Source organism: Marinobacter panjinensis (assembly GCF_005298175.1).
GTDB lineage: Bacteria > Pseudomonadota > Gammaproteobacteria > Pseudomonadales > Oleiphilaceae > Marinobacter > Marinobacter panjinensis.
Map to the genome: position 1 here is coordinate 1 of NZ_SZYH01000002.1, position 56,609 is coordinate 56,609.

Below are 56,609 nucleotides of genomic sequence, written 5' to 3' on the forward strand. Positions count from 1 at the left end.
CCCGAACTCAGCAGTGAAACAGACCAGCGCCGATGGTAGTGTGGCTTCTGCCCATGTGAGAGTAGGTCATCGTCAGGCTCTTAATACTGAAAAACCCCCGCGGCTTCGCCGACGGGGGTTTTTTATTGCCTGAATCAAAAGTGAAGTTCCGGCGGATAATTCGATGTACTGGCATCATTAACCCCTCACTGGTGACTCAGTGATATACTGCCCCGAAACACTCGTTAAGTTGCTCCGACGGAGACCGCTATGTCCGCGACAGACCACCTCGTTATCTTTGATACCACTTTGCGCGACGGCGAACAGAGCCCGGGCGCCACTATGACGAAAGCGGAAAAGCTGCGCATAGCGAAGGTGCTCGAGAAACTCCGTGTTGACGTGATCGAAGCCGGCTTTGCCATCGCCAGCCAGGGTGACTTTGAAGCGGTGAAAGGTATTGCAGAGTCGATAAAGGGCTCTACCATTTGCAGTCTCGCACGGGCATTGGACAAGGATATTGATCGTGCGGCGGAAGCGGTGAGGCCAGCTGAGCGGGGCCGCATACATACGTTCATTGCCACCTCTCCCATTCATATGAAACACAAGCTGCAGATGCAGCCCGATGAGGTCGTTGAACAGGCTGTCAGGTCGGTCAAGCGGGCCCGAAGTCATGTGGATGATGTTGAGTTTTCCTGTGAAGATGCTGGCCGTTCCGAGCTGGACTTTCTGTGCCGCATTATTGAAGCGGCCATTGATGCCGGAGCAACCACCATCAATATCCCTGACACGGTGGGCTATGCCATCCCCGAGCAGTTCGGCGAGACGATCCGTCAGTTGCTTAACCGTGTTCCCAATGCAGATAAAGCCGTTTTTTCCGTCCACTGCCACAACGACCTCGGGCTTGCGGTTGCTAATTCCCTGGCCGCGGTAAGCAGTGGTGCCCGCCAGGTGGAGTGCACCATTAACGGACTGGGCGAGCGGGCTGGCAATGCTTCCCTGGAAGAGTTGGTAATGGCGGTTCGCACCCGCCAGGATCTTTATACCATCGATACGCGCATTGATACGCAGCACATTGTTCCGGCGTCCCGGCTTGTCTCCACGATCACCGGGTTTCCGGTGCAGCCTAACAAGGCGATTGTCGGCGCAAACGCTTTTGCCCATGAGTCAGGTATCCACCAGGATGGCGTTCTCAAACATCGCGAAACCTATGAAATCATGCGTGCTCAGGACGTTGGTTGGCATACCAACAGTCTGGTGCTGGGCAAACACTCTGGCAGGAACGCTTTCCGTTCCCGTCTGCTGGAGCTGGGGATTCAGTTTGAGACAGAAACCGAGCTCAATGAGGCGTTCACCCGCTTCAAGGCCCTGGCAGATCTGAAACATGAGATTTTTGATGAAGATCTCCAGGCCATCGCCAGCCACACCCGCCAGGAAGAAGATGGCCGCTACGGTCTTGTGACAATGCAGGTCTGCTCCGAAACCGGTGTTGTGCCCAGGGCCACCCTGACGCTGTTGATGGATGGCAAAGAGCATAAAGTTGAGGCCGAGGGCAGTGGGCCGGTGGATGCGACGTTCAAGGCGATTGAATCCCTGGTGGATTCTGGTTGTAACCTTCAGCTCTATTCAGTCAACAATATAACAAGCGGAACCGACGCACAGGGTGAAGTGACTGTGCGGCTCGAGAGGGGGGGCCGCATTGTGAATGGCGTCGGAGCCGATACCGATATCATTATTGCTTCTGCAAAGGCTTATATTGAGGCTCTTAACCTGATCAGTAGCGGCGGTGTCAGGCAGCACCCGCAAGGAGCTGACGTCTGAGCACTAAAGTCGGTAACGGATCAGCATTATGATGATGTCCGAGGCAGAGCGTCAGTATTATCTTGGGAAGGCTGGTATCCATCTCTGGTACGCCCGTGCTCCCTTGCCCGGCGCTGCGCCCAGCCCGGAATTCCGGTTTCCGGTGGGCGACAGTGCTCCGGCGCCGGAATCGGATCTGATGGTGCCTCGCTCTTCGCAACCCTCAATGCCGCGTGTTCGCGATGAGGGTGCTGGCAAAGATCGACTGGCCGGCTTGCAGGCATTGATGGCGAACAGCGAGCCCGATCCGCACAAGCAACCAGAACCCGTCAAACCGGAAGAGCCCGTTGTTGCCGCTACCGTCGAGTCGCCGTCTCCTTTAGCTGATGGGCGGTCGGTAGAGGTGGCATCCGTTGCTGATACAGTTGCTGAACCCGAAACGCAGGGCCAGATTGAAGCGCATCTTGCCTATTGGGTATCAGAACACCTGGTACTTGTCAGCAGTGTGGCTGATGAGGCAAGTGAGCGACTGCAGCACACGCTGGCTGAAAATATCCTCTTGTCGCTTGGGGAGTCTACCGTGGAAGACTCGCGTCACATCCGCTGGCCAGTATTTGGCAACCCGCGTGTGCCCGGAAATAGCGTGAATGATTTTCGCCACATCCTTCGTTCTGTCAGCAAGGAGTTCGGTTCCCGTCGGCTGTTGCTGTTGGGGGTTATGGTAGATGACATGCCTTCAGACCGGTCTGAATGGCTGGCCTCCGCTCTTGGAGTTCCAGCAGTTGATTTTCCCCGCAGTCTGGCCGAACTGGCGGCAGTGCCTGCCTACAAGCGTGAGCTATGGCAACAGCTCAAAGCTGCTGTGGGAGTCTGACTTGTGCCCCACGATGCCTACCGCAAGATCGAAGCTGGTACAATAACGATCAGGGTCCTGCGCGAGGACGACCTGCCTGACGTACTTAATATCGAATGTCAGGGCTATTCCTTTCCCTGGAGCGAGTCGGTTTTCCGTGGCTGTTTTCGTCCGGATTACCGGCTTTGGGCTCTGGATATGGGTGACAGGCTGTCGGGTTACGCAGTGGTTGCCTATATGGCGGGTGAGGCGCACCTGCTGAATCTGTGTGTAGCTGCTGGCCAAAGAAGGTCAGGTGCTGGTCGGCACCTGTTGAGGCACCTGGTTGCGGAATCCGCGCGGGACGGCATGTCGCAGGTTCTCCTGGAGGTACGGGACAGTAATGCCAGCGCGTTGGACCTTTATGTCAGCGAAGGCTTCTCTGTAATTGGTCGCAGGCCAGGTTATTACCCAGGGGGGCAAGAGCGCGAAGACGCGTTGGTGATGGCTCTGCCTGTCGATGGTCGTTCTTCTGCACCAGCCCCACCCTAGCTCCTGCCCATACAGATACGCATTCGCGTGGGTGGGCTATTACCCTTATAATAGCGACCGTTTTTACAGTCTCTCCGATTCAGGTTTTACCAATTATGACCAGCCTTGCCAGCGAAGTATCCCATCGCCGCACATTTGCGATCATCTCGCATCCGGATGCCGGTAAAACCACGATTACAGAAAAAGTGCTCCTGTTCGGCCAGGCCATACAGAAGGCTGGCACGGTAAAAGGCAAAAAATCCGGTCAGCATGCCAAATCCGACTGGATGGAGATGGAAAAAGAGCGCGGTATCTCGGTTACTACCTCGGTGATGCAGTTTCCTTATGGCGGTCGCCTGGTAAACCTGCTGGATACCCCGGGCCACGAAGACTTCTCCGAGGATACTTATCGCACGTTGACTGCTGTCGACTCCTGTCTGATGGTGATCGACAGTGCGAAAGGTGTCGAGGAACGGACCATCAAGCTGATGGAGGTAACCCGGCTGCGGGATACCCCGATTCTTACCTTCATGAACAAGCTGGACCGTGAAACCAGGGACCCAGTGGAGTTGATGGACGAGGTTGAAGAGGTTCTGAAAATCGCCTGTGCACCCATTACCTGGCCCATCGGCATGGGTAAGAATTTCAAGGGTGTTTACCACCTGAGCCGGGATGAAGTGATTCTTTACCAGTCCGGACAAGGGCATACGATCCAGGAGAAGCGGGTTATCAACGGCATTGATAACCCGGAGCTGGACACCGTTCTTGGTGCCTATGCGCAGGAGCTGAGGGATGAGATCGAGCTGGTGAAGGGCGCATCCCATGAGTTTGATCTGGAGGCGTTCCTCGCCGGCGAGCTGACACCGGTATTTTTCGGGACAGCCCTGGGCAACTTCGGTGTCGACCACATGCTTGATGGCCTGGTGGAGTGGGCGCCGGAACCGCAGCCACGGGAAACTGATCAGCGTCTGGTTGAGCCCGCTGAGGATGTGTTTTCCGGCTTTGTGTTCAAGATCCAGGCCAATATGGACCCACAGCACCGGGATCGCGTGGCGTTTCTGAGGATTGTTTCAGGGCGATACAACCAGGGTATGAAGGCCCGCCACGTCCGCATTGGCAAGGAGGTCCGTTTTTCCGATGCGCTAACCTTCATGGCAGGGGACCGGGAGCAAGCAGGTGAAGCCTTTGCAGGTGACATTATTGGCCTGCACAACCACGGTACGATTCAACTCGGGGACACGTTTACCTCGGGCGAAGATATGAAATTCACCGGCATCCCCAACTTCGCGCCGGAACTGTTCCGCCGGATTCGCCTGAAAGACCCGTTGAAGTCCAAGCAGCTGCAGAAAGGCCTGATTCAGCTTGCCGAAGAAGGCGCTGTTCAGGTATTTCGGCCGTTGCGCAATAACGATCTTATTGTGGGCGCAGTTGGTGTGCTCCAGTTCGATGTGGTGGTCAGCCGTCTTAAGAGCGAGTACAAGGTAGAGGCGGTATACGAGCCCATCAACGTGGCTACGGCCCGCTGGGTAACGTCGGCTGACGAACGCAAGCTTGACGAGTTTGAACGCAAGGCCAATGACTTCCTGGCGCTGGATGGCAGTGATCGCCTGACTTACATCGCGCCGACGATGGTCAATTTGCAACTGGCCCAGGAGCGGCATCCGGACATAAGCTTCCACAAAACACGGGAGCATTAACTCTCTGGGGTGATGGATGAGGCTCATAGATGCACATTGCCACTTTGATTTCCCGGACTTTGACGGGCGTCGCGAGGCCGTGCTTGAAGAGGCTCACAACAGCGGCTTGTCGGGCCTGATTATTCCCGGCGTACGCCGCCATGACTGGGGCAGGGTCAGCCGTATTGCCGCGGAGTACGAGGGATTGTATTACTGCCTCGGGATCCATCCCTGGTATGTCGGTGAACATAGCGATGATGACCTCAGCGCCCTGCGCGACGCGCTTGTGGATCGTCCAGGTCAATGCGTTGCACTGGGAGAGTGTGGGCTCGACCGCCTGCATGGTGTCCTGAAAGACCAGTACCCCTGGTTTGAGGCGCAGGTTGATATCGCCGCGCAGACACACTTTCCGCTTGTTGTGCACTCGGTGAAGACCCATGATGAGGTCCATGAAGTACTGCGTCGAAAGCGTTTCGCGGGCAGGGTGCTTGTGCATGGGTTTTCCGGCAGCTACCAGCAGGCATCAAAGCTGATTGATCTGGGCTGCTTTATCGGTGTTGGTGGTGTAATTACCCATCCCCGGGCCCGGAAAACCCGGGATACCATTGCCCGGTTGCCCGTCGATGCGCTGGTCCTGGAGACAGATGCGCCGGATATGTCGCCGGAGGGTGTGCCTGCGGGGCGTAATTCTCCGGTTTACTTGTCAATGATCTTCGATGCGCTCGCCGAGTTGCGCGGTGGCGGTCGCGAGGACCTGGCGCACACCCTGCTTGCCAACGTGCAACGCCTCTATGGCTGGCACGAAAGCGAGGCATCGGAGCGTTAGGGGCCGTTTATTTAACAGGATGAGAGCAGGATACGTGAATAACGAAACAGCCCGCTTCGGGGTTGGCTTTTTTTTTTGGTTCGGATATACTTCGCGCCCTGGCTTTTCAAGGCGATGCCATCATCTCAGCCCCGAATGATGTCACTGCCGCATAACATACAGGTAAAGGACCTCCTCCGGATGCCATGCATTTACCGGTGGTGGTTTTTAACGTTTCTTATATAGCGTTCAAGGCGGAATCAATGAAGACTCTGAGTGCGAAACCAGAAACAGTAACACGTGACTGGTACGTTGTAGACGCAGCCGGCAAGACGCTGGGTCGTCTGTCAACTGAAATCGCCCGTCGTCTGCGGGGCAAGCATAAGCCTGAGTACACCCCTCATGTCGACACTGGTGATTACATTGTGGTTATCAATGCAGGCCAGGTACGGGTTACCGGCAAAAAGGCATCTGACAAGATGTACTACAGTCACACCGGCTTTCCGGGTGGAATCAAGTCCATCAACTTCGAGAAGCTGGTCGACAAGGCTCCTGAGCAAATCATTCAGAAGTCTGTCAAAGGCATGCTTCCCAATGGCCCGCTCGGGCGTGCCATGTTCAAGAAGCTGAAAATTTATGCCGGCGCTGAGCATCCTCATGCAGCCCAGCAGCCCAAAGAACTCGACATTTAACGGAAGGCGGATATGTCTGTAGCACAAAATTACGGTACTGGTCGCCGCAAGTCATCCACGGCTCGGGTTTTTATCAAGCCGGGAAGCGGTAACATCTCCATCAACGGTCGCACTATCGAGCAGTTCTTCGGTCGTGACACCTTGCGCATGATCGTTCGTCAGCCGCTGGTTGTCGCCGATTCTACTGATCGTTTTGATATCAATATCACCGTCAAGGGTGGTGGTAACAGCGGCCAGGCTGGCGCTATTCGCCACGGTCTGACCCGTGCCCTGATGGATTACGACGAAACACTGCGCCCTGCGCTGCGCAAAGCGGGTTACGTTACCCGTGATGCCCGTGAGGTTGAGCGGAAGAAAGTCGGTCTGCGCAAGGCGCGTAAGCGTCCTCAGTTCTCCAAGCGTTAAGTTTGCTGGAGCAGACCCGAAGAACCCGGTCCGTTGGCCGGGTTTTTTTATGGGTCGAGAAAAATCAATATCAATTTGATCCGGAACAGGTATTGGTCCGGCCTAAGACCTTTCCGACTTGTAAGGGCAGGGTAATTTCATTACCATTTGAGCGCTTATATTTTTGGGTTGAGAGAAGTCCTTTTCGATGTGCAGTTTCCCTTCAAACAGGACTGCATGTCGCCTGATGGGAGAAAACCATAATGAATAATGGCGACGTGAGCCAAGGCAGGCGCCGGTTTCTGATCGGTGCCACGTCGGTGGTTGGTGGTGTCGGCGTCGTCGGTGCGGCCGTACCTTTCGTGGCATCCTGGAATCCCAGTGCCAAAGCGGAAGCGGCCGGTGCACCGGTCACCGTCAATATCAGTAAACTGGAGCCGGGTCAGCAGATGACCGTTGAGTGGCGCGGCAAGCCGGTGTGGGTCATTCGACGCACCGAAGCCATGAATGAGAACATTCTTGAGCTGAACGACCTGGTCAAAGACCCACTTTCGAAGGAGGCCGATCAGCCTGCTTACATCGAAGGCGAGCTTCGTGCCATCAAGGACGAGTATGCAGTCGTTGTCGGGATCTGCACACACCTGGGTTGCTCTCCGCAGTTCCGGCCTGAAGTGGCCCCCGCAGACCTTGGCGAGGACTGGCTGGGCGGCTTTTATTGCGCGTGTCACGGTTCAAAGTATGACCTTGCCGGCCGTGTCTATCCGAATCAGCCGGCACCAGCGAACCTTCAGGTGCCTCCCTATCGCTATGACGACGACAACACCCTGACCGTCGGTCTGGATCCTGAGGGGGCAGCGTAATGAACAAGTTAGTGAATTGGGTTGACGAGCGTCTTCCGATTGTTGAGGCGTGGAACAAGCACCTGGCCAAGTACTACGCGCCCAAAAACTTCAACATGTGGTACTTCTTTGGCTCGCTGGCCATGCTGGTGCTGGTCAATCAGTTGATTACCGGTATCTGGCTGACCATGAGCTATAACCCCTCCGGCGAGGGAGCCTTTGCCTCAGTGGAATACATCATGCGTGATGTGGAATGGGGCTGGTTGCTCCGTTACCTGCATTCCACCGGCGCCTCCGCCTTCTTTGTGGTGGTATACCTCCACATGTTCCGTGGCCTGATGTATGGCTCCTACCAGAAGCCCCGTGAACTGATCTGGATTTTCGGAATGCTGATCTACCTGGTGCTGATGGCAGAAGCGTTCATGGGCTACCTGCTGCCATGGGGGCAGATGTCCTACTGGGGTGCGCAGGTCATCGTAAACCTCTTTGGTGCCATTCCGGTAATCGGTGACGATCTGTCACTGTGGATTCGCGGTGATTACCTGATTTCCGGTATTACCCTGAACCGCTTCTTTGCCTTGCACGTTGTCGCTTTGCCAATTGTTCTCCTCGGCCTGGTGGTGTTGCACATCCTTGCTTTACACGAAGTAGGTTCCAACAACCCTGACGGTATCGATATCAAGAAGAACAAGGATGAAAACGGTGTGCCCAAAGACGGCATTCCATTCCACCCCTATTACACCGTTCATGATTTAATGGGTGTAGGCGTATTCTTCTTTATCTTCTTTATCGTGGTGTTCTTCTTCCCCGAGATGGGAGGGCTGTTCCTTGAGAAGCCCAACTTTGAGCCTGCAAACCCCCTCAAGACACCCGATCACATAGCGCCAGTGTGGTATTTCACCCCGTTCTACGCGATGCTGCGGGCGGTTACCGTTGACCTCTTCGGCCTGGATGCGAAGTTCTGGGGTGTCGTGGTGATGGGCGGCGCCATCGCCATACTGTTTGTCCTGCCCTGGCTGGACAGGAGCCCGGTGCGTTCCATGCGCTACAAAGGGTGGTTGAGCAAGATTGCCCTGGCGATCTTTGCCGTCAGCTTCGTAGTCCTGGGTTATCTCGGTATCGTGCCGGCAACAGCGGGTCGTACAACCGTTGCTCAGATTCTGACAGCGTTTTACTTCCTCTACTTTATTCTCATGCCGTTCTATACACGCATGGAGAAAACCAAGCCAGTTCCAGAGAGGGTGACAGGATAATGAGAAAGCTGATATTTGGTCTTTTCATAGCGATCCTGCCGGCTCTCGGGCTGGCAGCCGCTCCAGCCGTTGAACTGGATACGATGGAGCCGGACCACACCAATAAAGCGTCGCTTCAACGCGGTGCGGCCCTGTTCACCAATTACTGCATGGGGTGTCACTCCATGGAGTACGCCCGCTACAAGCGGGTCTCGGAGGACCTGGGTATTCCTCAGGAGTTGTATGAGGAAAACCTGATCTTTACAGGCGCGAAAATCGGCGAGCTGATGAAGAATTCCATGAACAAGGATATGGCAGCTGACTGGTTTGGTGCCCCGCCACCGGACCTGACGCTGGAGTCCCGTCTTCGCGGTGAGGACTGGATCTATTCCTATCTGCGAGGCTTCTACAAGGATGATAGCCGTCCGCTGGGCGTGAACAATGTTGTCTTCGACAACGTCGGTATGCCTCATGTCATGGCAGATCTGCAAGGCCTGTGCGCTGTTGCGCCGCAAATTGGCGAAGGCGCCAGCGTTGACCCTCTCAGTGGTGATGTCCGTAACGCGGATACCTGCCCGGAATGGGAAACCGAGGGCTCGATGTCGCCGGCGGAATTCAACAGCGCCATGTACGACCTGACCAACTTCATGTCCTACATGGGCGATCCGGTAAAGGTTGAGCGTGAAAGGCTTGGTATGTTCGTCCTGATCTTTGTGGCGATCTTCTTTATCTTTGCCTACCTGCTTAATCGCGAATACTGGAAGGACGTACACTGAGTTTTCAGGTATAATCCTTATCCCTGAGTTCCAGCGGGCAATTGCCGGCCCGCTGGATTTTTGCGTTTTTCAGGGTCAATTCGGTTAGTCAAATCGTGAGGTAGTTCTATGGGCGTTGTGACCAAGCGGTCATCAATGACGTTTTTCTCGGACCCGGCCAGTCATTACAGCCACAGAGTCCGCATTGTGCTGGCAGAAAAGGGCGTAACGGTTGACGTCGTAAATGTTGATCCGGACAACCCTCCCGGAGAGCTGGCCGATCTGAATCCTTACAATGCACTGCCGACACTGGTGGATCGTGACCTTGTGCTCTATGAGCCCAACATCATGATGGAGTACCTGGACGAGCGATTCCCGCATCCGCCGCTGCTTCCGGTATACCCCGTTGCACGGGCGAACAGCCGGCTGATGATTCATCGCATCCAGAAAGACTGGTGCGGGCTGGTGGATCAGATCCTTGCTCAGCCAAACGCCAAGGCATCTGATGTCGCTCGCAAAGAGCTTCGTGAGAGCCTGTTGGCCACAGCGCCACTGTTTGGTGAGATGCCGTTCTTCCTGTCGGAAGAGTTCACTATTGTGGATTGCTGTATTGCCCCTATTCTGTGGCGTTTGCCGTCATTGGGTATAGAGCTCAATGAAAAGCAGGCAAAACCGCTTCAAAAGTATATGGATAGCATTTTCAGTCGTGAAGGGTTCAAGGCGAGCCTGTCGGACCTGGAAGAAGATATTCGTAGTTGATTTGCAGAGCCTGAAACCGGTTCAGGAGAAAGGCAGTGCCTGATAGCAAGATAATCATGACATCGAGTCGTCCCTATCTCGTCAGGGCGTTCAATGAGTGGATTCTCGATAACGACTGTACCCCCTATATCGTGGTTGATGCAGGCGTTCAGGGAGTCCAGGTGCCTACCGAGCACGTCGCAAATGGGCAGATCGTGCTCAATATCAGTCCCGGAGCTGTCCGCGGGCTGGTAATTGGCAACGGCGCGCTGGAGTTCAGTGCTCGCTTCGGCGGTGTACCTATGCAGGTGTTTATTCCTCTGCAAGCGGTGATGGCGGTCTACGCCAAGGAAAATGGCGAGGGTATGGTGTTTGGCAGTGAGCCTGGCTCGCCGGACCCGGAAGGTCCCGAAGGTAAGGACGGGGACAGTGCTGGTGACGGTGGGCAGAGCGGAGATCGGCCCAGTGGTCGGCCAACCTTGAAGGTGGTGAAATAGCCGCACGTTGTCCTGACAATCGGTACCAACCTGAAAAAGCCAGCTGTTAAAATCAGCTGGCTTTTTTGCTATCCGCCGAAGAGTTTTTCGTCAATCAGCCCGCACAGGGCATTGATAATCACCAACATAATCGGGGTTGCGGCAGTCGGCGAAAGGTTGTCGAGTGCAATCTCGTGATCTTCGGGGTGCAGCAGCGATGTAATGTCGGTTTTCTCCTTGGCACTCAGTACCACCACGTTCATCTCCCTGTCGTGAGCAGCCTGTATGGCCTGTATCAGGTTGGCCTTGTGGCCATCATCAACAAAAACCATTAACAGGTCATTGGCTTTGCCAATGGCCCGCACCTGTCGGGAAAAGGTGTCGTTGAAACGGTTGTCGCGGCAGATAGCAGAATAGGTCGTGGCGTCTGCTCCAAGATTGATGGCCGGTAGTGCCGGGCGGTCCTGCTCGAACCGGTTCAGCAAAGCGGTGCAGAAGTACTGGGCAAGAATGTTGGCGTTACCGTTGGCGCAGGTAATAATCTTGCCGTCATTGAGCAGAGTGCCGACGAGAGCGTCAGAAGCCCTCTCTATGCCGGGCGCTGTGGAACTGGCGGCGTGAGCGGTGTGCTCCATGTGGTTTGCGAACCACTGATTTATCTGTTGTTCGGTATCCGTCATAGTCAGGCCTGAATCGCATTTTTGATCCATTGTATCCGGTATTTCTTGCGTTCGCCCGGCGCGATCGCAATAACGTCGATTCTGCTATAGGCGTTCCCCAGACCATGCCGGTGGAGGTAAAACGAGGCCGCCCTGATCAGCCGCTTCTGCTTCGTGGGGGTGATGGACTCTGCCGCGCCTGCCAGGCTGCCACCTCCCCGGAAGCGAACTTCAAAAAATACCAGGGTTCCATCATCAATGCCGACCAGGTCGATTTCGCCGCCGCGGCTGAACACGTTGCGTTCAAGAATATTGACGCCACGGCTCATGAGGTAGCGAGCGGCGACACCCTCGGCCTGATGCCCCGTCGCTTTTCGGGTTTTCTGAGCGCCATCCATGGCTGCACCCTGTCGTTGTTATTCCTGCACTGAAAGTTCGTCAATTTCCTGAGTTTCGTTGGTCGCGGGCGCCTCCAGGGTCGGCAGTCGCTCTGGCGTTCCGTTACGGAACTGTGCCCACAGTTGTTTCCGGTGAATACTGCCCTCGGGAGTCATGGCCAGCCCGCCGGTCTGCCCGTCAATAGTTGCCCCTTCAACGTGTTGTAGCAGGGGCAGGCGTTTGCTCAGGTTCCAGGCGTCTGCGCCCATGGCAAACAGGCGGCCAAGCTGGCCTCTGATATCCGGCATGGCTTCTTTCACAGCACTGCGGAACGGGTTGTCCTCTTCCAGTATCCAGGGAGTGTCGGTAAACCTAACGCCATTCAGATCACGGTCCCGGGATGGGTCCGGATTGCCCTCATACACCATGGAGGGGGAATATACCGGCAGGTTGCCACCAAAATAGAAGGCGAATAATGGCTTGAACTGACGTGCAACCGTGGGCTCAGCCACCATAACGATGCCGTCTGCATCCTGTCGGCGCCGGGGTTCGAACTCGACGTCGATGCCGGCAGTGCGTTCAACGTCGATGGCGCGATTACGTGAGACAGTGATCCCCAGCAAATCGGCAGTGACTGCCCGCAGGTTGTCTTCGCGATAATAGCGTTCTATGTCCAACGCCACGCCTTCATTCAGCTCCAGGCGTTGAAGCAGGGCGCTTTCCAGTCTGTCGCCCCACTCCCCGGCAGGGATAAGCACAAGAACCTGATTGATACCCTCGGCCGTCATGCGGTCGGCGATCTGCCGCGCTTCGTCTTCTGCGGAGAGACCGAACTGATAAAGGCCGGAAGGTGCTTCGGTGTCTGAGGGCAAATAGTTCAGGCCAAGAACAGGAACCGGCAAAGACTTCATGCCGGCGAGTGTCGCCAGTGCGTCCTTTTCCAGTGGGCCGACGATCAGGTCCTGGTTTTCATTGACCAGCTCGTTGTAGAGCTGGGTAAAGGAATTGTCATAGGTGTCCACGACCCGGACACTGATTTTTTCACGATCTACAGAGTCGTCCTCGTAATATGCGGCAAAAAAACCGTCCCGGATGGCGGCGCCGGCGCTGGCGAGAGGCCCGCTGAGCGGAACTGCCAGGGTGATTCTTTCCGGGCGGGACTCAGCCAGGCTGGCGATGAGTTGCAGCTCTGCCGGCGGGGTAGCGGCTGCGGGATGGTCGGGCCAGTTGTTTTGCCAGCTGCGAATCATCTTTCCCTGTTCGTCCAGGCTTTTCTCCGGCTCTCTGAGAATGCCGGCCAGTTCAAGCCAGCCCTGGGCCTCATAGCCTATAGCGCGCCCTTCCTCATCAGCCAGTTCGGTGTCTGAGGTCCGCTTCAGGTTCTGCCAGATGGCATCGTGGAGCGACTGGATGTCTGCATCAGCGTCCGCCTCTGCAAGCAGGATCAGGGTCACAGCGGCGGCCAGATTGTCGCCGGCCAGCTGATAGGTCTGTTCCTGCAGTTTTGCAGCGCGGTTAATCAGGTTTCGTTCATAGTTGAGAAAGTGGTCCGGTGCGATTTCCGCCGCGATGTCTTCTGCCCACCGGGCATCATCCAGGGCAGTTGCGCTAGCCATGGACAGGAGTATCTGCTGGTTTGCGGTTTCCTGATCAGCTGCGTCAAACTGATCGCTTTGCAGAAGTGTTCTCGCGTCCCGGTGCTGGTTCCGGTTCTGAAACCTGTCCGCTGCCCGCAGCAGATAGGACTGTGCGTCTCTGCGGTCTCCTACGCCAGCTGCGACTTCAAGGGCTTCGTCGGCGCTCGCGGCGACATGGGATTCGAGGTTCACGCTGGCGCAACCCGCAAACAGCAGTCCTATTGCCACCAATAGGGCGGTGATTCTCAGGTTCAGGCGGTATCTGGTCATGGCTGGCTCACAGTACTCCGGGTTATTACGCTTGTGGCGCCGGGTAATCGGCGGCATCATGCCGGAAGCCCTGATCCCGCCGGGCTTCCTGTAAATGGTTTGCTTAATCAGGCCCGCAAGTTTAACAGCTCCCACGTGAATTCACATGACGTTGGCGTCATCCGCCGGAGCAAAGAGAGGTATTCGTGAACTCGGAGAATGACCAGCCAGAACACTCTGGCACACTTTACATCGTCGCCACTCCCATCGGTAATCTGGACGATATGTCTCCCAGGGCCGCATCGATTTTATCACGGGTCTCCGTAATTGCAGCGGAAGATACCCGGCATAGTGGCCGCCTGATGCAGCACCTGGGAATTCGCAAGCCCATGATGGCGCTACATGACCATAACGAGCGGGACAAAGCCGGTCAGGTTCTGGCCAAGCTTGCAGCATCCCAGGACGTTGCGCTGATTTCCGATGCTGGCACACCGCTGATCTCTGATCCGGGATATGTGCTCGTCCGGGAGGCGCGGGCACGTGGCTTTCGGGTCAGCCCGGTGCCCGGTGCCTGCGCCCTTGTTGCAGCGCTAAGCGCAGCTGGCTTGCCGACCGACCGTTTCCTGTTTGAGGGTTTTCTGCCTGCCAAACAGGGGGCGCGAAAAGCTGCGCTGGAGCGTGTTGCCAGGGAATCAGCAACCCTGGTGTTCTATGAATCCCCGCACAGGATTGTTGATACCGTCAGGGATATCGAGCAGGTAATGGGAGCTGAGCGGGAGCTGGTGCTGGCGCGGGAGCTTACGAAAGCATTCGAGACCTTCTATGCAGGTGCGGCCGGATCGGTGGGAGACGCTCTTGAAGCCGACCCCCATGGCAGTCGCGGCGAATTCGTGGTCATGGTTCACGGAGCCAGCGATGCCGAAGTTGCCGTTGGTTCGGTCGAGGTAGATCGTGTACTGGGTTTACTGCTGAAGGAGCTGCCGGTGAAAAAGGCGGCGAAGCTGGCGGCGGAATTGACCGGCAGTTCCAAGAACGAACTCTACCAGCGTGCACTGGAGCTGAAGGCGGAATGACGGAGACGTTATCGTTGTTCGTTTTCCCTTGCCTGCCATGGTGAGCTGGAGTAAGGTCTCTCCCGAGCTCGCCAGACAGTCGCCGCCGGTTTTACCGGGGGAGGAAAGTCCGGGCTCCACAGGGCAAGGTGCCAGGTAACGCCTGGGCGGCGCGAGCCGACGGAAAGTGCAACAGAAAGTATACCGCCTAAGTGGCCGTGACATGTTCGCGGTCACCGGTAAGGGTGAAATGGTGCGGTAAGAGCGCACCGCGTGACTGGCAACAGTTCACGGCGATGGTAAACCCCACCTGGAGCAAGACCAAATAGGAATCCTATAGCGCGGCCCGCGCTGGATTCGGGTAGGTCGCTTGAGGCCTGTGGCGACGCAGGCCCTAGATGAATGACTGTCCCAGACAGAACCCGGCTTACCGGCGAGCTCATTTTTCTTTTCCGCTTTGTGTGACTTTTGTCATTCTCACCCGCAAACCTTTATAGCCAAAAAATCTTAGAGCTCACTTGCCGTCTTCACTTGTATCTGCAGGTGATTGATTTTTGGGTTTTTCTTTTCCGTAATCTCCAGCCTGTTGCCAATCTTGTTCTGTAACCTCTTGTCATAAAAGGAACTTTCCCGGGTGTGGCGCTGTTCGCGGCGCTTGCATTGTGTATTGCGTGTTTCTATAGTGTGCACAAGTGGGAAAAAGTGGTTTCTAGTGGTTATTTGTGGTTTCAAAACCCCGGAATAGGTGCAAATGAGCAATTTTCTTGGCAGTCATGCCATCAATATGGATGCGAAGGGTCGCCTTGCGATCCCCGCCAGAGTGCGTGAAGAGCTCGCGCACGCCTGCGGTGGCCGCATCGTATTGACGGCCAATGCCGATGAAGAGCGCTGCCTGCTGGTGTATCCGGAGCCTCAGTGGGAGGCACTAAGGCCACAGATCGAAGCACTTCCCAACATGAACAAGGCCGCCCGCAGGTTGCAGCGTCTGTTGCTGGGGCATGCCACGCCACTGGAGCTGGATTCCGCCGGCCGCATTCTGGTTCCGCCCACACTGCGCAGTTATGCGCGTCTCGAGAAGAAACTGATGCTGATTGGCCAGGGCAAGAAACTGGAACTCTGGAGTGAAGAGCGCTGGTTCGCATGGCTTGACGAAGCGTCGGATGAGGACGAAATGCCACCACAAATGGAGGCATTGTCGCTATGACCGCCGACCGCAAGCAGGGGTCGGCCGGGCAGTACCGGCATCGCTCTGTGCTCCTTGACTCGGCGGTCGATTTGCTGGTTAACGACCCGGATGGCGTCTATATCGACGGCACCTTCGGTCGCGGTGGCCACAGCCGTCTGATTCTCGGCCAGCTTGGGCCAGGCGGAAAGCTACTGGGCATCGACAAGGATCCGGAGGCCATTGAGGTGGCCCGGGAATTGGCGAAGGAGGACTCGCGTTTTCTGCCGTTTCACGGCTCCTTTGCCGAATTGGGCGCAGCTGCGGATGCTCAGGGATGGATGAAGGTTAATGGCGTGCTGCTGGATCTTGGTGTTTCATCCCCGCAACTGGATGACGCTACCCGGGGATTCAGCTTCATGCGGGATGGTCCGCTGGATATGAGAATGGATCCGGGCCAGGCGCCGAGTGCGGCGCAGTGGTTGGCCGAAGCGGATGAAAAAGACATCGCATACGTGATCTGGCGATACGGTGAGGAAAGGTTCTCCCGCCGTATCGCCCGTCTCGTTGTGGAGCGCCGTAAAGAAGCGCCACTTGAGACCACGCATCAGTTGGCGTCACTGGTCAGCGAGGCGGTTCCGAAAAAGGAAAAGCACAAGCACCCGGCAACCCGGACTTTCCAGGCCATCCGGATTTTTATCAACCGGGAACTGGAAGACCTGGAGGCGGGGCTCAGTGCTGCAGTGGAAAAGCTGATGCCCGGCGGAAGGCTGGTGGTGATCAGCTTCCACTCGTTGGAAGACCGACTGGTCAAGCGCTTCATGCGTGACCTGGCTCGCGGCCCGAGACTGCCAAAAGGCGTGCCGGTAACTGCAGAGCAGGAAGCGTCGGCATTCCGACTGATCGGCAAGGCGAACAAGGCGGATTCAGAAGAAGTCAGTGACAACGTACGGGCGAGAAGCGCAGTTATGCGCGTTCTCGAACGGATACCGGAACAACACAAGTAACAACACAGGTAGGGAGCGCGTAACCATGGGCGCGGTAGCCATTGAAAGGCCGACAAAAACAGCACGACTCAACAAACAGCGGGTCAGGGATGGTGTGGCTACGGCGGTCAGGCTGTCGCAACAGGTCTTCGCAGCTCTTCAACAGAAGCGTGTGCTGATATCCATGGGGCTGGTGATGCTTCTGGTGGTGTCATCGCTGGGTGTCGTGGTCAGTGCTCACGAAAACCGGGAATTGTTCAATACCCTGTCGCAGTTGCAGGAGCAGCGTGACAACTACCAGCGCGAGTGGAGCCAGTTGCTGCTGGAGCAAAGCGCGCTGAGCGCCCACGGACGGGTGGAGCAGTTGGCTTCCGAGCGTTTTGGCATGGTTGTGCCCGGCAAGCAGGACATTGTTCTGGTGCCATTGATGGCGCCCCTTGTCGGGGCGCGTTGAACGAAAATAACAAACCGTAAGGTGAAGACATTGTCCGATCAGGGAAAGACAGCATCATGGGGCCAGCGACTGGCTGCCGGGCTTGGAGCCTGGCGGTATGGCACCGTGTTGGGTGTGTTTCTTCTGGTGGTAGGTGCCCTGGCGTGGCGGCTGGTTGATCTGCACGTAGTGGACAACGATTTCCTGAGAAAGCAGGGCGATGTAAGGACCATACGGGTAGAGAGTATCGATGCCCACCGGGGAGTTGTGACGGATCGCCATGGTGAATCGCTGGCGGTCAGCACGCCGGTTGAAACTATCTGGGCAAACCCGTCAGAGATAGACGCGGACGAGCCCGCGTTAACGAATGTCGCTCGATTGCTCGGCCTTAATGAGGCCAGGCTTCGGGAGCGCCTGCGCAAATATGCGGAGCGGGAGTTTGTCTATCTTCGCCGTAAACTGCAGCCGGAGACGGCAAGGCAGGTACTTGCCATGGGTATTCCGGGGTTGTACAGCCGTCAGGAATATCGTCGTTACTATCCGGCCGGAGAGGTCACCTCTCATGTTGTCGGCTTCACAAATATTGACGAAAGCGGTCAGGAAGGTATAGAGCTGGCCTATAACGAGTGGCTGAGTGGCGAAAGCGGCCGCAAGCGGGTCCTCAAGGACAATCGTGGTCGGGTTATCAAGGACCTGACGCTGATCCGTGATGCTAGGCCTGGGCGCAATCTTGAACTCAGTATCGATTTGCGGTTGCAGTACCTCGCTTACCGAGAGCTGAAGGCCGTAGTAGGTGCCCATAATGCCAGGGGCGGAACGCTGGTGATGCTGGATGTGGATACCGGTGAAGTTCTGGCCATGGTGAATCAGGGGTCTTACAACCCTAATGACCGCACCCAGCTCAGTCCGGACCGGTTGCGGAACAAGGCGATTACCGACCTGTTTGAGCCCGGGTCGACCATGAAACCGGTTTCCATGGCAGCGGCGCTGGAGTCGGGAAAATTCAAGGCATCCAGCACCATTGACACAGCGCCGGGATATCGGCGTTTTGGTCGTTTTACCATCCGCGATCACCGGAATTATGGCGTGATCAGCCTGACCGACGTGATTTCGAAATCGAGCAACGTCGGTATCAGCAAGATCGCTACCGAGTTGGGTGGCGACACCATAAGGGATCTTTATGCCCGTCTCGGGCTGGGGCAACCTACGGGAATCGGGTTTCCCGGGGAAGCGGTTGGCGTGTTGCCGGCGCCACCGAAATGGCGGCCTGTTGAAGAAGCAACCCTGTCTTACGGCTATGGCATGAGCGTTAATGCTCTGCAGTTGGCGCAGGCGTACATGGTGCTGGCCAACGGCGGGATTCGCTATCCGCTAAGCCTTCTGAAAGCTGACGAGCAGCCTGTCGGGGAACGAGTTCTTTCCGAGGAAGTCTCATTCCAGATCAGGGAAATGTTGCGGGAAGTCGTGGAAAACGGCACAGGGAAGCGCGCGCAGCCGGGGTTTTATTCCGCCGGGGGCAAAACCGGAACTGTTCACCTGGTTGGCAAGGGCGGATATGAAGACAGCCAGTACAAGGCGATATTTGCCGGTATGGCTCCGATCGACAATCCGAGAATTGTCACGGTGGTGGCTGTTGATGCTCCCCAGTCCGGAGAATATTACGGTGGCGAAGTGGCTGCACCGGTATTCGCCCGGGTGATGGGTGATGCGTTGCGGCTGCTGAACGTAAAGCCGGAACTGGAGCTGGGCGAGGCGGAAGAGCCGCGCCCGGCTTCCGGGGAGCGGGGTTAGGGTTATGTGTATTACATCACTCAGCACATTGTTGCAGGGAATCGCGCCGGTGCCATCGGTGTTTGATGTCACTATCCACGGCCTGAAGACCGACAGCCGGGAGGTCAGGGCCGGCGATGCGTTTATTGCCCTGGCTGGCACCCGAACGCCCGCGGACCATTATATTGAACACGCAATCGTCGCCGGTGCCACCGTTGTCCTGCTCGAAGTGATGCAAGCAGACGAATGCCACGAGCATGAAGGTGCGCTAATTGTGCCGGTAACGGATTTACGGGCCCGGCTCGGGAAGATTGCAGACCGGTTCTTTGAACACCCGTCCCAGCGGTTGCGTCTGATAGGCGTGACCGGCACGAATGGCAAAACCTCGGTGAGTCACTATATCGCGACGCTGCTGCAGGAAACCGGCACCCCTTGCGGTGTAATTGGCACCGTTGGTTACGGCATGCCCGGTGCATTGCAGCAGGGCTCACACACGACTCCGGATGTTGTTCAGGTAAATCGCGTCCTGTCGAAGATTCTTGCACAGGGTGGGCGCGCTGCGGCAATGGAAGTGTCTTCCCATGCTCTTGATCAGGGACGCATCGATAATCTGACCATGACCGGGGCGGTTTTTACCAATCTCACCAGGGATCACCTCGACTATCACGGGTCAATGGAGGCCTATGGTGCTGCCAAGGCCCGTCTATTTGAGCGTGAAGAGCTCCACTTTGCGGTGGTGAATTTTGACGATCCGTTCGGAAGACAGCTTTATGAGCAGCTTGAGGGAAAATGCGATCGTGTCCGTTACAGTCTGCACGAATCCCAGACCGAACTCTGGTTGACCGAATTCTCGCCATCCATCGACGGATTCACGGCCAGTGTTGATGGGCTTTGGGGCCGGTTCAAGATTTCCGCCCCGGTGCTGGGTAGCTTTAACGTCAGTAATATCCTGGCGGCGATGGCGGCGGTTCTTAGCCTCGGGGTGCCTGTTGAGCGGGTTCAGCGCGCTGTTGAACGGCTATCGCCGCCCCCCGGACGGCTGGAGTCATTCGCCGGCGCTAATGGTGTCCGTGTGGTTGTGGACTATGCCCATACGCCGGATGCCCTGAACAGCGCGCTTGCGGCGTTGCGTCCTCATGTCGGTGGTCGGTTGTTCTGCGTTTTCGGCTGCGGCGGCGATCGCGACACTGGCAAGCGTCCGGAGATGGCGAGGGAAGCGGAAAAGGCAGCGGACGTAGTGATCGTGACCGATGACAATCCCCGTAGCGAGGACCCGGAAACCATTACGTCCGACATCGTGGCCGGGTTCAGCCATCCGGAGCAGGTAACCGTTATTCATGACCGCGCTGAGGCCATCCGGCAGGCCGTTCACTCGGCCCTGCCTGGTGATATTGTCCTGATTGCCGGCAAGGGCCATGAAGCCTGGCAGGAATTGGCGGACCAGCGTATTCCGTTCAGCGATGCCGAACAGGTGAGGCACGCACTGTCACTGAACGGAGGTGTCGCATGATGCAGTCGTTTTCTCTGACCGAAGCCCTGAGCTGGCTTGGCGCCACAGCGGCAGGGGCGAGCCTGGAAGGGCTGGTGTTCCGCGGGGTCTCCACCGACACGCGCAACATTGGCGCGGGTGACTTGTTTGTGGCATTGCGAGGCGAGAACTTTGACGGACATGACTATCTGGCGGCTGCCCAGAAGGCAGGTGCCGTGGCGGCGGTGGTGGACAAGGCCGATCCGGATCTGGCGCTTCCTCAGATACTGGTGCCAGACACTATAGATGCACTGGCAAAACTGGCAGCGGGTAACCGTAACGTCAGCTCGGCACGGTTTGTGGCCATCACCGGTAGCAGTGGCAAAACCACGGTACGGGAAATGGTCGCTGCCATCCTCTCCCGTGTGGGCAACACCCTGGCAACCGAAGGCAATCTTAACAATCACATCGGTGTTCCCCTGACCCTGTTCCGGCTGGCTCCTGAACATGAGTACGGCGCAATCGAGCTGGGCGCCAGCGGTCTGAATGAAATTGCCCATACCGTGAACATTGTTCGTCCGGATGTATCGATCCTGACCAATGCCGGGCAGGCCCATCTCGAGGGTTTCGGTGGCTACGACAATATCGTGCTTGCCAAGGGTGAAATCATTGATGGTGTCGCACCGTCCGGCCTGGTCGTGCTCAACCGGGATGATCCGGCTTTTGAAAAATGGCAACGGCGAGCCGGCGAACGCCGGGTTGTTGGTGTAAGCAAGCAGGCCGGCGCCGGTGGAGACTACTTTTCCGACGGTGTCCGTGATGATGGAAGTTCGCTTGCTTTTAGGGCTTGTGGTCCCGGGGGCTGGGCCTGTGATGTAAGCCTGTCGTTACACGGCGAGCACAACATTACCAATGCACTGCTGGCAATCGCGGCCGCACGTGAACTGGGTGCCAGTGATGACGCGGTGCAGCAGGGGCTGGCGTCAGTCCAGGCGGTAAAGGGGCGCCTGCAGATTCTTGAGCTGTCGTCAGGATTAACGGTCATTGATGACAGCTATAACGCCAACCCTGCGTCGATAAAAGCGGCGCTTGGCGTGTTGGCAGCGCTTCCTGCCAGCCGCGTTGCGGTTCTGGGCGCCATGGCGGAGCTGGGCCCCGACAGCCTCGCGCTGCACCGGGAAGTCGGTGAGTTTGCCAGGACCATGGGTATCGAGCGCCTGCTGGTCGTGGGTGATGGCTGTGAAGGATACGTTGAAGGGTTCGGGGATGCCGCTGAGGTGTGTGCGACCCATGATGACGCTGTGCGTCGTCTGTTTGAGGGGCCTGCCGATTCACTGACGGTACTGGTCAAGGGTTCTCGCAGTTCTGCCATGGATCGCGTGGTGGAGGGAATAAAAGAAAAGGTGGGTAACGCATGCTGCTCTGGCTGACAGAGGCTCTTTCACAATATTTTTCCGCGCTGACGGTTTTCCAGTACCTCACGGTCCGGGGCATCTTCGGTGTGCTGACAGCGCTGCTGATTTCACTGCTGATCGGGCCGTTCATGATTCGCAAGCTGAGCCAGTACCAGATTGGCCAGGCCATTCGTGACGATGGGCCGCAGACGCACCTGAGTAAAGCAGGTACGCCGACGATGGGGGGAGCGTTGATCCTGGTGGCTGTGGGTGTCAGTTCACTGCTATGGGCCGACCTGAGTAATCGGTATGTCTGGGTCGCGATTCTGGTAACCCTGTTCTTCGGGGCAATTGGCTGGGTCGATGATTATCGCAAAGTGGTAGAGCGCAACCCTCGCGGCCTACCGGCCCGCTGGAAGTATTTCTGGCAATCTGTGATTGGTGCCGCGGCGGCGATAGCACTGTTTATGAGCTCGTCGTTGCCTCAGGAAACGTCGCTCTATGTGCCGTTCCTCAAAAACGTGTCGCTGACCCTGGGGCCGGTGCTGTTCATCCTGTTGAGTTATTTCGTGATTGTTGGCAGCAGTAACGCGGTGAACCTCACCGACGGCCTCGACGGTCTGGCCATTATGCCAACGGTTATGGTTGCAGCGGCCCTGGGCATCTTCGCTTATGTTTCTGGCCATGCGCAGTTCGCCGACTACCTGCTGATTCCTCACTTGCCGGGCACCGGCGAACTGATTGTTTTCTGTGGTGCATTGGTGGGCGCGGGGCTGGGTTTCCTGTGGTTCAACACCTATCCGGCGCAGGTATTCATGGGCGACGTGGGTGCCCTGGCTCTGGGCGCGGCCCTGGGTGTTGTGGCGGTCATTGTCAGGCAGGAGATTGTGCTTTTCATCATGGGCGGTGTGTTCGTGATGGAAACTGTCTCCGTGATTCTGCAGGTGGCGTCTTTCCGGCTGACCGGCCGGCGGATATTCCGCATGGCGCCATTGCACCACCACTTTGAACTGAAAGGCTGGCCCGAGCCGCGCGTTATCGTGCGCTTTTGGGTCGTTACCGTTGTTCTTGTACTGGTTGGCCTCGCCAGCCTGAAACTGAGATAGGGAAGCAAAGCACCATGGGTGTCATCGTTTCAGATCGTCGTACGCTGGTCGTAGGGCTCGGTAAAACCGGGCTCTCCTGCGTACGCTATCTGATCGAAAAAGGCCGCGACGTTGCCGTGGCCGACAGCCGCGTGGCGCCTCCCGGTCTGGACGAACTGACTGCCGGTTGGCCAGAGCTGCCCGTGTACCTGGGTGATTTTGATCCGCAGGTTTTCGCCGGTTTCAACGAGCTGGTGGTGAGCCCGGGTATCAGCATCGCAGAACCTGCTATCCGCCATGCCGCGGAACAGGGTGCGACCATCCGTGGTGATATTGACCTGTTCTCAGAAGCGGCAGACGCACCGATTGTTGCCATTACCGGCTCCAATGGCAAAACCACGGTGACCACCCTGGTGGGAGAAATGGCCAGAGCAGCCGGTCGCCATGTGGAAGTAGGGGGCAACATTGGCACCCCGGCGCTGGACCTGCTTGGTCGCGGCGCGGATCTGTATGTACTGGAGCTATCAAGTTTTCAGCTTGAAACCACCCGTGAGCTCAATGCTCTGGCGGCGACCGTGTTGAATGTCAGCGATGACCATATGGACCGCTATCCCACCAAAATGGAGTATTTCCAGGCCAAGCAGCGGATTTTTAATGGCTGCAAGAATGCGGTGGTAAATCTCGATGATGCCCTGAGCACGCCGATGGCCAGAGACAGTCTCCGGTTCCTGTGCTTCGGGTTTCACCGGGTCAATCCGGATACCTTCAGTACCCGGGATGATGATGAGGGAACCTGGATTACCTTCGGCTTCGAGAACCTGTTGTTGGCCGATGAGCTGGGCCTGATGGGTCGTCACAACATCAGTAACGTGATGGCTGCGCTGGCGCTGGGACATGCTGCCGGTCTGCCGATGGATGTGATGCTGGAGACTGCGCGGAATTTCAGAGGACTGCCGCACCGCTGTGAGTTCGTCCGGCGGGTTGCTGATGTGGATTACATCAATGACTCCAAGGGCACCAATGTGGGTGCCACCGTGGCTGCCATTGAAAGCCTGGCGCCGGCCGACGGGAAAGTTGTTCTTATCGCCGGTGGTGAAGGCAAGGGTGCCGATTTCTCGCCGCTGGCGGAACCGGTCGCGGCCCATTGCAGAGCCGTGGTTCTGATAGGCACGGACGCCGGGCTTATTGCAGCTGTCCTTGGTAGTCAGATCGGGATTGTTCATGCCGCCACTATGGAGGATGCAGTCCATAAGGCAGCAGATCTGGCAGAGCCGGGGGACAGGGTGCTGTTGTCACCGGCCTGTGCCAGTTTCGACATGTTCCGCGACTACAGTGATCGCGGCGACAGTTTCCGTAATCAGGTGGAGGGGTTGTGATGCATGCAAATCTGTCTCTCCCCGGTCATCAAGGCCTGTTCCGTGACCTGCGCCCGTTGCCGTTGCTGATTATCTGTTCCGCGGCATTGCTGGTGGTTGGCATTGTGATGATTTCATCCGCCTCCATGGATATGGCAGCGGAAACCATGGGTAACAGTTACCACTACGTGATCCGGCAGCTGATCTTTGCCGGCATTGGCTGTGTGTTCGCCCTGGTTGCGGTGAATGTACCGATCTCCTGGTGGGAGCGCAGTGGCTGGCTTTTGCTGGGTATCGGGCTGTTGTCACTGTTGTTGGTGTTGACGCCACTGGGCCGCACGGTAAACGGCTCCACCCGCTGGATTTCTTTCGGTCTCTTTAACGTGCAGGTGTCGGAGATCGCAAAGCTGTGTCTGATCGCCTACCTGGCGGGCTACGTGGTGCGCCGGCGGGAAGAGCTTCTGAATACCTGGGCAGGCTTTCTGAAGCCACTCGGTGTGCTTGGTATTGCCTCAGTGCTGCTGGTTATCGAGCCTGATTTCGGGGCCACGGTGGTACTTGTGGCGGCGGCTGCCGGCATGATTTTCCTGAGCGGGGTTCGCCTGAGCCGCTTTATGCCATTGATTGGCGTGCTGGTGGTCATGGGGGCGGTACTGGTGTTTACCCAGCCCTACCGTTTGAAGCGGGTTGTCAGCTATCTCGATCCCTGGAAGGACCAGTTCGATACCGGCTACCAGCTTACCCAGTCGTTGATTGCTTTTGGTCGCGGCGAATGGGCCGGCACGGGCCTTGGCAATTCGGTGCAGAAGCTGTTTTACCTGCCCGAAGCCCATACCGACTTTATCTTCGCCATCATCGCCGAAGAGTTCGGATTGCTGGGATCGCTCATTGTGCTGGGGCTTTTCACCGTTCTGGTGGTCACAGGATTCGTGATTGCCAGAAAGGCAGAGAAGGCCGGGATGCCGTTCGCCGCGTGTTTCTCCTACGGAATCACCCTGCTGATCGGTTTGCAGGCCAGCATCAATATGTCCGTCAGCACCGGGCTGCTGCCCACCAAGGGGCTGACACTGCCTCTGGTGAGTTATGGCGGATCAAGCCTGATGATTACCGCCGTCTGTATTGGTGTGTTGGCACGGGTGGAAATGGAACGGCTTGATCGTGAAAGAGTCGCCAGCGAGAAGTCCCGTAAACCGGCAGCCAGGGGAGGTGCGGTTTATGACTGACAAACGGCGCTTTCTGATGATGGCCGGGGGCACCGGCGGACATGTGTTTCCGGCCCTGGCAACAGCCAGGAACCTCCAGGAGAAAGGCCATGAGGTGTTCTGGCTCGGTTCCAGGGGCGGCATGGAAGAGCGATTGATTGGTGACACCGACATACCACTGTCGCTGATCCAGGTTTCAGGGTTGCGGGGCAAGGGCCGGCTGGCGTTGTTGATGGCGCCATTCCGACTGATGCGGGCACTGGGGCAGGCTTTTACGGTTGTCCGTGGCATTCGCCCCCACTGTGTGATCGGGATGGGTGGGTTCGTGACCGGCCCGGGTGGTGTTGCTGCCTGGCTCACCAAGGCGCCACTGGTGATTCATGAACAGAATGCCATTGCCGGCATGACTAACAGAATTCTGGTGCGCTTTGCCACCACGGTGCTTGAGGCCTTTCCCGGCAGTTTCGGCGCAGATGTGGTAACCCGGTGCACCGGCAATCCGGTGAGGCAGGATCTGGCTGCACTCCCGGAACCGGAACAGCGGATGGCGGGCCGCGCCGGTGCGCTCAGATTGCTGGTGGTTGGAGGCAGCCTGGGTGCCCAGGTCTTTAACCGCACGTTGCCCGCTGCGCTGGCGAAGATGCCTGAAGCCGAGCGCCCGACGGTGCGCCACCAGTGTGGTGAAAAGAATGTAGAGGAAGCCCGAGAAGCGTACAGCGAAAACGGTGTGGAAGCCTCTGTAGAGCCCTTTATCAAGGACATGGCCGAGGCCTATGGCTGGGCGGATATTGTGCTGTGCAGGGCAGGGGCGCTGACCGTTTCCGAGCTGTGCGTCGCAGGTGTTGGAGCGGTTCTGGTGCCGTTTCCCCACGCCGTGGACGATCACCAGACAAAAAACGCACAGCAAATGGTCAACGCCAAAGGCGCGATCCTGGTGCCACAGCCAAAGCTGTCGGCGGATCTGTTGGCGGAAACCCTGGCGGATCTCGGAAAGGATCGCAGCCGGATTATCGATATGGCGAAGGCGGCAAAGACGCTGGCCCGCCCTGATGCAACGGAGAGAGTCGTGAATTACTGTCTGGAGGCTGCCAATGGCTGAGCCCACTAATCCCCCGCTGGTCTATCAGGTGCCCGAGATGCGCCGTATCCGCAATATCCACTTTGTCGGAATTGGTGGCGCCGGCATGAGCGGCATTGCCGAAGTACTGAAGAACCAGGGCTACGAAGTCTCCGGTTCGGATATTCGTGAAGGTGCGGTGACCGACCGGCTGACCGCCATGGGTATTGAAGTCTTCATCGGACATCGTGAACAGAACAGTGCCTCAGCAGATGTCGTGGTGGTGTCTTCGGCGGTGGGTGGCGACAACCCGGAAGTGACCGCTGCCCGCAATCGCCGGGTGCCCATCGTGCCCCGTGCCGAAATGCTGGCGGAAATCATGCGCTATCGCCATGGCATTGCCGTCGCCGGTACCCATGGAAAAACCACCACTACCAGCCTTATCGCATCAGTATTGGGCGAAGCCGGCCTTGATCCCACCTTCGTGATTGGTGGCAAGCTCAACAGTGCCGGCACCAACGCGCAGCTTGGCGGGTCCCGCTATCTGGTGGCAGAAGCCGACGAAAGCGATGCGTCGTTCCTGCACCTGACACCGGTCATCTCTGTCGTCACCAATATCGAAGCCGATCACATGGACACCTATGGCGGCGATGTGGGACGGCTGAAGCAGACCTTTGTGGATTTCCTCCACAACCTGCCTTTCTACGGCGTCGCGGTGATGTGCGTGGACGACGACTTTGTGCAGGAAATCATCCCCAGGATTTCCCGCGCCATCATTACCTACGGCATCGATAATCCGGAGGCCGATTATCGTGCTGAAAACATCCAGTCCGACGGACTCAGAACCCGCTTTGTTGTTCGTCGCCCCGGGGGCCGAAGTGACCTGGACGTGGAACTGAAAATGCCGGGTCGCCATAACGTGCTGAATGCCCTGGCGGCCATTGCAGTAGCCACGGATGAAGGCGTGGAAGATGCCGCCATCTGTAGGGGGCTGGCGGGTTTTGCGGGTGTTGGTCGCCGGTTCCAGGTTTATGGTGACTACAAGACGCGTAAGGGCACCATCACCCTGATTGATGACTACGGCCATCATCCCACAGAAGTCGAGGCGGTTATCCGCGCGGCCCATGATGCCTGGCCCGACCGCCGGCTGGTGATGCTGTACCAGCCCCACCGATATACCCGGACCCGGGATCTTTACGAGGATTTCGTACGGGTGTTGTCGGAAGTGGATGGCTTGCTGCTGATGGAGGTTTACTCCGCGGGTGAGCCCGCAATTAACGGGGCGGACGGCCGTGCACTGTGTCGCAGTATTCGCCAGCGCGGCAGCGTGGAACCGGTTTTCGTGGAAGACAACAACGAGATTGAAACCCTGCTCGCCAACAACCTGCGGGACGGCGACCTGCTGATTACACAGGGGGCGGGGGATATTGGTGGTGTTGCGGCTCGTCTGGCGGCGGCAGGAGTGATTGCAGATGAGTGAAATGAGTCGCGTGGACACACAGGGCTATCAGGCCGATCCGGAACTGCTGAAAGCATTCGGGCGCGTCGCCGTCTTTATGGGTGGGGATTCCGCCGAGCGCGAGGTTTCTCTGAAAAGCGGCCAGGCCGTGCTTTCGGCCCTGCTCTCTGCCGGTGTTGACGCCTATCCGGTGGATGTTCGCGGCTGCCTGCTCAAGACCGTGGAGGATCCTCAGTTTGACCGGGTATTCATCGCGCTGCATGGCCGCGGAGGAGAAGACGGCACGATCCAGGCAATCCTGTCCCAGGCGGGTATTCCCTACACCGGCAGCGACCTTCTGGCCTCGGCGCTGGCCATGGACAAATTGCGCACCAAGTACGTTTTCGAGGGCTGCGGTTTACCAACCCCGAAGTTCCGCGCCATGGGTTCGGTGGATGAAGCCGACAGTATCCTGCAGGCACTGACTCTGCCCCTGAGCGTCAAGCCGTCCAGGGAAGGCTCCAGTATCGGTATCCGCAAGGTAGCCAGCCGCCAGGAACTGGTTGAAGCCTATGAGCAGGCAGCGGTACTGGATCCGCTGGTACTTGTCGAAGAATGGGTTGAAGGCCCGGAATTCACGGTAAGCCTGCTGCAGGACCAGCCGCTGCCGGCCATCGGTCTGAGCACCGATCATGTGTTCTATGACTATGACGCCAAGTACCTGGCCGACGATACCCGCTACCAGATTCCCTGCGGCCTTGATCCGGACAGTGAACTGGAACTTCAGCATCTGGCGCTGGAGGCGTTTCGGGTACTGGGCTGCCGTACCTGGGGACGGGTGGACATCATGCAGGACAAGAGTGGTGTCTTCTGGCTGCTTGAGGTGAATACGGTGCCGGGGATGACCGACCACAGTCTGGTGCCGATGTCGGCGAAAGCTGCGGGAATCAGTTTTGAAGAATTGGTGGTGCGAATCCTTACAGACACGCTGGAGGCTGGCGATGCTTGAACGCCTACTGATCCGGAGTCGGGCGGTTCCGTCTGATCCACCCAGGCGCAAGGGAGCGACTTCCCTGGGGCCTGAGCGGGACCGGTTTGGTTTGCTGAAGGCAGTGTTGGCAGCGGCGCCCTGGGGTCAGGTGATGATGGGGGCGGCCATTGTTTTACTGGCTGCGATGGTGCCCTGGGGGACCAGCCAGTTTCTCAATGCCATGGACCGTCAGGTCATGGCGATTGATGTAACCGGCACCCTGGTGGGTGAGAACCGCACGTCGCTGGAGCGCAGCGCCGGTAAATGGATTGGGCGCAGTTTTTTTGCCACGGATCTCTCTGAGATCAAGGACAGTCTGGAGCAGCGGCCCTGGGTAGAGTCTGCGGCAGTCAAGCGGGTCTGGCCGGACCGGTTGCAGGTTGAGATTCGCGAGAAAAAGCCGCTGGCGTACTGGAACAGCGACCAGTTGGTGAGCCGGAATGGCGAGCTTTTCTCACCGGGTAATCCGGAAGTGGCGGGGAAATTGCCACGGCTTGCCGGCCCGGACGAGCGCGTCAAGGAAGTCATCAGCATGGCGCGGGTTATGGCGGACACGCTCACGGGCCATAACCTCGGATTTGCGGGGTTAAGCCTGGAACAGCGAGGCGCCTGGACACTGACCATGGCCAATGGCATTGAAGTGGTTCTTGGCAGGGATCAGGTAGAGGAGCGCTTCGATCGGTTTATTACGGTTTATCAGGAACGGCTGGCATCACGTTCAGACGAAGTCAGCCGGGTGGATGCCCGCTACAGCAATGGGGTGGCGGTTCAGTGGAAGTCGGTAGAGCCGGCATCCCGGTCAAAATCATAGCAACGCTAATTTCAGACCTACGGTTTGGTGGAATACATGTCATCGGTTGAAACGGAAAACATGATTGTCGGCCTCGATATCGGAACCTCGAAAGTGGTTGCGATTGTCGGCAAACGCAAAATGGACGGGACCATTGAGGTCGTAGGTATCGGGTCCAACCCGTCCCGCGGGCTCAAGCGTGGGGTGGTGGTCAATATCGAAACCACCGTCCAGGCGATACAGCGAGCAGTGGAAGAAGCGGAGCTGATGGCAGGATGCCGTATTCATTCGGTGTATGCAGGCATTGCAGGCAGCCACATCAAGAGTCTGAATTCCCATGGCATTGTCGCCATCCGCGACCGGGAGGTAACCCAGGCAGATATTGACCGGGTGATCGACGCAGCGCAGGCGGTGGCCATTCCGGCGGACCAGAAAATTCTCCACATCCTGCCCCAGGAGTTCGTGATTGACAGCCAGGAAGGCATCAAGGAACCCATGGGCATGTCCGGTGTGCGCCTGGAGGCCAAGGTGCATCTGGTGACCTGTGCGGTAAACGCAGCCCAGAACATCGAAAAGTGCGTGAAGCGCTGCGGTCTGGAAGTGGATGACATCATTCTCGAGCAGTTGGCCTCCAGTCACGCCATCCTCACCGAGGATGAGAAAGAACTGGGTGTCTGCGTTGTGGATATCGGTGGGGGAACCACGGACATTGCGGTGTTTACCGGTGGTGCCATTCGCCATACGGCGGTGATCCCCATTGCAGGTGATCAGGTGACCAATGACATTGCCATGGCCCTGCGCACACCCACGCAGAATGCCGAAGAAATCAAGATCAAATACGCCTGCGCCCTGACACAGCTGGCCGGTGCGGACGAAACCATCAAGGTGCCCAGTGTGGGCGACCGGGCGCCGCGGGATCTCTCCCGCCAGGCCCTGGCTGAGGTGGTGGAACCCCGCTATGAGGAGCTGTTCACCCTGGTGCAGTCAGAACTTCGCCGTTCGGGATTTGAAGACCTGATCCCGGCCGGCATCGTGATTACCGGCGGTTCCTCCACCATGGAAGGCGTGGTGGAACTGGCCGAGGAAATCTTCCACATGCCGGTAAGACTCGCCTGTCCGCAGAGGGTCTCCGGCATGACGGAGGTGGTCAACAACCCGATCTACGCCACCGGCGTGGGGTTGCTGATCCATGGCTTCCGCCAGATGGATCTGGGGCGGGCGCCGGCGCTTAAGGGTGAAGAAGCACCCACGCTGTTTGAGCGCATGAAAGCCTGGTTTACCGGTCATTTCTGACGGTCGCCAGTAGAAGACGTACACGAAGGTATCTCGAAAATCATAATCTCGAAAAATCAGTCTGGAAAAGGCTGATAAACAGCACGAAGGAGTAGGGGAATGTTTGAACTCGTCGATAATGTCCAGCAGAACGCTGTCATTAAAGTAGTGGGAGTTGGCGGTGGTGGCGGCAATGCCGTTCGCCACATGCTCAACAGTGATATCGAAGGTGTGGAGTTCATCTGCGCCAATACCGACGCCCAGGCCCTGACGGACCTGGACGCACGTCAGATCATCCAGCTTGGTGGCAACATCACCAAGGGCCTGGGTGCCGGAGCAAATCCGGAAGTGGGGCGGCAGTCAGCCCTGGAAGACCGCGATCGCATCGCAGAGGCACTGAAAGGTGCTGATATGGTGTTCATTACCGCCGGCATGGGCGGCGGAACCGGTACCGGTGCTGCGCCCGTGGTAGCCGAAGTGGCCCGAGAACTGGGCATCCTGACCGTGGCGGTGGTCACCAAGCCGTTCATGTTTGAAGGCGGCAAGCGCATGAGCGTGGCTGACGCCGGCCTCAAGGAACTGGAAGAAACCGTTGACTCGCTGATCACCATCCCCAACGAAAAGTTGCTGGCGGTGATGGGCAAGAAAACCAGCCTGCTGGACGCGTTCGCCTCGGCCAACGACGTGCTGCTGGGAGCGGTTCAGGGTATTGCGGACCTGATTACCCGCAACGGAATGATCAATGTGGACTTTGCCGACGTAAAGACTGTTATGTCGGAAATGGGCAATGCAATGATGGGTACCGCGCGTGCTACCGGCGAGAACCGGGCCCGCGAAGCCGCCGAAGCGGCAATACGCAGCCCGCTGCTGGAAGATATCAACCTGCAGGGCGCCAAGGGTATCCTGGTCAACATCACCGCAGGTATGGACCTCAACCTGGGCGAGTTTTCCGAGGTTGGCGATATTGTTCGTGAATTCGCATCGGATTCCGCCACCGTTGTGGTGGGTACGGTGATCGATCCGGACATGACCGACGAACTCAAGGTAACGGTGGTCGCAACCGGCCTGGGTGGGGATCGCGAAAAGCCTACCAAGGTAGTGGATAACACCCGCAGCCTTGATGGTACAACGGATTACAATCAGCTTGATCGTCCCGCCGTGTTGCGCCGCAGGGCAGTCGCCCATGGCAACGTCGCGATTGATCACAGCAAGGACAGCGAAGAGCAGGGGGTCGATTATCTCGATATTCCCGCATTCCTTCGTCGCCAGGCTGACTGATAACCTGTTGCAGTTGCGTTCAGAAGTGGAACCATTTTCGCTGAATGGCGTGTGCTGTTTACCACTCCGGTCGTGGGCCGGTGGGCCAGTCCAGTAGTTACAGTAGTTACAAAGAGCTACGATTGGTTAAATGGTATTCAGTTTTACTTTCTGGTATTCTCCGGGCAGATTTTTGCCCAGACTATATCGCATTTATGTGACGGAAATATGTACCGATGATCAGACAACGGACACTCAAAAACACCATCCGCGCCACCGGTGTTGGCCTTCACTCAGGTGAAAAGGTTTACCTGACCCTGAAGCCGGCACCCGTGGACTCGGGCATCGTATTCCGCCGCACCGATCTCGACCCTGTGGTCGACATTCGTGCCTCTGCGGAAAACGTGGGTGAGACCATGCTTTCCACGACACTGCTGAAAGACGGTGTCCGGGTTGCAACAGTAGAGCATTTGTTGTCAGCCATGGCTGGTCTCGGGATTGATAACTGCTTCGTCGAACTCAGTGCAGCGGAAGTGCCCATCATGGACGGTTCGGCCGGACCTTTTGTGTTTCTTCTGCAGTCTGCCGGCATTGCCGAGCAGGACGCGGCCAAGCGTTTTATCCGCATCAAACGTGAAGTGACGGTTGAAGAAGGTGACAAGAAAGCGACCCTGCTGCCCTTCGAAGGCTTCAAGGTCAGCTTCGGCATCGACTTTGATCACCCTGTATTCAAGGGGCGCGCCCAGACCGCTACCGTTGACTTCTCCAGCACGTCTTTCGTGAAGGAAGTCAGCCGCGCACGGACTTTCGGGTTCATGCGTGACATCGAGAAGTTGCGGGCGATGAACCTGGCACTGGGCGGAAGCGTGGATAACGCCATCGTGGTTGATGACTACAAGATCCTCAACGAAGACGGTCTGCGTTACGACGATGAATTCGTCAAGCACAAGCTGCTGGATGCCATTGGTGACCTCTACCAGTTGGGTAACAGCCTGATTGGCGAGTTCCGTGGTATAAAATCCGGCCATGACCTGAATAACAAGTTGCTACGCAAGCTCCGGGCTGAAGAGGATGCGTGGGAAGTGGTTACCTTTGACGATGAGGCCGCTGCCCCGATTTCCTATATGAAACCTGTGCTGGCGGCGGGCTGAGGCAGGACGCCTTAATCCCGGACGTGGCTTGCGAGTTTTTCGAGAACCTCGCGTAATTGTTTGTCCTTCGTGTGCCCGGCTTCCTCTTTGAGGAGCCGGGCATTTTCGTTACTCAGAGGTGTCATTTTCACCTTTGGTCGCTCGCTGAACCGGGGTGGGGCAACCTTCACCTTCAGCTTCCAGACAAAGCGGAACAGCTCCTGTTTGCGCAGTTCTTCCATGATCTCGTGTTGACGAAAACGGATCTGGCTGGCGGTAGTGGCCGTTGCGGCGGAAAGTATCAGTTCACCCTCCTTGCAGCTGACAAAGCGGGTGCCTTTGGCAAGGCTCTCCGGCAATGCTGCAATAACCAGCTGTTCGGCCCGGGCATGATGCTGGGCCTTTGCCATCAGCTCCCGCAAAGTTGAGGCTCTGGAGAAACTGTCCGGGGTCAATTCGAGGTCCGTTTTCTTTTTCATGGCAATCACTAGTTCTCGACGACAACGGTAACGATTGGTTACACTTTTGAAAGGTTAATAGGCAGGGCCTGTATTACACTCGTTTTACATCGCTTAAAGCGTGTATGTCCACGGGTGACGGCCATCGTATCAATTATAGTCGTTGCAATGGATAGCACGTGCGTATTCAGACACGGTTTATGCTGCCCAGGATTGAGTAGACGGAGAGGAGCTCCGCAATCTGGCATAGGATGCCCCGGCAGGCCCAGTCAGAACACTCAGGATGCAACACTACAGGATCAGGTTGCGTCCCCATGAAACCAGAAGACGATATGAATATTATCCTTGTTGGCAAGCGCCATGGGAAATCCCGTGCGGTTTCGATAAACGCTCCGGTCGCAGCCGGCCTGGTCTTTATCGTAACCGCGCTGCTGGCCCTGGCAGGCTGGTCCGGTTATCAGGTGGCCCTTGGCCAGGTCGAGACGACCGAGCCCGCTGAGTCAGAGCTGGTGGCAGAGTGGCGCTCGAAATTGACTGAACAAAGAGGCGAGCTCGCGCAAATCGAGCAGAACGTACAGCAGCAGGTGGACGCTCTTACGCTTCGCCTGGGTGAAATGCAGGGTCGCCTGCTTCGTTTGGATGCGCTCGGGCAGCGTTTCGTGGAATCAGGCCTCGTGGCCAGTGACGAATTCGATTTTGATCAGCCGGCTGCAGTGGGCGGTCCCGAGGACGGTCTCGACGGTGACTCCTACACGGCCCCTGAACTCACCGGCATGATCGATCAGCTGGCACGGCGTATTGAAGACCGCGAGCAGCAACTGCGAATGCTGGACATGGTCACTTCCCGCCAGAAACTTGAGAAAGAGCTCTATGTGCAGGGCCGCCCAATCACCTGGGGCTGGTTGTCGTCCAAGTACGGCTATCGTTCGGATCCCTTTAACGGAAAACGTACCTGGCACGCCGGAGTGGATCTGGCAGGCAAGGACGGCAGCGATATCATCTCTGTTGCCGGCGGTGTGGTCACCTATGCCGATGAGCGCTACGGTTATGGCAATCTGGTGGAGGTTGACCACGGTGATGGCCTGGTGACCCGCTACGCTCACGCCAAGACGATCAAGGTCAAGGTGGGGGACGTTGTCCAGAAGGGTGAGGTTCTGGCGCTGATGGGTAGCACCGGGCGCTCTACCGGCCCTCACGTGCATTTTGAGGTCATCCGTAACGGCAAGTCCGAGAACCCGGAAACCTATATCAAGCGAGCCAGCCGCTAAGCGGCTTGCCAGGCGCCCAGAGTGGCGCCTGACTCCTTACTGTTGCTCCGGCCCGGCACCCTTTTTTCAATCTTTTCAGCGTTGTGACAGGCTTCTGTGAGGCCTGACTTTTGTACTGCCGCGAAATAAGGTTAGAATGCCGGCTTCCTCCGTTTAATCAAAGAAGCAGTGGTCTATGTTCACAAAGCTTGCAACCAAGATGTTCGGCAGTAAGAACGCCAGAGAAATCAAGCGAATGCGCAAAACTGTCTCGCGCATTAACGAACTTGAAGAGCAGTATGGCAATTTGTCCGACACCGAGTTGCAGGGAAAGACTGCAGAATTCCGCCGTCGCTATGACGAAGGCGAAAGTCTGGATGCGCTGCTTCCGGAAGCCTTTGCCACCACCCGGGAAGCCAGCCGGCGGGTAATGGGAATGCGCCATTACGACGTGCAGATGGTCGGCGGTATTACGCTGCACGAAGGCCGGATTTCCGAGATGAAAACCGGTGAGGGTAAAACCCTGGTGGCCACGCTGGCAGTTTACCTGAACGCACTGACCGGAAAAGGCGCTCACCTGGTGACGGTGAACGATTACCTGGCCCGCCGGGACGCCGAGTGGATGGGCAAGCTCTATCGTTTTCTGGGCCTTCAGGTGGGCGTTGTCGCCGCCGGTCAGCCCCAGGAAGAGAAGCGTGCTGCCTATCAGGCCGACATTACCTACGGCACCAACAACGAGTTCGGTTTTGATTACCTGCGGGACAACATGGCGTTCAGCACTGAAGACAAGGTGCAGCGCGGATTGCACTTTGCCATTGTCGACGAAGTGGACTCCATTCTTATAGACGAGGCCCGTACGCCCCTGATCATCTCCGGTGCGGCCGAAGACAGCTCGAAACTCTACCAGGCCATCAATGAACTGGTGCCCAGGCTTGAACAGGGCGAAGTCAGTGAGGAAGAAGCCGAACCCAGCGGCGACTTCACCATCGATGAGAAGTCCCGTCAGGTAGAACTGACTGAAAGCGGTCACGAGCGAGTAGAGGAACTGTTGCTGGAGCGCGGCCTGTTGAAAGAAGGCGAGAGCCTTTATTCCGCCGCCAATCTCAGCCTGTTGCACCATATCCATTCAGCCCTCAGGGCGCACCACCTGTTCCAGAAAGATGTGGACTATATCGTTCAGGGTGACCAGGTGGTCATCGTGGATGAGCATACCGGCCGTACCATGCCTGGCCGCCGCTGGAGTGAAGGCCTGCACCAGGCGATCGAGGCCAAGGAAGGTGTCCGTATCCAGGCGGAGAGTCAGACCCTGGCTTCCACCACCTTCCAGAACTATTTCCGTCTTTACGACAAGCTGGCCGGCATGACCGGTACTGCCGACACCGAAGCCTTCGAATTCCGCCAGATCTATGGCCTGGACGTGGTGGTTATTCCGCCCAACAAGCCGATTCAGCGGATCGACTACAACGACCTGATCTACCTGACCCAGGATGAAAAGTTCCACGCCATCATTGACGAGATCAAGGACGTAACGACCGAAGGGCGACCGATCCTGGTGGGTACCGCTTCCATTGAGGCGTCCGAGCTGTTGTCCATGTTGCTCAAGAAGGCGCGGATTGATCACAAGATCCTGAACGCCAAGCAGCACGAAAGCGAAGCCCAGATCATCGCCCAGGCTGGCCGCCCCGGCGCTGTCACTATTGCCACCAACATGGCGGGCCGTGGTACCGACATCGTGCTGGGCGGTAACTGGGAATTCGAGGTCGCGGGTCTGGAGAACCCCACCGAAGAAGAAGTTGCCCGTATCAAGGCCGAGTGGACCGAGCGACACAACCAGGTGCTCGAGGCCGGAGGCCTGCACATCATTGGTACCGAGCGGCACGAGTCCCGTCGGATCGACAACCAGCTCCGTGGTCGTGCCGGTCGTCAGGGTGACCCTGGCTCGTCGCGTTTCTTCCTGTCCCTGGAAGACAACCTGATGCGGATCTTCGCCCCGGACCGGGTGAAGAGCCTGATGCAGGCCATGGGCATGAAGAAAGGCGAGGCCATCGAGCATCGCATGGTCACCAACGCCATCGAGAAGTCCCAGCGCAAGGTGGAAGGCCGCAACTTCGATATGCGCAAAACTCTGCTGGAATACGATGACGTTGCCAATGACCAGCGTACGGTGATCTACGACCAGCGTAACGAGGTGATGTCCTCAGACGACATCTCTGACATGGTCAAGACCATCCGCGAGGACGTTGTCGACTCGTTGATCAGCGAATTCATTCCGCCGCAAAGCATGCCTGAGCAATGGGATGTGCCCGGCCTTGAAAGCCAGTTGCAGTCGGAACTGGCCATTAGCCTGCCGGTTCAGAAGTGGTTGGATGAAGACAGCAAGCTGTTCGAGGAAAATCTCAGGCAGCGGATTCTGGACGAAATTGTCGCAGCCTATGAGGCCAAGGAAGAAATTGCCGGTTCCGAGCCCATGCGCAAGTTCGAGAAGCAGGTATTCCTGCAGGTGCTTGATACCCTGTGGAAGGAACACCTGTCGAACATGGATCATCTGCGCCGTGGTATCCATCTGCGAGGTTATGCCCAGAAGAATCCGAAGCAGGAATACAAGCGCGAGGCGTTCAACCTGTTTGAGAGCATGCTGGAAACCATGAAGCGCGATGTGGTTAGGGTGCTTTCCCACGTTCGCGTGCAGAGCCGTGAAGAAATGGAAGAGGTGGAACGGCGCCGCAAGGAAGAGCTGGAGCGTGAGCTTGCCCAGGCCCGTCTGCGCCACGATGAGACCAGTGCCACTGGCCAGAAGCAGGATGACACTGCCGGTGCTTCCGGCGCTCAATCCCAGGGCACGCCGGAGACCTTTGTGCGACAGGACAGGAAAGTGGGGCGCAACGAGCCTTGTCCGTGTGGGTCTGGCAAGAAATACAAGCAGTGTTGCGGAAAGGTCAGCTGATTCCCGGTACTGACCAGTAGCATAACGACCCGCACCCTGACCCAGTCAGGCTGCGGGTTTTTCGTTTGGTAGCTGTAGATAAAAGGAGAACGAAGATGGCAGTTGGTCCAGGAACCTTGCCGACATTTTTCCCGGTTTCCGGCGTGAAGCTGGGCATCGGTAGCGCCGGCATCAAAAAACCGGGTAAAAAGGACCTGGTGGTCATTGAGCTGGCCCCGGGTAGCCGTGTGGCGGGTATCTTTACCCGAAACCAGTTTTGCGCGGCCCCGGTTCACATTACCCGCCGCCACCTTGCCAGCGATGCACCCCGTTACCTGCTGATCAACACCGGCAATGCCAACGCGGGTACGGGTGAGCAGGGCATGAAAGATGCCCAGGCCTGCTGCCAGGCGCTGGCAGATCATGCTGGCTTAGCTGCCGGGGCCATACTACCGTTCTCCACGGGTGTCATTGGTGAGCCGCTGCCGGTGGATAAAATTGTCAACGCCCTGCCGCAAGCGCTGAACGATGTTTCCGAATCCCACTGGGCCGAAGCTGCCTCCGGCATTATGACCACCGATACCCGTCCCAAGGGTGCAACCCGCCAGATTGAGCTGAACGGCCACAAGGTCTCAATTTCCGGTATCAGCAAAGGCGCAGGCATGATTCGCCCCAACATGGCCACCATGCTCGGGTTTATCGCTACCGACGCAAAGATTGCACCGGATGTGTTGTCGTCACTGGCTTCGGAACTGGGGGAAAAGTCCTTCAACCGCATTACCATCGATGGCGACACCTCCACCAACGACGCCTGTATGCTGATCGCCAGTGGCCAATACGGCGGTCCGGAGATCACCTCCGACAGTCCATGCCTGCCTGAACTCAGAGCAGCGCTGCAGGACGTGTTCCTGGAATTGGCTCACGCCATTGTCCGGGACGGAGAGGGTGCCACCAAGTTTGTCACCATCGAAGTCAGCCGGGCCAGTTCCGTTGAGGAGTCTCTGGACGTCGCCTACACCGTTGCCCACTCACCCCTGGTCAAGACTGCCCTGTTCGCTTCCGATCCCAATTGGGGCCGGATCCTGGCGGCGGTGGGCCGTGCCGGGGTCGAGGGGCTGGACCTGAATGCCCTCGAAATCTGGCTGGGGGATGTCTGCCTGGTGCGCAATGGCGGCCGCGCCGAGGATTACAGTGAGTCCCGTGGGCAGGCGGTGATGAGTGGCGAGGAGATTACCATTCACATTGATCTTAAGCGTGGCGAAATCATGGAGCGGGTGTGGACCTGCGACTTCTCCCACGACTATGTCACCATTAATGCCGAGTACCGCACCTGATCATGGCAGCTGTTCCGGAAATACACGTTGCGGTGGGAGTCATTTTCCGCCAGGGCAAAGTACTGATCGCCCGCCGGCCTGAGCATGTCCACCAGGGCGGCCTTCTGGAGTTTCCGGGGGGCAAGGTGGAAGAGGGCGAGACGGTTCAACAGGCGCTGGTCAGGGAGATCCGGGAAGAAACCGGGTTGCGAATTGCCCCGGAATCCCTTGTGCCGGTCATAGAGGTTCGCCACGACTACGGTGACAAGCGGGTGTTTCTCGATGTCTGGCAAACGTCTTCAGCCGAGGGAGAGCCAGAGGGCCGCGAGGGCCAGGAAATACGCTGGCTTGATGTGCGCGAGCTGACGGATGTGGATTTCCCCGTTGCGAACCGGCCGATTATCCGCGCGCTGCGACTTCCCCGCCAATATGCCATTACCGGCACGGTAGAAAACGAAGATGCTTTTGTCAGGCGGCTACAGCAAAGCGCGGAATGTGGCGGACCGGAACTTACCCTGTTCAGGGCACCGGAGTTAAGCGTCGAGGCCTACACCCGGCTGGCGCACCGGGCACTGGAGGTCTGTCAGGCCACCGATGCCATGCTGATGCTGCACGGGTATCCCTCCCTGATCGAACATCTCCCGCAGGCCCGGGGGGTGCATCTGCCCTGGCGTGAAGCCAGGCAGTTTGCGACCCGCCCCATCGCTGACAATTACCTGTTGGCGGTCTCCTGTCACAATGAAGGGGAAATTGCCCATGCGGTGCAGTTACAGGCGGATTTCATTACCCTTGGCCCGGTAAATCCCACCCCCTCCCATCCTGGCGCGCACGGTATGGGCTGGCGTCGTTTCCGGGCCTTGGTGGCGGCCTCGACGGTTCCGGTTTATGCGCTGGGCGGTCTGTCTTTGACCGATATTGACGAAGCTCGCGGTGCTGGTGCCCAGGGTATTGCCGGTATCAGTTTCTGGTGGTCAGACGTCTGATAACGATCAGGCCGCACAGCCTGTGCCCTCTGGTATGATAGGCGAAACTAACACCCACCCGATGATCCCCTGGAGCGATTGTGAGCAAACTGACGCATCTTGATGAAAAAGGCGCCGCACGGATGGTAGACGTGACGTCCAAGGCCGTCACCGAACGCGAGGCCAGAGCGGAAGCTCTGATCAGGATGGCGCCTGAAACCCTCGCAATGATCGTAGAAGGGCAGCACCCTAAGGGTGACGTGTTGGCGGTCGCACGGGTAGCGGGCATTATGGCGGCGAAGAAAACCCACGACCTGATTCCTTTATGCCACGCACTGAACCTGACGTCGGTGAAAGTTGAGCTGACGCCGGGTGAAGATGGTGCGTCGGTCCATATTGCCACGCTGTGCAAACTCGCGGGTCAGACGGGAGTCGAAATGGAGGCGCTGACGGCTGCCAGTGTGGCCGCACTGACGCTCTACGACATGTGCAAGGCGGTTGATCGCGGTATGGTGGTGGATAATGTCCGCCTGCTGGAGAAGAAGGGCGGTCGCAGCGGCCATTGGTCTGCTTCAGACTCCGGTTCGTAAGTGTTGTATACGTCAGCATGACCGGAGGAATGACCGTGCAGAGACTACGCCAGGAAGGTGGCCACGTGATAGAATGCGCGGCCCGATTGACTGAACCACGAGGAAGCACTGTGGCCGTTCGTTACATCCAGACATGCCGGTTGCCTACCCCTTTCGGCGTTTTCGACATGCACGGTTTTGAGGAGCCGGACACCGGGAAGGAACATGTGGCCCTTACGCTGGGTGATCTTGGCAGTCCCGAGCCGATGCTGGCACGGACACACTCCGAATGCCTGACCGGCGATGCGCTCTACAGCATGCGCTGTGATTGCGGCTATCAGCTTGAGGAAGCACTTCGCAGCATTGCCCGCGAAGGCCGTGGCATTCTGATGTACTTACGCCAGGAGGGCCGGGGTATCGGCCTGTTGAACAAGATTCGCGCCTATAATCTGCAGGATCAGGGGGCAGATACGGTTGAAGCCAACGAGCAACTCGGTTTTGCCGCTGATCTGCGGGATTACACGATGTGCCGGGACATGCTGGAGCATCTGGGCATCAGCAGCCTGAGGCTGATGACCAACAACCCCCGCAAAGTGGATGCGCTGACGGGCCTGGGTATTGAAATTGCGGAACGTGTGCCGCTGCACGTGGGGCGTAACCCCCACAATGAGCATTACCTGAACACCAAGCAGAGCAAACTCGGACACTGGTTCGAGACTCATCAGGACGACGATCCCACCGTCTGATTCTTCCCGCTGCCCCCTTACTTCACCGCCTTGAGTGACTGGCTGTTTTCCATTCGCTCCCGGCGGCCTTCAATAGCACGTCTGATGCCTTCTGCATCCAGGCCGCAGGAAGACAGCAGTTCTCCGTGCTTGCCATGATCAATGAAGGTGTCCGGAAGTCCGATCTGCTGCAGGGGCTGACTGATGCCGCGGCTGTTCAGGAACTCCGCCACCGCGCTGCCGGCACCGCCGGCGATCGCATTTTCCTCGACAGTCACCAGCAGGTCGTGTTGCTCTGCCAGAAACAGGATCAGTTCCTCATCCAGCGGCTTCACAAAGCGCATGTCGGCCACCGTTGCGCCCAGCGCTTCGGCGGCTTCCAGTGCAGGCGTCAGCAAGGTGCCAAAGTTCAGGATGGCGATGCCCGTACCTTCTCTTGCCAGCCGACCCTTGCCGATGGGCAGGGGAGCGAGCTCCCGGATAATCTCTGCACCCGGTCCGGTTCCCCGTGGGTAGCGGACCGCAGCGGGGCCATCAAACAGCATGCCTGTATGCAGCAACTGCCGGGTTTCATTTTCGTCAGAGGGTGCCATCACGATCATATTGGGTATGCACCGCAGGTAACTGATATCGAAAGCACCGGCGTGGGTGGGGCCGTCTTCGCCCACCAGGCCAGCGCGGTCAATGGCAAACAGTACATCCAGGTTCTGTATCGCCACATCGTGGATCAACTGGTCGTAGGCCCGTTGCAGGAACGTGGAATAGATGGCAACCACCGGCTTGGCGCCATCACAGGCAAGACCTGCCGCCAGGGTGACTGCGTGCTGCTCGGCAATGGCAACGTCAAAATACCGCTCCGGGAAGCGCTGGGAGAACGCCAGCAGGTCAGAGCCCTCACACATGGCCGGGGTGATGCCGACAATGCGTTCGTCCGCCTCTGCGGCGTCACACAGCCACTGACCAAAGACATTGGCATACTTGGGCTTCGATGGTTTGGGTACTACCGGCTCCGGTTTGCTGGCGGGCACCGGCTCGATCTTGTTGATGGCGTGGTAGCCAATGGGGTCGGCTTCGGCGGGCGCGAAGCCTTTGCCCTTGGTGGTTACAACATGCAGGAATTGCGGGCCGTCCAGCTCGCGGATATTTTCCAGGGTTTCCACCAGCAGGGGCAGGTCATGGCCGTCGATGGGGCCGATGTAGTTGAAGCCGAGTTCCTCGAACAGGGTGCCCGGGGCAATCATGCCCTTGAAGTGTTCCTCGGTCTTGCGGGCCAGCGCCATCAGGTGTGGTGCTGCCTGCAGTACCCGTTTGCTGCTGTCCCGCACCTGGTTGTAGGTGCGGCTGGCCAGCAACTTGGCGAAGTAGTTCGACAGCCCGCCCACATTATGGGAAATGGACATGTCGTTGTCGTTGAGGATAACCAGCATGTCGGCATGCAGGTGGCCGGCGTGATTCAGTGCCTCGAAGGCCATTCCTGCGGTCATGGCACCGTCACCGATCACGGCGATGCTCTTGCGGCCGGTACCCTGCAGGCGCGCGGCCACGGCCATGCCCAGGGCGGCACTGATCGAGGTGCTGGAATGCCCTACGCCGAAGGTGTCGTATTCGCTCTCGGCCCGCTTGGGAAAACCCGCCAGGCCGCCTTTGCGTCGAATGCTGTGCATGCGCTCGCGACGGCCGGTGAGGATCTTGTGAGGGTAGGCCTGATGCCCCACATCCCACACCAGACGGTCTTCTGGCGTGTTAAAGACATAGTGCAAGGCCACGGTCAGTTCCAGAACGCCCAGACCCGCACCGAAGTGTCCGCCGGTCTGACCTACCGACCATAGCAGGAACGCGCGCAATTCCCTTGCCAGCTGGGTGAGCTGGTCATCTGCCAGCTCCCGCAGCTGTGCTGGAACATCTATCCTGTCCAGAAGCGGCGTGTTGGGCCGTTTTGACGGGATTTCCTTGAAAGTATATGTATCCTGCATCTGCTCGGGTCTTTTCCGGGTGGTTCAAAAATGTGATTTCTATTATAGGGGATGAAGGGACCCGGTTTCATACTGATTGGGCCAGACGGGCTCCACCAGTCCTCCACCTTCACTACCAGTGTGCATGCCAGTGCCGTGGTGGTTCAATGGGTGCGGGCCACCACGTAACCGGCCATGTCTCTGAGTATGTCGCCTTCCTTGCCGAACCCCTCAAGACTGGACAGTGCCGAATCCAGCAGCTGGGACAAGTAGTCCCTGGCGCCAGCAGTGCCAAGCAGTGACGGGTAGGTAGGTTTGGAACGGGCGAGGTCCGATCCCTGGGGCTTGCCGATGACGGTCGTATCACCTTCAATATCCAGAAGATCATCCTGCACCTGGAAGGCAAGCCCCAGGGTTTGTGAATAAATCGTAAGGGCTGCCAGTTGCTCCTCGCCAACCTCGGGAGCAGTCAGTGCGCCTATCCGCACACTGGCGGCAATCAGGGCTCCGGTTTTGTGGCGATGCATAGTCTCCAGCTGGTCGATGGTCAGGCTCTTGCCGACCGATTCCAGGTCGATGGCCTGGCCGCCCACCATGCCCAGGTGCCCGCTGGCGGAGGCCAGTTCCCTGATCATGGCCAGGCGGATCTGGTCATCCAGCCCAGGTGCTTCGGCCAGCCAGCCGAATGCCATGGCCTGCAGCGCATCACCCGCAAGAATGGCAGTCGCTTCGTCAAAGGCAATATGGGTTGTGGCCCGGCCCCGACGCAGTTCATCGTCATCCATGGCGGGCAGGTCATCATGGATCAGTGAATAGGCATGGATCAGCTCCAGGGTGCACGCCGGAACAGTCGCGCTGCCCGGCGACTGCCCCACGGCTGCCGCTGCCGCCATACACAGGGCCGGTCGAATTCGCTTGCCGCCCCCCAGTACACTGTATCGCATGGCCTGTTGAAGGCGTTCAGAACTGTTGCCCGACATGGCCAGCCGGCACTCCAGTTCTGTATCGATCCGGCTGCGGCAATGCTCCAGGAATGTCACCAGGCGGGTATTCGGTGTTGGCATCAGGCAGGTTCGTCCGGGGTAAAAGGTCTGGTTTCCAGTGTGCCATCGCTGTTTTCCACCAACTGCTCCACTCGCTGTTCCGCTGTCTTGAGTGCCTGCTGGCACTCGCGTGTGAGCTTTACGCCCCGTTCAAATGCCGTCAGTGACTGCTCCAGGGACAGTTCGCCCTGCTCCAGGTCGCGGACCAGTTTTTCCAGCTCATCCAGGGACTTTTCAAAGTCGGCGATGGACGCCGTGCTTTTCTCACCGGCCATACGGGGCCTCCGGTTGCTTGGCGGAATTTGGCGGATTATATCAAAGCTTCAGGCCGGCCGCTGCCAGCAGAATGCTCTGGCGTCTTCCTTTTTGCCCTCAGGCCCCCATACCTGTTCGGTGACGCGGATCTCACCGGAGGTACTGACGGTGACAACCGTGGTGGCGCGGGTGCCATAATCACTGCCAATGATAAACGGTGACGAAAGGAACCGCTCTGTCTCCCGGCCCACCCCGGTATCCGGCAACTCCCGGTCAGGCGCGGGCGTGGTGTCTTGCAGGCGGGTGATCAAGTTCTGATGGAGCTCCTCGGTCGTCCCGGAGCTTGCGCTCTCAAGCAGTTCTGTAACCGAGTTCCTGAGCCGGAGCAGTTTGGGCCAGGGTGTTTGCAGTAGATGATTGCTGAGACCATAGGTGCCACGGTGAACGTGGCGGCCGGGGTGGGCATCGCGATTGCTGAAATACCAGCCATGTTGCGTATTCAGGCTGACCAGGTTGAAGCCAGAATATCGGTTATTCTGTTGCCGAAGCCGGGGTTCCAGCGTCTCGCTGTCCTGGGCAAGGGCCATTAGTGGAAGTTCGCCCCGGGAGTGGGTGCCCGGTGCCTGGGTGCCTTCCCGTACATTGGTCACTGCACAGACCTGGCCATTGATGTCGACGGCAAGCCAGGTGCCACCGGAGAGCAGATCCCGACCCGCAAGGACCTCCCGGCCGGCGGTTTCGCTGGCCCACCAGTCCATGGCCGCGGTAGGGCGGCGAAAGAACTCGTCGCGATTGGCCGCCACCACCAGCGGGAAGTCAGGATGCTGTCGCAGGGAAAAAACAATCAGGCACATGAAGGGGGCTCATCCATCGCGAGTGAACAAAGATGCGTCGGTGTGTATCATACCAGCCTGTTTTATTCTCTGTGTGTGGCTGAGTATGAGCTTGATTGCGGTAATTGGTCTTTATCTGGCGCTGGGCGCCCTGGCGGGCACCATGGCGGGCCTGTTTGGCATTGGTGGTGGCCTGGTCATTGTGCCGGTATTGATCTTCAGTTTTGGCCTGCAGGGGATCAGTAGTGAAATCGTCGCGCACCTGGCCGTGGGAACGTCGCTGGCAACCATCGTCTTCACGTCAATGAGCTCCATACGCTCGCATCACCTCCATCAAGCGGTTCGCTGGGAAATTTTTCGCCCAATGACCGCAGGTATCGTGGTAGGCGCGATACTCGGCGCCTGGACGGCGTCCATGCTCAGTGGCGATGCGCTGGAGCTGATCATCGGTGTGTTCGTTATTCTGGTGGCGCTGAAAATGCTGCTGGAGGTCAATCCGAAACCCGGTCGCGACGTACCCGGTTCCGCAGGGCTGGGTGGCGCGGGCGCAGGAATCGGTTGGGCATCTGCGATTTTCGGTATCGGTGGCGGCACGCTGACGGTACCTTTCCTGAGCTGGTGTAATGTCCGAATGCAGCAGGCTGTGGGAACCTCCGCCGCCTGTGGCTTGCCCATTGCCGTGGCCGGTGCGCTGGCGAATATTGGTACCGGCTGGCAGAACCCGCATCTGCCGGATCTCAGCGTGGGCTTCATTTACTTGCCGGCGTTTCTGGGTATTGTCCTGACCAGCGTATTGTTCGCCCGCTTAGGTGCCAACCTGGCACACCGCCTGGACGCCGCTCTGTTGAAAAAAATCTTCGCCATGGTACTGATCGTGGTGGGTATCCGTTTTCTGTTATGACCTGAGGGGTTATTGATGCTCCAGCATCCGCAGATTGATCCGGTGGCCATCGCCATTGGACCTATGAAAATACACTGGTATGGCCTGACCTACCTGGTTGGTTTTCTTGTTGGCTGGTGGCTGGGCCGCATTCGCGCTCGCAAACCCTGGTCGCCCATCACCGAAGTCCAGATGGGTGACATGCTTTTCTACATTGCTCTGGGTGTCATACTTGGCGGCCGCTTTGGTTATGTGATCTTCTACAACTTCGGTGCCTTCGCTGCCGACCCACTGATGTTGTTGAGGGTCTGGGAGGGAGGTATGTCCTTCCACGGAGGCCTGCTGGGCGTGATGTTCGCCATCTGGTGGTTCGGCCGCAAGGTTGGCCGCACCTTCTGGCAAATCGCCGACTTCGTCGCGCCGCTGGTGCCGGTGGGCCTGGGTGCTGGCCGTATCGGCAACTTCATCAATGGCGAACTCTGGGGCAAGCCCACGGACCTTCCCTGGGGCATGGTCTTCCGCACCGCCCCGGATGCCCTGGCGCGACACCCGTCCCAGCTTTACCAGTTTGCTCTGGAGGGCGTCGTATTTTTTATTATCCTGTGGTGGTTCTCCTCCAAACCCAGGCCCCGCATGGCCGTGTCCGGCCTGTTCCTGGCATGCTATGGCGTCTTCCGCTTCCTGGTGGAATTTGTTCGCCAGCCAGACCCTCAACTGGGTTATCTGGCCTTTGACTGGCTCACCATGGGGCAGTTGCTGTCATTCCCTATGATCCTCGCGGGTATCGCGCTGATTGTTTTTGCTTACCGGAGAAACGCTGAATGAAAGCCTATCTCGACCTGATGAAAGACGTGGTAGACAACGGCACGGACCGCGGTGACCGCACCGGTGTTGGTACCCGTTCCGTGTTCGGCCGCCAGATTCGCTTCAATCTGCAGGAAGGTTTTCCCCTGGTGACCACCAAAAAAATCCACCTGCGCAGCATCATCCAGGAGCTGTTGTGGTTCCTGCAGGGCTCCACTGACAACAACTGGCTGAAAGAGCGCAAGGTGTCCATCTGGAATGAATGGGCGTTGGAAAACGGTGACCTGGGGCCAATCTACGGCAAACAATGGCGCAGCTGGCAATGCCCGGACGGCAGCACCGTTGACCAGATCAGCGACGTGATCGACCAGATCCGCAACAAGCCCAACTCCCGCCGGCTGATCGTCTCCGCCTGGAACCCGGCCGAACTCCCTGACGAATCCATCGGCCCCCAGGACAATGTGCGTCAGGGCCGCATGGCGTTGGCCCCGTGCCACTGCCTGTTCCAGTTCTACGTTTCCGACGGCAGGCTCTCCTGCCAGCTCTACCAGCGCAGCGCAGACCTGTTCCTGGGGGTTCCATTCAACATCGCATCCTACGCCTTGCTGACTCACATGATCGCCCAGCAGTGCGACCTGGACGTCGGCGAGTTCGTGCACACCTTTGGTGATTGCCACCTGTACCAGAACCACTTGACCGACGATATCGTCTTTGAACAGCTGAAAAGATCGCCCCGGGCTTTGCCTGAGCTGGTGATCAAACGGAAGCCTTCGTCGATCTTTGAATACGAGCTTGAGGATTTCGAGTTTGACGGGTATGACCCTTACCCCGGGATTAAGGCGCCTATTGCGGTTTGAGCCTTTGGCCTGGTTTCCGGCCCTATGGTTTTTGGGGGCTGCAGGTCAGCGGGTGGGGCTTTCAGGAAACCGCCTCGAGACGTCCCTGTGCGGCTTGAGCTCCGCCATCCATGGCTCCGCACATTTCCTGAAAGCCCCACCCGCTGCCCCGCAAATGAATCGCAGAGTTCGATTTTCCGGGAGATCAGGTCAGGTTTGGGGCATCTATTCTGATTTAAGCTTAACAAGTGCTCTGTCTCGTGGTGATCATTGATCAGCTAACTGCATTGTCGAATCGCGAGAGGGCGGGAAGACGTGTCCAAAAATGTGCGGAGCCATGGATGGCGGAGCTCAAGTCGCGCATGGATGCCTTGAGGCGTTTTTTGGACACGTCTTCCCGCCCTCTTGCGGCCCCCAAATCCCGAGGGCCCCGGATCCGGAGCTCCCAAGCAAGAGGATAGACAAATAATGAGGAAGGCTCTCATAGTGGCCATGTCCCAAAACCGGGTCATCGGCCGTAACAACAAGCTCCCGTGGTACTTGCCGGGCGATCTCAAGTACTTCAAGCAGGCCACCATGGGCAAGCCCATCATCATGGGGCGGAAAACCTGGGATTCCATTGGGCGGCCATTGCCCGGGCGGATGAACGTGGTGATTTCACGGAATCCGGAATGGGAAGCGCCTGCGGGAACGGTGGCGGCAACGTCACTGGACGAAGCGTTGGTGAAAGCTGAAGCTCAGGCCGAGATTGAAGGTGGGGACGAAGTGATGATCATCGGTGGCGGACAGATTTACGCCGAAGCCTTGCCGATGGTAGATCGAATCTATGTTACCCAGGTGCACGCTGACGTGGAGGGAGACGCATTCTTTCCGGAAGTAAACTGGGATGAGTGGGAAGAAATCGGACGGGAGGATTTCTCCGCGTCCGACAACAATCCCTATGACTACAGCTTCGTAGTCTATCAGCGCTTGAGGTAGCCCTGAGCGGCTAAATCAGCCCTGACGGGGCGGGCGCTTACCGGCGGGTTTGCCACCCTTGCCCGGGGGCTTGCCCTTCGGGCCGGGTCCACCACGGCCCTTGGGGCCTTTCTTGAAGCCTGGCTTGTATCCCGGCTTGCCACCAGGACGACCACCCTTGTGGTCCCGACGCGGCGGCGCATTGGCGGAAATTTCCGGCAAGGCGTCCGGCTGATCCAGCGGCAGTGAGCCGGGCTGGGACGCTTCCAGCCAGCAGGCCAGGGCACCGGCCACCATCGCCGTGTCCATTTCATTGCGTTCGGCAATTTCATCCAGCAGCGCCATCGCCTTGGCCAGTTTACCGTCCTCGGCAAAACCCAGCAGCTGCGTTTCGAACTGCTGTTCGCGCATCTTCTTGAGCTCTACGGGCGAAGGCAGTTGATAGGATTCCATCGGCGAGTTGGTGGCACGCTCAAGTGTGCGCAGCCAGCTGCGCTCGCGGGGGGTCACCAGCAGAATCGCCTTGCCTTCACGGCCAGCACGGCCGGTGCGGCCAACCCGGTGGATATAGGCTTCGGTATCGTAAGGCACATCGTAGTTGATGACGTGGGTAATGCGGGGCACGTCCAGGCCGCGCGCAGCTACGTCTGTTGCCACGATGATATCTTTCTTGCCACGCCTGAGATCATCCACCGTCTGCTCACGCTGGCGTTGGTTCAGGTCGCCATTCAGCGGTGCCACTGAATGTCCACGGGCTGACAGCTTTTCCGCCAGCAGCGTGGTCTCCGCTTTGGTGCGTACGAAGATAATGGCAGCGTCCAGCGGCTCCACCTCAAGAATGCGTGTCAGCGCATCCAGCTTGCGTTCGGCATAAACCGGCAATACAAACTGGGAGATACGCTCAACCGTGCGGGTCTCGCTCTCGATTTTTACTTCCGTGGCATCGCGCAGATAGGTCTGGGCCACTTTCTTGATCTGCGGCGGCATGGTCGCTGAGAACAGTGCGCGCTGACAACTATCCGGTGTCTTCGCCAGAATCGCTTCCACGTCATCAATGAAACCCATGCGAAGCATTTCGTCGGCTTCGTCCAGCACCAGGGCCTTGAGGCTGTCGAGCTTCAGGGTGCCTTTGCGCAGGTGGTCCAGCATACGGCCGGGGGTTCCCACGATCACCTGGGCGCCGCGGCGCAGGCCTTTGATCTGGGGAAAGAAATCCTGGCCGCCGTATATTGGCAGTACATGGAAGTTGCGGAATTTGCTGGCGTAGGTGGTAAACGCCTCGGCCACCTGGATGGCCAGCTCCCGTGTGGGTGCCAGTACCAGAATCTGCGGCTCCATAAGGGAGGCGTCAATCCGGCTCAACAGCGGCAGCGCAAACGCTGCGGTCTTCCCGGTGCCGGTCTGGGCAACGCCCAGAAGATGTTTGCCAGCCAACAGCGCAGGAATGGTCTGGGCCTGTATGGGAGAAGGTTTTTCATAACCGACGGCGGCAACAGCTTCAAGGACAGCTGGATCCAGGCCGAGTTCGGCAAAAGACAAGTCAGACATTAATGTACTCGGAATTCGAAGGGTAAAGCATTGCAATGCAATGCATGATGTGGCGGGGATTATAACTGGTTTCTTGAGTCTTTAACACGGCTAATGCCGGTGGGGCGGTAGGTAGTTGCCGGCGCCGACGGTTGCGTTGCGGGAGGATATTCGGCAATCTCCGGATTGAATCGGATAGGATGCTAATAAGGCAAGTTGATGAATTTCGAAAAATTATTGGAAGTGGCCGCAGGCGATGGCGAAGTAACCATTCCGTCTTCGTGGGCACAGGGCCGGGCCTCCTTTGGCGGTGTGAGTGCAGCGCTTGTGTTTGACCGGATGGCGAATGTTGTCGCGCCTGGCCGGCCGCTCAGGTCCATGCAGGTGTCTTTTGTGGGCCCGGTAACGCCGGAGGAGCCTGCGACGGTCAAGGCCGAACTTCTGCGTGAAGGTAAGGCTGTCAGCCAGGTGTTGGGGCGCATTGTTCAGGGTGGTGAGCCCAGGCTGATGGTTCTTGCCAGTTTTGGTGGCGACAGGGATTCGGAAGTGCAGGTGGACGCCTTGCCAGCGCCGGACGCGACACCGGTAGACCAATGTAGCGGACTGGATTATATCAAGGGGGTTACTCCCGAATTTATCCAGCAGATTGAGATGCGCTGGGCTTTTGGTAATCTGCCGTTCAGTGGCAAGGGTGGCCGCGAGCTTGGTGGCTGGATGCAGTTCAGGAAGACTCCGGAAACCTTTTCAGACGCCCACATCATTGCCCTCGTTGATGCCTGGCCGCCTGCTGTTTTGCCCTATGTGAAAGGCCGGGTAAAAACCAGTTCCCTGACTTGGGCACTTGATATCGTGCATCCCAGGCCAGTTCTGGAGCCAGGAGACTGGCTGCTGTACAAGGCGACGATTGATGAAGCAAGTTCAGGGTACGGCCACACTTATGCGGGGATCTGGACCGCACGCGGAGAGCTGGTAGCCCTTAGTCGGCAAACGGTAACGGTCTTTGGATAACGATAATACCAACGGCCATCCCTGTCTTTGAGGTAAGGAATCCCCGTGAAACCCGTCGAAACGATGAAAGTGCTGGTGGCCAGCGTGATCGCGGTTGTGGTCATGGTGGGTATTGCCCGCTTCTCCTATACACCGATGATTCCCGAGATGGTCGGCGCGCTTGGTCTGAGCACTTCCGTAGTGGGCATGCTGGCAACGGTAAATTACGCCGGTTACCTGACCGGCGCTTTGCTGATCACCCGGATCAGCGATCTCGGGCTAAAAGTGCGGCTTTACCAGCTCGGGCTTGTTGTGGCAGTGATTTCAACGGTTCTTATGGGGTACACCACCAATGTGTGGTTGTGGTTCATTTTGCGGTTCATTTCCGGGCTCAGCACCTCAGCAGGCATGTTGCTGGGGGCAGGTCTGCTGATGAGCTGGCTGATCAGGAACAATCAGAAGTCCGAGCTGGGGGTTTTCTTTTCTGGCATCGGTCTCGGGATTGTTCTTACTGCGGTGGTGGCCGAGCTGATCAAAGATGCCTTTACCTGGGATACCCAGTGGGTGATTTACGGGTTGGTGGCGTTAGTGCTGGTGGTTCCCGCCTGGCGCTGGATGCCGGACTACAGGGCCTGCGCCTTGCCGCAAACCGCGGGCAAAGCTGCAGGGAATGAGCGGAGCCGCTTCATTCGCATACTGCAGCTGGCCTATTTTTGCGCGGGGGTGGGCTATGTGGTGACAGCCACCTTCCTGGTGGCTATCGCGGAGTCAATGCCGCAGCTCAAGGGTCACGGCTGGCTGATCTGGCTGATTGTAGGTCTCGCTGCCACACCGGCCTGCTGGCTGTGGGATGTGTTCTCGCGTCGGTGGGGTCAGTGGCTGGCGTTGTATCTGGCATACACGCTTAACGCCGTCAGTATCGTGATGCTGATCGTCAATGCCGATATGGTCAGCGTAATGCTCAGCGCCGTGATCTATGGCGCCAGCTTTATCGGTATTGTCAGCATGATGCTGGCGATGGTGGGGCGTGTTTTCCCGGAGAATCCATCCCGGCCGATGAGCCGGCTAACGTTCAGCTATGGCATAGCCCAGATGCTGGCGCCTGCTGTTGTAGGTTACCTGGCCGATGTGGAAGGTAATTACACCAACGGGCTCTGGCTAACCCTGGCTGTGATGGCGCTCGGTGTGGTGATGCTGCACCTGGCACGTAAAATGGAATAACGGGGGCAGGATGCATCTGCGAGCTCCCCGCAATAGCGGCCGAAGTAATCGGATTCGGAACGCCTTTATTCCATTTCCGGCAGGGTTTCGGTAAAACTCCCCGTGTCGCGCAGACCTCCGAAGCGTTTATAGAACTTCTCACCGGGCCCTGGCAGAGGGCCGGAAGCATTCTCCAGAGTCTCGTCCAGCCACTGCTCGGCGCGCACATAGATCTGACGGTAAAGGTTGCGACAAAGCTGCTTGGCGCTGCGGCCCTCCCAGTCCCCCGGTAACAGTTCATCGGGCAGCAGGGGGTCACGAAGCAATATCTTGCGATACTCGTGGATCAGCAGGATCCGCAGAAGCAGACATTCCTCCGGGTTAAGGGTGTCCTCAGACTGAAGCTCCCGCCACAAAGGGCGGAACTGTTTCAGAAAGCGCCTGTAACGACCCCCGAGTTCATCCAGGTTCCAGCTTTCGCGAACCTGTAGGCGAAGTGCTCTGGGGCTCTTCTGCTCCATGGGCATGGTCTGCATCACGATGGTGTCGTCCACGGCACCCCATTCCTGCAGCATGGGCATCAGTTCGTTGCGGGTAAACCTCGGGTGCTCCATCAGCCCCGGGGCCATACTGCCAAAGCTGAGCCACTTCAGTTCTTCCCTGACTTTCTGACGAAGTTCCGGAGCCAGCTGATTCAGGTAGACAAGGCACCAGCTGCCGTTCCACTCCGCCGTATCGAGATTGTAAACATGCTGAAAGGCCTGCTCGAACCGACGCAGGCCGGGGCCGGTGAGGCTGTAATAACTGCAGCGCCCGACCTTTTCGGTTTGCAGCCATGACTCCTGAACCAGGCGATACACCGAGGTGCGTACCAGACGCTGACTGATGCCCATGGGTTCTACCAGTTTCATCAGGCTGCCAAGCCAGACATTGCCGCCGCGGGGGACGATGGCGTCGCCATAGATGGTAATGATGAGAGAGCCGGCACGGAGTGGCCGTTTCTTCTGGAAGTTTTTGACGAGCAGTTCGAGCTGGTTTTTTGCAGTCATGGCCCTGGGTTCGCAAATAAGAATCAATGAAACACGCTGCGCGTATTATGCGGGTCTTACGTGTCAGGTAAAGACTTGTCTCTCTGATTGCCGTGCTGGCGGGTTGCGTCAGCGTCAGCTTTACTGAAAGAGCCTTGGCCGGACCCCCTGAAATCGGTTGACATGGAAGTTATGATACAATAACTTCGTTTGATATTCGTCAATGGTATCGAATTTTACCGGGAGCGAAGAAAACAGGACTGGTGTGATCAAGGATGAAGTAACAAAACATACTCAAGCCCCTGCACAATTCGGGAGAACAAAAACAATGCTTAAAACTATGATGCGTCGCGCAGGAAAATGCGCAGCCGTTGCTGCTGCCGGTCTCATGATGATGAGTGCTCAGGCAGCTGAACCTATCAAAATCGGGTCGTTCCTGTCTGTCACGGGTCCCGCATCCTTCCTGGGCGACCCCGAGCTGAAAACGCTCGAGATGTACGTCGAAAAAATCAATGAAGAAGGCGGTGTTCTTGGGCGTCAGCTAGAGCTGATTCACTATGACGACGTTGGCAATGCCTCTTCTGCCCGTAACTTCGCCAGTCGCCTGATCCGCTCGGATCAGGTTGATATCATCGTTGGTGGCAGCACCACCGGTGCCACCATGGCTGCGGTACCTCTGATTGAGCAGGCTCAGGTTCCCTTCATTTCCCTGGCTGGTGCAGTGGTTATTACCACTCCGGTGAAGAAGTGGGTATTCAAGACGCCTCAGTCTGACCGCATGGCGGCAGAGCGCATCCTGGCGGACATGAAAAACCGTGGTATCACCAAAATCGGCCTGATTTCCGGTACCGGTGGTTTTGGCAGTTCCGGCCGCACCCAGACTCTGGAAGTGGCAGAGAAGATGGGCATGGAAGTGGTGGCCGATGTCACCTACAGCGGATCTGATACAGACATGACCGCCCAGTTGACCAATATCCGTAACACGAAGGGTGTTGAGGCGGTTCTGAACTTCGGTTTCGGTCAGGGCCCGGCAATTGTGACCCGGAATTACGCCCAGCTGGGTATGGAACTTCCGTTCTATCAGTCCCACGGTGTTGCGTCTGACAGCTTCCTCGAACTGGCTGGCTCCTCTGCGGAAGGTCTGCGCCTGCCGGCATCTCCGCTGCTGGTTCCGGACTCCCTGCCGGAAGATGATCCCCAGAAAGAAGTGGTGCAGAACTACAAGGCGGAGTACGAGGCTCGTTGGGATTCCAAGGTTTCAACCTTCGGTGCCTACGCATACGACGGGCTGATGCTGGCGGTTCGTGCCATCGAAGAAGCTGGCTCTACCGACCCTGCGGCTGTGCGCGATGCACTGGAGAACATCAAGGGTTACGTTGGGGTCACCGGTGAGTTCAATATGTCTCCGGAAGACCACAATGGCCTTGATGCAGATTCCTTCCGCATTCTGGAAGTCCAGAACGGCGAATGGAAACTGATTGACTGATATCCCTTTCACCTGTCTCGCGGTTGGCGGCTGTCCTTTCGGATAAGTCGCCAGCCGATGTTCGACCGGAACCACCGCTATGCTCGCAGAATTCTTACAGTACCTGTTCACCGGGATAACTATCGGTGCGACCTACGCCCTGATAGCCCTCGGTTTTACCCTGATTTACAACGCCAGCCATGTCATCAACTTTGCCCAGGGCGAATTCCTGATGATAGGAGGCATGGCGACAGTTTCCCTGACGGCCATGGGAGTACCCATGGTGCTTGCGGTCGTGCTGGCGGTCATTCTGGCCGGTGTGCTGGGGATTGCCCTTCAACGACTGGCCATTGCACCGGCCAAGCAGGCCGATGTAGTTACCCTGATTATCATCACCATCGGTGCATCCATCTTTATTCGTGGTATTGCCCAGGTGGTTTGGGGCAAGCAGTACCATGTTATGCAGAATTTCAGCACCAATGAGCCGATCGAGGTATTTGGTGCGGTTCTGAACAGCCAGAGCCTCTGGGTTCTGGGAATCGGCGCGATAATGGTAGTCGGTCTGGTGTTGTTCTTCACCAAAACGCTCATAGGCAAGGCCATTTTGGCAACTTCCATGAACAAGGAAGCGGCGCGCCTGGTGGGTATCCGCACCCAGATGGTGTTGATGCTGGCCTTCATGGTGTCTGCGTTGCTGGGTTCTGTGGCCGGTATTGTGGTGGCACCTATCACCTTCACCTCTTATGACATCGGCATCATCCTGGGTCTGAAAGGTTTTGTCGCGGCCGCTATCGGTGGCCTGGGCAGCGGTGTGGGTGCGGTTGTCGGTGGCCTTGCCCTTGGAATTGTTGAGGCCATGGCGGCCGGTTATATCTCTTCCGATTACAAGGATGCGGTCGCATTTTCCATGATTCTGCTGGTGCTCTTCTTCATGCCCCGCGGACTCTTCGGTGCCAAAGTCGTGGAGCGTGTCTGATGTTGAATCGTTTTATGCAGTCGCGTCTCCGGGGCCTGATGGTCCTCACACTGATCCTTCTTGTTCTGCCGGCTTTTCTGAGCAACCCCTTTCACTATGAGCTGGCTACCCAGATAGCCATTATTGCCG

The 56,609-nt window shown here is 57.7% G+C and carries 54 protein-coding genes, 1 rRNA gene and 1 other RNA gene (1 of these 56 running past the window's edge); 46 read left to right on the forward strand and 10 right to left on the reverse strand.

What is annotated here, in order from left to right; translation table 11 throughout:
* The 13 genes from rrf to FDP08_RS16350 form a co-directional block, all read left to right on the forward strand.
* Positions 1-78 (forward strand): 5S ribosomal RNA (gene rrf / locus FDP08_RS20720); the annotation flags it as partial.
* A gap of 171 nt (positions 79-249) precedes the next feature.
* Positions 250-1,797: a 2-isopropylmalate synthase gene (locus tag FDP08_RS16295; protein ID WP_137437363.1), complete on the forward strand. Its 1,548-nt coding sequence runs from the start codon at positions 250-252 to the stop codon at positions 1,795-1,797.
* A 28-nt stretch (positions 1,798-1,825) separates the two neighbouring features.
* A complete protein-coding gene (locus FDP08_RS16300) occupies positions 1,826-2,650 on the forward strand; it encodes a hypothetical protein (protein WP_137437364.1) in 825 nt (274 codons plus the stop codon).
* Between the two features lie 3 nt (positions 2,651-2,653).
* Entirely contained in the window at positions 2,654-3,160 is a 507-nt protein-coding gene (gene rimI / locus FDP08_RS16305; protein WP_137437365.1) for a ribosomal protein S18-alanine N-acetyltransferase, read from the forward strand.
* A 95-nt stretch (positions 3,161-3,255) separates the two neighbouring features.
* Positions 3,256-4,836, forward strand: a complete 1,581-nt coding sequence (gene prfC / locus FDP08_RS16310) for a peptide chain release factor 3 (protein ID WP_137437366.1) — start codon at positions 3,256-3,258, stop codon at positions 4,834-4,836.
* 16 nt (positions 4,837-4,852) lie between these two features.
* Complete coding sequence (locus FDP08_RS16315; protein WP_137437367.1) at positions 4,853-5,641, forward strand: TatD family hydrolase; 789 nt, start codon at positions 4,853-4,855, stop codon at positions 5,639-5,641.
* Positions 5,642-5,883: 242 nt separating this feature from the next.
* Positions 5,884-6,312 carry a 50S ribosomal protein L13 gene (rplM, locus tag FDP08_RS16320; RefSeq protein WP_114613349.1) on the forward strand — a complete coding sequence of 143 codons (429 nt, stop codon included), beginning with the start codon at positions 5,884-5,886 and terminating at the stop codon, positions 6,310-6,312.
* A gap of 12 nt (positions 6,313-6,324) precedes the next feature.
* Entirely contained in the window at positions 6,325-6,717 is a 393-nt protein-coding gene (gene rpsI / locus FDP08_RS16325; RefSeq protein ID WP_137437368.1) for a 30S ribosomal protein S9, read from the forward strand.
* Between the two features lie 242 nt (positions 6,718-6,959).
* On the forward strand, positions 6,960-7,556 hold the full coding sequence (gene petA / locus FDP08_RS16330; RefSeq protein ID WP_137437369.1) for a ubiquinol-cytochrome c reductase iron-sulfur subunit: 597 nt from the start codon (positions 6,960-6,962) through the stop codon (positions 7,554-7,556).
* Positions 7,556-8,788 carry a cytochrome b gene (locus FDP08_RS16335; RefSeq protein ID WP_137437370.1) on the forward strand — a complete coding sequence of 411 codons (1,233 nt, stop codon included), beginning with the start codon at positions 7,556-7,558 and terminating at the stop codon, positions 8,786-8,788. Before petA ends, FDP08_RS16335 begins: the two co-directional genes overlap by 1 nt.
* Positions 8,788-9,543, forward strand: coding sequence for a cytochrome c1 (locus tag FDP08_RS16340; protein ID WP_137437371.1), 756 nt, complete (start codon positions 8,788-8,790; stop codon positions 9,541-9,543). The genes FDP08_RS16335 and FDP08_RS16340 overlap by 1 nt, the downstream gene beginning before the upstream one ends.
* 108 nt (positions 9,544-9,651) lie before the next feature.
* The gene (locus tag FDP08_RS16345; RefSeq protein WP_137437372.1) at positions 9,652-10,281 is read left to right on the forward strand and encodes a glutathione S-transferase N-terminal domain-containing protein; all 630 of its coding nucleotides are present in this window, start codon (positions 9,652-9,654) and stop codon (positions 10,279-10,281) included.
* A gap of 56 nt (positions 10,282-10,337) precedes the next feature.
* Positions 10,338-10,757 carry a ClpXP protease specificity-enhancing factor gene (locus FDP08_RS16350; protein ID WP_137437892.1) on the forward strand — a complete coding sequence of 140 codons (420 nt, stop codon included), beginning with the start codon at positions 10,338-10,340 and terminating at the stop codon, positions 10,755-10,757.
* Between the two features lie 68 nt (positions 10,758-10,825).
* On the opposite strand, the gene FDP08_RS16355 is transcribed toward FDP08_RS16350, so the two are convergent.
* Genes FDP08_RS16355 through FDP08_RS16365 form a run of 3 tightly spaced genes read right to left on the reverse strand, consistent with a single transcriptional unit; the run spans position 10,826 to position 13,680 of the window.
* On the reverse strand, positions 10,826-11,416 hold the full coding sequence (locus FDP08_RS16355; protein ID WP_137437373.1) for an SIS domain-containing protein: 591 nt from the start codon (positions 11,414-11,416) through the stop codon (positions 10,826-10,828).
* 2 nt (positions 11,417-11,418) lie between these two features.
* The gene (locus FDP08_RS16360; protein WP_137437374.1) at positions 11,419-11,793 is read right to left on the reverse strand and encodes a YraN family protein; all 375 of its coding nucleotides are present in this window, start codon (positions 11,791-11,793) and stop codon (positions 11,419-11,421) included.
* Positions 11,794-11,811: 18 nt separating this feature from the next.
* Positions 11,812-13,680, reverse strand: coding sequence for a penicillin-binding protein activator (locus FDP08_RS16365; protein ID WP_137437375.1), 1,869 nt, complete (start codon positions 13,678-13,680; stop codon positions 11,812-11,814).
* Between the two features lie 185 nt (positions 13,681-13,865).
* Between FDP08_RS16365 and rsmI the strand changes: the two genes are divergently transcribed.
* The 18 genes from rsmI (at position 13,866) to lpxC (ending at position 33,561) form a co-directional block, all read left to right on the forward strand.
* On the forward strand, positions 13,866-14,732 hold the full coding sequence (rsmI, locus tag FDP08_RS16370; protein WP_137437376.1) for a 16S rRNA (cytidine(1402)-2'-O)-methyltransferase: 867 nt from the start codon (positions 13,866-13,868) through the stop codon (positions 14,730-14,732).
* Positions 14,733-14,795: 63 nt separating this feature from the next.
* An RNA gene (gene rnpB, locus FDP08_RS16375) (RNase P RNA component class A) lies at positions 14,796-15,157 on the forward strand.
* Between the two features lie 305 nt (positions 15,158-15,462).
* Entirely contained in the window at positions 15,463-15,915 is a 453-nt protein-coding gene (gene mraZ / locus FDP08_RS16380; protein ID WP_137437377.1) for a division/cell wall cluster transcriptional repressor MraZ, read from the forward strand.
* Complete coding sequence (gene rsmH, locus FDP08_RS16385) at positions 15,912-16,880, forward strand: 16S rRNA (cytosine(1402)-N(4))-methyltransferase RsmH (protein WP_137437378.1); 969 nt, start codon at positions 15,912-15,914, stop codon at positions 16,878-16,880. The genes mraZ and rsmH overlap by 4 nt, the downstream gene beginning before the upstream one ends.
* Positions 16,881-16,905: 25 nt before the next feature.
* Positions 16,906-17,313 (forward strand): cell division protein FtsL, encoded by a 408-nt coding sequence (gene ftsL / locus FDP08_RS16390; protein ID WP_137437379.1) that lies wholly within the window; start codon positions 16,906-16,908, stop codon positions 17,311-17,313.
* A gap of 30 nt (positions 17,314-17,343) precedes the next feature.
* Complete coding sequence (locus FDP08_RS16395) at positions 17,344-19,083, forward strand: peptidoglycan D,D-transpeptidase FtsI family protein (protein ID WP_137437380.1); 1,740 nt, start codon at positions 17,344-17,346, stop codon at positions 19,081-19,083.
* 4 nt (positions 19,084-19,087) lie between these two features.
* On the forward strand, positions 19,088-20,572 hold the full coding sequence (locus FDP08_RS16400; protein ID WP_137437381.1) for a UDP-N-acetylmuramoyl-L-alanyl-D-glutamate--2,6-diaminopimelate ligase: 1,485 nt from the start codon (positions 19,088-19,090) through the stop codon (positions 20,570-20,572).
* Positions 20,569-21,960 carry a UDP-N-acetylmuramoyl-tripeptide--D-alanyl-D-alanine ligase gene (locus tag FDP08_RS16405; protein WP_137437382.1) on the forward strand — a complete coding sequence of 464 codons (1,392 nt, stop codon included), beginning with the start codon at positions 20,569-20,571 and terminating at the stop codon, positions 21,958-21,960. The genes FDP08_RS16400 and FDP08_RS16405 overlap by 4 nt, the downstream gene beginning before the upstream one ends.
* A complete protein-coding gene (gene mraY, locus FDP08_RS16410) occupies positions 21,945-23,030 on the forward strand; it encodes a phospho-N-acetylmuramoyl-pentapeptide-transferase (protein ID WP_137437383.1) in 1,086 nt (361 codons plus the stop codon). Before FDP08_RS16405 ends, mraY begins: the two co-directional genes overlap by 16 nt.
* Before the next feature lie 14 nt (positions 23,031-23,044).
* Positions 23,045-24,385 (forward strand): UDP-N-acetylmuramoyl-L-alanine--D-glutamate ligase, encoded by a 1,341-nt coding sequence (gene murD, locus FDP08_RS16415; protein ID WP_137437384.1) that lies wholly within the window; start codon positions 23,045-23,047, stop codon positions 24,383-24,385.
* Entirely contained in the window at positions 24,385-25,587 is a 1,203-nt protein-coding gene (gene ftsW / locus FDP08_RS16420) for a putative lipid II flippase FtsW (RefSeq protein WP_137437385.1), read from the forward strand. The genes murD and ftsW overlap by 1 nt, the downstream gene beginning before the upstream one ends.
* Entirely contained in the window at positions 25,580-26,665 is a 1,086-nt protein-coding gene (gene murG / locus FDP08_RS16425) for an undecaprenyldiphospho-muramoylpentapeptide beta-N-acetylglucosaminyltransferase (RefSeq protein WP_137437386.1), read from the forward strand. Before ftsW ends, murG begins: the two co-directional genes overlap by 8 nt.
* On the forward strand, positions 26,658-28,103 hold the full coding sequence (gene murC, locus FDP08_RS16430) for a UDP-N-acetylmuramate--L-alanine ligase (RefSeq protein ID WP_137437387.1): 1,446 nt from the start codon (positions 26,658-26,660) through the stop codon (positions 28,101-28,103). The genes murG and murC overlap by 8 nt, the downstream gene beginning before the upstream one ends.
* Positions 28,096-29,070 (forward strand): D-alanine--D-alanine ligase, encoded by a 975-nt coding sequence (locus FDP08_RS16435; protein WP_137437388.1) that lies wholly within the window; start codon positions 28,096-28,098, stop codon positions 29,068-29,070. Before murC ends, FDP08_RS16435 begins: the two co-directional genes overlap by 8 nt.
* Positions 29,063-29,902 carry a cell division protein FtsQ/DivIB gene (locus FDP08_RS16440; RefSeq protein WP_137437389.1) on the forward strand — a complete coding sequence of 280 codons (840 nt, stop codon included), beginning with the start codon at positions 29,063-29,065 and terminating at the stop codon, positions 29,900-29,902. Before FDP08_RS16435 ends, FDP08_RS16440 begins: the two co-directional genes overlap by 8 nt.
* A 36-nt stretch (positions 29,903-29,938) precedes the next feature.
* A complete protein-coding gene (gene ftsA / locus FDP08_RS16445) occupies positions 29,939-31,174 on the forward strand; it encodes a cell division protein FtsA (protein WP_137437390.1) in 1,236 nt (411 codons plus the stop codon).
* Positions 31,175-31,273: 99 nt separating this feature from the next.
* Positions 31,274-32,431 carry a cell division protein FtsZ gene (gene ftsZ, locus FDP08_RS16450; protein ID WP_137437391.1) on the forward strand — a complete coding sequence of 386 codons (1,158 nt, stop codon included), beginning with the start codon at positions 31,274-31,276 and terminating at the stop codon, positions 32,429-32,431.
* 215 nt (positions 32,432-32,646) lie between these two features.
* On the forward strand, positions 32,647-33,561 hold the full coding sequence (lpxC, locus tag FDP08_RS16455) for a UDP-3-O-acyl-N-acetylglucosamine deacetylase (RefSeq protein WP_137437392.1): 915 nt from the start codon (positions 32,647-32,649) through the stop codon (positions 33,559-33,561).
* A gap of 11 nt (positions 33,562-33,572) precedes the next feature.
* Here lpxC and FDP08_RS16460 read toward each other — a convergent pair whose 3' ends face one another.
* Positions 33,573-34,019 carry a DciA family protein gene (locus FDP08_RS16460; protein WP_137437393.1) on the reverse strand — a complete coding sequence of 149 codons (447 nt, stop codon included), beginning with the start codon at positions 34,017-34,019 and terminating at the stop codon, positions 33,573-33,575.
* Between the two features lie 293 nt (positions 34,020-34,312).
* Here FDP08_RS16460 and FDP08_RS16465 point away from each other — a divergent pair, with 293 nt between their 5' ends.
* The 6 genes from FDP08_RS16465 (at position 34,313) to ribA (ending at position 41,758) form a co-directional block, all read left to right on the forward strand.
* Positions 34,313-35,266, forward strand: coding sequence for a M23 family metallopeptidase (locus tag FDP08_RS16465; RefSeq protein ID WP_137437394.1), 954 nt, complete (start codon positions 34,313-34,315; stop codon positions 35,264-35,266).
* A gap of 175 nt (positions 35,267-35,441) precedes the next feature.
* The gene (secA, locus tag FDP08_RS16470; protein WP_137437395.1) at positions 35,442-38,189 is read left to right on the forward strand and encodes a preprotein translocase subunit SecA; all 2,748 of its coding nucleotides are present in this window, start codon (positions 35,442-35,444) and stop codon (positions 38,187-38,189) included.
* Positions 38,190-38,284: 95 nt separating this feature from the next.
* Positions 38,285-39,502, forward strand: a complete 1,218-nt coding sequence (gene argJ, locus FDP08_RS16475) for a bifunctional glutamate N-acetyltransferase/amino-acid acetyltransferase ArgJ (protein WP_137437396.1) — start codon at positions 38,285-38,287, stop codon at positions 39,500-39,502.
* A 2-nt stretch (positions 39,503-39,504) separates the two neighbouring features.
* Positions 39,505-40,464, forward strand: a complete 960-nt coding sequence (locus FDP08_RS16480) for a Nudix family hydrolase (RefSeq protein ID WP_137437397.1) — start codon at positions 39,505-39,507, stop codon at positions 40,462-40,464.
* Positions 40,465-40,544: 80 nt separating this feature from the next.
* Positions 40,545-41,033, forward strand: coding sequence for a cyclic pyranopterin monophosphate synthase MoaC (gene moaC, locus FDP08_RS16485; protein WP_137437398.1), 489 nt, complete (start codon positions 40,545-40,547; stop codon positions 41,031-41,033).
* A gap of 110 nt (positions 41,034-41,143) precedes the next feature.
* Complete coding sequence (ribA, locus tag FDP08_RS16490; protein WP_137437399.1) at positions 41,144-41,758, forward strand: GTP cyclohydrolase II; 615 nt, start codon at positions 41,144-41,146, stop codon at positions 41,756-41,758.
* A gap of 17 nt (positions 41,759-41,775) precedes the next feature.
* Here the strand turns inward: ribA and dxs are convergent, their stop codons facing one another.
* The 4 genes from dxs to FDP08_RS16510 form a co-directional block, all read right to left on the reverse strand.
* Entirely contained in the window at positions 41,776-43,710 is a 1,935-nt protein-coding gene (dxs, locus tag FDP08_RS16495; protein WP_137437400.1) for a 1-deoxy-D-xylulose-5-phosphate synthase, read from the reverse strand.
* A 143-nt stretch (positions 43,711-43,853) separates the two neighbouring features.
* Complete coding sequence (locus tag FDP08_RS16500) at positions 43,854-44,753, reverse strand: polyprenyl synthetase family protein (protein WP_137437401.1); 900 nt, start codon at positions 44,751-44,753, stop codon at positions 43,854-43,856.
* Entirely contained in the window at positions 44,753-45,007 is a 255-nt protein-coding gene (locus FDP08_RS16505; protein WP_137437402.1) for an exodeoxyribonuclease VII small subunit, read from the reverse strand. The genes FDP08_RS16500 and FDP08_RS16505 overlap by 1 nt, the downstream gene beginning before the upstream one ends.
* A gap of 48 nt (positions 45,008-45,055) precedes the next feature.
* The gene (locus tag FDP08_RS16510; RefSeq protein WP_137437403.1) at positions 45,056-45,841 is read right to left on the reverse strand and encodes an NRDE family protein; all 786 of its coding nucleotides are present in this window, start codon (positions 45,839-45,841) and stop codon (positions 45,056-45,058) included.
* A gap of 85 nt (positions 45,842-45,926) precedes the next feature.
* On the opposite strand from FDP08_RS16510, the gene FDP08_RS16515 reads away from it, so the two are divergent.
* The 4 genes from FDP08_RS16515 to FDP08_RS16530 all read left to right on the forward strand — a co-directional run bounded on the left by FDP08_RS16515 (position 45,927) and on the right by FDP08_RS16530 (position 49,318).
* Entirely contained in the window at positions 45,927-46,721 is a 795-nt protein-coding gene (locus FDP08_RS16515; RefSeq protein ID WP_137437404.1) for a sulfite exporter TauE/SafE family protein, read from the forward strand.
* Positions 46,722-46,736: 15 nt separating this feature from the next.
* Positions 46,737-47,525 (forward strand): prolipoprotein diacylglyceryl transferase, encoded by a 789-nt coding sequence (gene lgt, locus FDP08_RS16520; protein WP_137437405.1) that lies wholly within the window; start codon positions 46,737-46,739, stop codon positions 47,523-47,525.
* On the forward strand, positions 47,522-48,361 hold the full coding sequence (locus FDP08_RS16525) for a thymidylate synthase (protein WP_137437406.1): 840 nt from the start codon (positions 47,522-47,524) through the stop codon (positions 48,359-48,361). The genes lgt and FDP08_RS16525 overlap by 4 nt, the downstream gene beginning before the upstream one ends.
* 447 nt (positions 48,362-48,808) lie before the next feature.
* Positions 48,809-49,318 carry a dihydrofolate reductase gene (locus FDP08_RS16530; RefSeq protein ID WP_137437407.1) on the forward strand — a complete coding sequence of 170 codons (510 nt, stop codon included), beginning with the start codon at positions 48,809-48,811 and terminating at the stop codon, positions 49,316-49,318.
* A gap of 15 nt (positions 49,319-49,333) precedes the next feature.
* On the opposite strand, the gene FDP08_RS16535 is transcribed toward FDP08_RS16530, so the two are convergent.
* Positions 49,334-50,845 carry a DEAD/DEAH box helicase gene (locus FDP08_RS16535; RefSeq protein ID WP_137437408.1) on the reverse strand — a complete coding sequence of 504 codons (1,512 nt, stop codon included), beginning with the start codon at positions 50,843-50,845 and terminating at the stop codon, positions 49,334-49,336.
* Between the two features lie 198 nt (positions 50,846-51,043).
* Here FDP08_RS16535 and FDP08_RS16540 point away from each other — a divergent pair, with 198 nt between their 5' ends.
* Together FDP08_RS16540 and FDP08_RS16545 are read left to right on the forward strand one after the other, a co-directional pair.
* Positions 51,044-51,832 (forward strand): acyl-CoA thioesterase, encoded by a 789-nt coding sequence (locus tag FDP08_RS16540; protein ID WP_137437409.1) that lies wholly within the window; start codon positions 51,044-51,046, stop codon positions 51,830-51,832.
* Between the two features lie 45 nt (positions 51,833-51,877).
* Positions 51,878-53,032 (forward strand): YbfB/YjiJ family MFS transporter, encoded by a 1,155-nt coding sequence (locus tag FDP08_RS16545; protein WP_137437410.1) that lies wholly within the window; start codon positions 51,878-51,880, stop codon positions 53,030-53,032.
* 65 nt (positions 53,033-53,097) lie between these two features.
* Here FDP08_RS16545 and paaX read toward each other — a convergent pair whose 3' ends face one another.
* Positions 53,098-54,060 carry a phenylacetic acid degradation operon negative regulatory protein PaaX gene (gene paaX, locus FDP08_RS16550; RefSeq protein ID WP_137437411.1) on the reverse strand — a complete coding sequence of 321 codons (963 nt, stop codon included), beginning with the start codon at positions 54,058-54,060 and terminating at the stop codon, positions 53,098-53,100.
* Positions 54,061-54,367: 307 nt separating this feature from the next.
* Between paaX and FDP08_RS16555 the strand changes: the two genes are divergently transcribed.
* The 3 genes from FDP08_RS16555 to FDP08_RS16565 form a co-directional block, all read left to right on the forward strand.
* Complete coding sequence (locus FDP08_RS16555) at positions 54,368-55,525, forward strand: ABC transporter substrate-binding protein (protein ID WP_137437412.1); 1,158 nt, start codon at positions 54,368-54,370, stop codon at positions 55,523-55,525.
* A gap of 79 nt (positions 55,526-55,604) precedes the next feature.
* On the forward strand, positions 55,605-56,480 hold the full coding sequence (locus FDP08_RS16560; protein WP_137437413.1) for a branched-chain amino acid ABC transporter permease: 876 nt from the start codon (positions 55,605-55,607) through the stop codon (positions 56,478-56,480).
* Positions 56,480-56,609, forward strand: the 5' portion of a protein-coding gene (locus FDP08_RS16565) for a branched-chain amino acid ABC transporter permease (protein WP_137437414.1). It continues 878 nt past the right edge of the window; only the first 130 of its 1,008 coding nucleotides appear in the window; the start codon lies at positions 56,480-56,482; its stop codon lies off the right edge, out of view. Before FDP08_RS16560 ends, FDP08_RS16565 begins: the two co-directional genes overlap by 1 nt.

Coding starts and splice junctions, on each gene's coding strand:
- FDP08_RS16295 (WP_137437363.1), top strand. CDS start 250: ATGTCCGCGACAGACCACCTCGTTATCTTTGATACCACTTTGCGCGAC.
- FDP08_RS16300 (WP_137437364.1), top strand. CDS start 1,826: ATGATGATGTCCGAGGCAGAGCGTCAGTATTATCTTGGGAAGGCTGGT.
- prfC (WP_137437366.1), top strand. CDS start 3,256: ATGACCAGCCTTGCCAGCGAAGTATCCCATCGCCGCACATTTGCGATC.
- FDP08_RS16315 (WP_137437367.1), top strand. CDS start 4,853: ATGAGGCTCATAGATGCACATTGCCACTTTGATTTCCCGGACTTTGAC.
- rplM (WP_114613349.1), top strand. CDS start 5,884: ATGAAGACTCTGAGTGCGAAACCAGAAACAGTAACACGTGACTGGTAC.
- rpsI (WP_137437368.1), top strand. CDS start 6,325: ATGTCTGTAGCACAAAATTACGGTACTGGTCGCCGCAAGTCATCCACG.
- petA (WP_137437369.1), top strand. CDS start 6,960: ATGAATAATGGCGACGTGAGCCAAGGCAGGCGCCGGTTTCTGATCGGT.
- FDP08_RS16335 (WP_137437370.1), top strand. CDS start 7,556: ATGAACAAGTTAGTGAATTGGGTTGACGAGCGTCTTCCGATTGTTGAG.
- FDP08_RS16340 (WP_137437371.1), top strand. CDS start 8,788: ATGAGAAAGCTGATATTTGGTCTTTTCATAGCGATCCTGCCGGCTCTC.
- FDP08_RS16345 (WP_137437372.1), top strand. CDS start 9,652: ATGGGCGTTGTGACCAAGCGGTCATCAATGACGTTTTTCTCGGACCCG.
- FDP08_RS16350 (WP_137437892.1), top strand. CDS start 10,338: ATGACATCGAGTCGTCCCTATCTCGTCAGGGCGTTCAATGAGTGGATT.
- FDP08_RS16355 (WP_137437373.1), bottom strand. CDS start 11,416: ATGACGGATACCGAACAACAGATAAATCAGTGGTTCGCAAACCACATG.
- FDP08_RS16360 (WP_137437374.1), bottom strand. CDS start 11,793: ATGGATGGCGCTCAGAAAACCCGAAAAGCGACGGGGCATCAGGCCGAG.
- FDP08_RS16365 (WP_137437375.1), bottom strand. CDS start 13,680: ATGACCAGATACCGCCTGAACCTGAGAATCACCGCCCTATTGGTGGCA.
- mraZ (WP_137437377.1), top strand. CDS start 15,463: ATGAGCAATTTTCTTGGCAGTCATGCCATCAATATGGATGCGAAGGGT.
- rsmH (WP_137437378.1), top strand. CDS start 15,912: ATGACCGCCGACCGCAAGCAGGGGTCGGCCGGGCAGTACCGGCATCGC.
- ftsL (WP_137437379.1), top strand. CDS start 16,906: ATGGGCGCGGTAGCCATTGAAAGGCCGACAAAAACAGCACGACTCAAC.
- FDP08_RS16400 (WP_137437381.1), top strand. CDS start 19,088: ATGTGTATTACATCACTCAGCACATTGTTGCAGGGAATCGCGCCGGTG.
- FDP08_RS16405 (WP_137437382.1), top strand. CDS start 20,569: ATGATGCAGTCGTTTTCTCTGACCGAAGCCCTGAGCTGGCTTGGCGCC.
- mraY (WP_137437383.1), top strand. CDS start 21,945: ATGCTGCTCTGGCTGACAGAGGCTCTTTCACAATATTTTTCCGCGCTG.
- murD (WP_137437384.1), top strand. CDS start 23,045: ATGGGTGTCATCGTTTCAGATCGTCGTACGCTGGTCGTAGGGCTCGGT.
- ftsW (WP_137437385.1), top strand. CDS start 24,385: ATGCATGCAAATCTGTCTCTCCCCGGTCATCAAGGCCTGTTCCGTGAC.
- murG (WP_137437386.1), top strand. CDS start 25,580: ATGACTGACAAACGGCGCTTTCTGATGATGGCCGGGGGCACCGGCGGA.
- murC (WP_137437387.1), top strand. CDS start 26,658: ATGGCTGAGCCCACTAATCCCCCGCTGGTCTATCAGGTGCCCGAGATG.
- FDP08_RS16435 (WP_137437388.1), top strand. CDS start 28,096: ATGAGTGAAATGAGTCGCGTGGACACACAGGGCTATCAGGCCGATCCG.
- FDP08_RS16440 (WP_137437389.1), top strand. CDS start 29,063: ATGCTTGAACGCCTACTGATCCGGAGTCGGGCGGTTCCGTCTGATCCA.
- ftsA (WP_137437390.1), top strand. CDS start 29,939: ATGTCATCGGTTGAAACGGAAAACATGATTGTCGGCCTCGATATCGGA.
- ftsZ (WP_137437391.1), top strand. CDS start 31,274: ATGTTTGAACTCGTCGATAATGTCCAGCAGAACGCTGTCATTAAAGTA.
- lpxC (WP_137437392.1), top strand. CDS start 32,647: ATGATCAGACAACGGACACTCAAAAACACCATCCGCGCCACCGGTGTT.
- FDP08_RS16460 (WP_137437393.1), bottom strand. CDS start 34,019: ATGAAAAAGAAAACGGACCTCGAATTGACCCCGGACAGTTTCTCCAGA.
- FDP08_RS16465 (WP_137437394.1), top strand. CDS start 34,313: ATGAAACCAGAAGACGATATGAATATTATCCTTGTTGGCAAGCGCCAT.
- secA (WP_137437395.1), top strand. CDS start 35,442: ATGTTCACAAAGCTTGCAACCAAGATGTTCGGCAGTAAGAACGCCAGA.
- argJ (WP_137437396.1), top strand. CDS start 38,285: ATGGCAGTTGGTCCAGGAACCTTGCCGACATTTTTCCCGGTTTCCGGC.
- FDP08_RS16480 (WP_137437397.1), top strand. CDS start 39,505: ATGGCAGCTGTTCCGGAAATACACGTTGCGGTGGGAGTCATTTTCCGC.
- dxs (WP_137437400.1), bottom strand. CDS start 43,710: ATGCAGGATACATATACTTTCAAGGAAATCCCGTCAAAACGGCCCAAC.
- FDP08_RS16500 (WP_137437401.1), bottom strand. CDS start 44,753: ATGCCAACACCGAATACCCGCCTGGTGACATTCCTGGAGCATTGCCGC.
- FDP08_RS16505 (WP_137437402.1), bottom strand. CDS start 45,007: ATGGCCGGTGAGAAAAGCACGGCGTCCATCGCCGACTTTGAAAAGTCC.
- FDP08_RS16510 (WP_137437403.1), bottom strand. CDS start 45,841: ATGTGCCTGATTGTTTTTTCCCTGCGACAGCATCCTGACTTCCCGCTG.
- FDP08_RS16515 (WP_137437404.1), top strand. CDS start 45,927: ATGAGCTTGATTGCGGTAATTGGTCTTTATCTGGCGCTGGGCGCCCTG.
- lgt (WP_137437405.1), top strand. CDS start 46,737: ATGCTCCAGCATCCGCAGATTGATCCGGTGGCCATCGCCATTGGACCT.
- FDP08_RS16525 (WP_137437406.1), top strand. CDS start 47,522: ATGAAAGCCTATCTCGACCTGATGAAAGACGTGGTAGACAACGGCACG.
- FDP08_RS16530 (WP_137437407.1), top strand. CDS start 48,809: ATGAGGAAGGCTCTCATAGTGGCCATGTCCCAAAACCGGGTCATCGGC.
- FDP08_RS16535 (WP_137437408.1), bottom strand. CDS start 50,845: ATGTCTGACTTGTCTTTTGCCGAACTCGGCCTGGATCCAGCTGTCCTT.
- FDP08_RS16540 (WP_137437409.1), top strand. CDS start 51,044: ATGAATTTCGAAAAATTATTGGAAGTGGCCGCAGGCGATGGCGAAGTA.
- paaX (WP_137437411.1), bottom strand. CDS start 54,060: ATGACTGCAAAAAACCAGCTCGAACTGCTCGTCAAAAACTTCCAGAAG.
- FDP08_RS16555 (WP_137437412.1), top strand. CDS start 54,368: ATGCTTAAAACTATGATGCGTCGCGCAGGAAAATGCGCAGCCGTTGCT.
- FDP08_RS16560 (WP_137437413.1), top strand. CDS start 55,605: ATGCTCGCAGAATTCTTACAGTACCTGTTCACCGGGATAACTATCGGT.